Here is a 57671-nt window from a genome sequence, read left to right on the forward strand (position 1 = left end):
GGCCTTTAAGAATTACTTCGATGCCGCGCCATAAAGTCGAAGATGACCAGGCTTTTTTAATAACATTATTTTCGTCGACTTCGACTTCAACTCGCAGGTGACCTTCGATACGAGTGATTGGATCTATGACTACACGTTTACTCATGATTATTCCTCTTCAGATTTGGCAAAAATACTGGCGACGGCGTGTGCACCAATACCGACAGCAGTAGCACCTAAAATTACAGCGCCAACAGTGTCACTGGTCGCATCAAGACCATGCAGTAATTGCCTTCCTAAAGGTTTTTCGAAATCGGCCATATCATCCCAGAAATTTGGCTCTGAGCAGCCAATACAGCCATGACCCGCAAGCACAGGCCAACTCGTATGGTGGTTAAATCGTTCAGTTGGACAGTTGTTGTAGGTGTAAGGACCCTTACAGCCGAGTTTATAAAGACAGTAGCCATCTTTTGCGCCTTGATCGCCAAACTCTTCAACAAACTCACCCGCATCAAAGCGACCACGGCGTTCACAGTTATCATGAACGCGAGCACCGTATGCCCATTTAGGGCGATTGAACATATCTAGAGCAGGTAACTTGCCAAACATGATGAAATACATCAGGGTGCCGACAATATTTTTCTCACTTGGTGGACAGCCACCTAAGTTAATAACGGGCCTATCAATCACTTCATAGACACCTTTAGCCCCAGTTGGGTTCGGTGCCGCAGCTTGAATACCACCAAAGGCGGCGCAAGTTCCAACAGAGATAATCGCTGCAGCGTTTTCTGCAGCTTCCTTAACGATATGAAGACCTGTGTGACCTTTACAGCCTACCGTTAAAAAAGCACCATTATTTGCAGTAGGTACGGCGCCCTCTACAGCAAGAAGGTAATTGCCTTCTGCTAGTGCACGCTCAAGGTTCTCTTCTGCCTGCCAGCCAGCAGCTGCCATAAGGGTTTCATGGTACTCGAGAGAAACATAATCGAAGATTAGAGTGTCTAAGTTCGGTGTGTCGGTACGAATAAGTGACTCACTGCAGCCTGTACATTCGGCCATGTGCAACCAAACGAGCGGGACTCGGTCTGCAAGCTCTGCGGCTTCAGCGACTAGGGTGCTAAAAGGTAGCGGTAAAGCAAGCATGGCGGTAACTGCAGCGCTCCATTTCATAAAGTCGCGACGAGTAATACCATTTTGTTCCATTTTTTGCTGTAGCGTTTCACCTGAACGAGGTTGTAGTTTGCGAAGTTCTTCAATTCGCGCCACACCTTGTTGGTAAAGGGCTTCATGTGTTTCCATGGTTAAACCTTTTGTAATTGTAAGGAATTTGCTCAACGAAAACAGTCTAGGCCTCAAAAAGCTGGGGATTATTGATATGAGTCAAGCTTTTGAGTTCTTTGATGGATACTACACAGACCAGTTGTAACTCAGTTGAGCTAGATCATTAAAAGGGTTTTAAGCGGGTCAAAATGACCCTGGATAAATGAAAAGGTGATTTTCATCACATAAATCGAGCGGGTTGTTTAACAGGAACTTAACTACGACACGCTTATAAACTTCTGATTTTATGAGTTGTTCTGAAACTTGTTAATTAGGACGTTGTTATTATGTTGATAATGCTAGGGCTTATATCAAGTGATAGGGATTGGCTGCACAATTTCTCTAATGGCTATGTTTTAATCCTAGTTATTAAATGAGTATTGGATTTTCAATGGCCAATAAAAAAGCCTCTAACATTTCTGCAAGAGGCTTTAAATTGGAGTTCAGACTAACTGAAAGCTTAACTGCTTAGAAGTTGGCTGAATTTGGTGAACGTGGGAACGGGATCACGTCACGGATGTTCGACACACCAGTTACATATGAAACCAAACGCTCAAAACCTAGACCGAAACCTGCATGCGGTACAGTGCCGTAACGACGTAGATCACGGTACCACCAGTAATCTTCTTTACTTAGTTCCATCTCAGCTAGACGTGCGTCAAGAACATCTAGACGCTCTTCACGTTGTGCACCGCCGATGATCTCACCGATACCTGGGGCAAGAACGTCCATAGCCGCTACAGTTTTTCCATCATCATTTAAGCGCATGTAGAATGCCTTAATGTCTTTTGGATAGTTCTTAACGACTACAGGTGCTTTGAAGTGCTCTTCTGCAAGGTAGCGTTCATGCTCAGAATGTAAATCGATACCCCATTCAACATCAAACTCAAAGTCTTTATCACAGGCTTTAAGGATCTCAATCGCATCGGTATAGTCGATCTGGGCGAAATCACTCGTGACAAAGTTCTCTAAACGCTCAATCGCTGTCTTCTCAACACGTTGCGCGAAAAACTCGAGGTCATCACGACGCTCTTCTAGAACCGCTTTAAAGCAGTACTTCAGCATATCTTCAGCAAGCTTAGCGGCATCGTTTAGATCGGCGAAAGCCACTTCTGGCTCAACCATCCAAAACTCAGCCAAGTGACGGCTAGTATTTGAGTTCTCTGCGCGGAAAGTTGGACCAAAGGTATAAACCTTTGACAACGCACATGCATAAGTTTCAGCGTTCAGCTGACCCGATACAGTTAGGAAAGATTCTTTACCAAAGAAGTCTTCACCGTAATCTACAGTGCCTTTATCTGTGCGTGGTAGGTTCTCAAGATCTAACGTCGATACACGGAACATCTCACCAGCGCCTTCAGTATCAGAGGCTGTGATAAGTGGTGTTGATACCCAGATATAACCCTGTTCGTTGTAGAAGCGGTGGATAGCTTGTGACAAACAGTTACGCACTCGTGCAACCGCGCCAATAATGTTGGTGCGTGGACGAAGGTGAGCAAGTTCACGAAGATGCTCGATTGAGTGGCGTTTAGCTGCCATTGGGTAGGTGTCTGGATCTTCAACCCAGCCAGCGACTTCAATCTTAGTCACTTGCAGTTCGAATGCTTGACCTTGACCAGGAGACTCAACAACTTCACCTGTCATCACGACAGAGCAACCAGCAGTAAGCTTTAACACTTCGTTGGTGTAATTTTCTAGATTATTTGGTACAACACCCTGAATAGGGTCGAAACATGAACCGTCATAAACAGCTAGAAACGAGATCCCAGCTTTAGAATCGCGGCGGGATCTTACCCAGCCACGTACTGTGATTTGCGAGCCGATCGCAAAGTCACCTTTAAACACAGAAGCGACAGATGTAATGCTCATTGTTGCTTAGTTCTCCAACGAAACGTTTTTGTAAATAATTTGGAGGTTTATATTACCTGTATAAACGCTTTTCTCAAGTGGAAAGTAGGGTATCTTAGTGCCTAAATTGTTATTCTGACGACAATCATGACAAAAACTACGGATGGCAAGCATGAATAGAACAAAATTTTTCCAATTTCTATTGTCAACGCTATCGATTATAGGCTGGTCGTTGGCTATTTATGCGTTGTTGATTTTTGATAAAGCGCGCCCCGATACGGCTATTGGGTATTACCAGAGTAAGGGGGCAGCTGTGAGGCTCGAATGGGATCCGACCCAGACGGTATTGCTGGAGCACATTATATGGGTATGCGCAGGGTTGAGCTTTGTGAATCTAGGTTTTAACTTTTATGTTGCCCAACATAGTCGCTTTGGTTGGTGGGTTAATATTCCACTTCTATTTACCTGTTCTTTAGCTGCGGGACTCTATATTCGTTTTGTCGTGTAGCAGCGTTTAGAAGCAGGAACCCTGAGCTTTGCCATTAAATGGTTAGTGGTGAGTAGCCGCTGCGTTGAGTATGTTTCCCTTTATGAGCGTGATAGATGAGAGTCGGGGCAGAGTTGTCTACAGAGTAGATCGATCATCGCTGCAGTTGCTCCCCAAATGAAATAGTCTTGGTAGGGGATAAAGTGCACTGGGTATTGCACTCCCTTACGCTTAAAACATTCGGTGTGGCGATTATATCGCTTGAGTAAAAACGAAAGCGGCACGGTGAAGTATTCATCGACTTCGCCAGGATCAAGAATAGGATTAAAGGGCTGCTTTACTATGCCGACAAAAGGGGTGATCTCAAAACCTGTGAAGGTCTTATGTGCTGGAAGGGAACCGATAACCTCGACATTCGTGCTAAGTAGGCCAATTTCCTCCTCCGCTTCTCTTAATGCTGTAAATTGATGACTGGGATCGGAGCGCTCAACTTTTCCACCTGGGAAGCTAATTTGTCCAGGATGGGCTCGTAGGTGGCTTGGCCTACGGGTCAATATCAGCTCGAGTTCCTGCTCCCTTTCATAAAGCGCAATTAACACCGCAGCTTGACGAAGCTCTTCACTCAGTTGAATAAGATCCAACTCTGGCAGAGGATTAAGGTTATACCTGAGTCTAAACTCTGCCAGCTTCATTAAAGCTCCTTGTCGCTTGTAGGGGAATAACTTTTGAATTGGATTACATCTGTGATAATACAGGCAAAATTCGACTGACTTTATCAAAACTCTCTTGATATTCGGCGTCCACTTTGGAGTCGGCGACTATACCACCACCCGCCCAACAATAAAGCCTGCCTTCACTCGGTAGGCCGTTATCTGCTTCACCGCTATGCCTTTGGGCGACTAAAGTACGGATTGTAATACTAGTATCCATCTTACCGTCTTGGCTTATATAGCCAATAGAACCACAATAAATGCTTCTCCTAGAGGGTTCAAGTTCTTCGATGATCTCCATTGCACGGATCTTTGGTGCGCCAGTTATCGAGCCGCCGGGAAAACAAGCTCTTAATAGGTCGGTCGGACAAAGACCGGTTTTAAGGGTTGCAGTCACTGTGCTCACAAGATGATGAACGGCTGGAAAGCTCTCAACCTCAAATAGTTTAGGGACGCTGACACTTCCTGGTGCGGCAACTTTTCCGATATCGTTACGCAGCAGGTCGACTATCATCAAGTTTTCGGCGCGATCTTTCTCGGAGTGCTTCAACTGTTTAGCAAGTGCACTGTCACGGCTCGCATCTATATCTCTTGGTAAAGTACCTTTAATTGGTTTGGTTTCGATTTTGCCATCTTGATGTTGGATAAAACGCTCAGGCGATATCGATAATAGTGCATGGGCCTCTAAACGAATAAATGCCGAAAAAGGTGCTCCGTTAGTTTGACGTAGTGTCTTATAAGCCTGCCATTCGTTACCGCTATAGTCCGCACTAAAACGTTGGGTTAGGTTTATTTGATAGCAATCGCCACTGTGGAGATATTCCTGTACCTTGTTAAACCTTTCTATATAGTCCTGCTCAGACAGTTGATTATGCCATTGGCTAGTTAGCTTAAACTCAGTTGAGACGTGATTTTGCTCAAGCTGAGACCCGAAGATGAGCGCTTTAAGTCTAAGTTCTACAGATTCTAATGCCTCTTGGGATTGATAATGCACCAACTGCCAGTATCTCTGCTGATAATCGAATACGAGTGCCCAGTCGTATACGCCTAGGTTCATTTCTGCTAGTGCTATATCTTTGTGGGCTAGAGTCGGTAGCTTTTCGATACCCCGGGCTAAATCGTAGTTAAAACTCCCCATTACACCACCAGAGAATAGCTGCTGACTGGTTTTAGCCTGTGGGTAATACTCGTTAATGACTTGTTTAACTACATCGAAGGGATCCCCTTGTTGTTGAGTCATCAATGGGGGAATGTGGCTTGCCTGTTTGCACAGGCTAAACAGAGGCGTTCTGTCCTTAGTTCGGGTCACAATTGTTGATTGGGCCTGAGTGACAATAGTGGCTACAGGTTCTGCACAGATCACATCAAATCTAGCGTCAATGTGATCTGCATTGGCTGAGTCAAGCAGAATTGACCAAGGAATAGCCGAAAAATAATCAAAAACTTGAGTTGTGCTCAAATTCCAATCAAGACGCTTTGTGAAAACTGCATTTTGCGTCATTTTGTTCATCTGTTAACCCTATCTAAAATGTGATGTTTAACTAAAACTCGTGAAAGAGTATCATATTGCTTACACAAGTAATAAAAACAAAACACGTGAGCTTTAATGGCGACTGAAGTCATTCACACTAGCAAGTGGCAGTGTGGTTTCAGCCGATTAATAAGTGTCTGCTAAAAAGGAAGTGTCTGTGAGCAAAGAAGTCCCTGTAATCAAGCAAGCCGATCTCATTGAAAGCGTTGCTGATGCCCTACAATATATCTCCTATTATCACCCGAAAGACTTTGTAGATTCTATGGCTGAGGCCTATGAGCGTGAACAAAGCGCTGCCGCTAAGGACGCGATTGCACAAATTCTTATCAATTCTCGCATGTCGGCCGAAGGTAAACGTCCGCTTTGCCAAGATACGGGTATTGTGACCTGTTTCGTTAAGATTGGCATGGGTGTGCAATGGGATAAGACAGATTTAACCGTTCAAGAGATGGTTGATGAAGGCGTTCGCCGAGCTTATACCAATCCGGATAACCCATTGCGTGCATCCATTGTTGCCGATCCCGCTGGTGGACGTAAAAACACTAAAGACAACACGCCATCTGTTGTGCATGTTGAAATGGTTCCAGGTAATCATGTTGAAGTGGCTATTGCTGCTAAAGGTGGTGGCTCAGAGAATAAATCGAAAATGGTGATGTTGAACCCTTCTGACGACATCGCTGCATGGGTTGAAAAGACACTGCCTACGATGGGAGCGGGTTGGTGTCCACCAGGAATGCTTGGCATAGGCATTGGTGGCACCGCTGAGAAAGCGGCTGTTATGGCAAAAGAGTCCCTAATGGATCCTATCGATATCCATGAGCTTCAGGCTCGCGGCGCAGAAACGACTGATGAAAAGTTGCGCCTAGATATTTTTGAACGCGCAAATAAACTGGGTATTGGTGCTCAAGGTCTAGGTGGTGTGACTACGGTACTGGATATTAAGATTAAGTCAGCACCGACTCATGCTGCATCAAAACCTGTGGTGATGATCCCTAACTGCGCAGCTACCCGTCATGTTCATTTCCACTTAGATGGTACAGGCCCTGCGGATCTAACCCCTCCTTCACTGGAAGATTGGCCAGAAATCACTTGGGAAGTGGGTGAGAGCGTGCGCCGCGTCGATCTAAATACGGTTACTCAAGAAGAGATGCAGCAGTGGAAGAGTGGTGACACCTTGTTACTTAACGGCAAGATGCTAACGGGTCGTGATGCTGCGCATAAGCGTATTCAAAGCTTGATTGAAAGTGGTGAAGGGCTACCTGACGGGGTGGACTTTAAGGGCAAGTTTATCTACTACGTAGGTCCTGTCGATCCTGTCGGTGATGAAGTGGTTGGCCCTGCGGGTCCGACGACAGCAACGCGTATGGACAAGTTTACCGATCTGATGCTCGATAAAACGGGATTGATGGGGATGATTGGTAAGGCTGAACGCGGTCCTGCGACAGTCGAATCGATCAAGAATCATAAATCTTGCTACTTGATGGCTGTTGGCGGCGCTGCGTATCTAGTCTCTAAAGCGATTAAGCACGCTCGTGTGGTTGCATTTGAAGATCTTGGTATGGAAGCCATCTATGAGTTCGATGTTAAGGATATGCCTGTCACTGTCGCAGTAGATGCTGAGGGCGTAAATGCTCACGAAACCGGGCCTGCTATTTGGAAAGTAAAGCTAGAAGGCTAATTAACAGAAAAGCTGAATTGTAAGCTTTGAGTGGCTAATTTGTTTACCATTAGCCTTAAGAATGGCTTAGGCGTATTGCTTAAGCCATTTATTTTGGCTAATGTGCAGAACAACCCATAAATGTACAAGTTGCGTAACTGACAAGTAACAATCATAAATTGATCACTAAAAGCTTTTAACGTTACCTTTAACTATAAGAATAAGATTATAACGATGAAAAAAACTGCAATCATAATGGCGCTTGCATCGGCTGGAGCCGTCTTTAGCGCTCAGGCCGCGTCACAATCACCTTTCACTGTGCAAGATCTCGTTAAAATGAATAAGCTTCATTCGGCAGCTTTGTCTAACGATGGCACTAAAATTGTTTATGCCGTGAAAAATATTGATGCAGAAGGTGAGGCTAGTACTGACCTTTACATTCAAGATCTAACTTCTAGCACATCACAAGCAAAACAACTTACCAGTGCCGAGGGTACAGAGCATAGCGTCGCTTTTGCGCCTAATGACAAGAGCATCTACTTCTTAGCGGCACGTAATGGTTCAAGCCAAGTGTATAAACTTGCACTCGATGGTGGCGAAGCGACTCAGGTTACTGATTTCCCGCTAGATGTAGAAGGCTTTAAGTTATCTCAAGATGGTAAACAAGTCGTGGTGAATATGCGCGTATTCCCCGAGTGTAAAGATTTGGCTTGCTCGAAAGATAAGTTTGAAGCGGAAGCTAATCGAGATACCACAGGACGTGAATACAAGCAGCTGATGGTGCGTCACTGGGATACTTGGAGTGACCATTCTAGAAGTCACCTATTTGTGGCTCAATTAAATGGTGAGAAGGTAAATGGTGAGAAAGTCACTTCTGCTGTCGACGTCACCGCGGGGCTGGATACTGAAACACCGCCAAAACCCTTCTCTGGCATGGAAGAAGTGACCTTTACGCCTGACGGCAAGTACGTTGTTTACACCGCCAAAGCACCAGGAAAAGATCAGGCTTGGATCACAAACTACGATCTATGGCAGGTAAGCGTTGCTGGTGGTGAGGCGAAGAATCTAACAGAATCAAATAAAGCTTGGGATGCACACCCAACTTATTCTGCCGATGGCCGCTACTTAGCCTACTTTGCGATGACAAAGCCGGGTTTTGAAGCCGATCGTTACCGCATCATGTTACGTGATACCGTGACAGGACAAGAGAAAGAGGTTGCGCCGCTATGGGATCGTAGCCCAAGCTCTTTAGCTTTTGGTAAAGATAACAAAACCTTGTACGTTACTGCGCAAGATGTTGGCCAAGTGTCAATCTTCGAAGTTAACACCCAATTTGGCGACGTTAAGACTATCTATAACGAAGGTAGTAACAGCGTTGTAGGCGTGAATAACGACAAGATTGTCTTTAGTCATAAATCACTTGTTGAGCCAGGCGATCTCTATACGATTAACCTTGATGGGCAAAATCTTAATCGTTTAACCGAGGTAAACAAGGAAAAGCTAGCTAAGGTTAAGTTTGGTGAATACCAGCAATTTAGTTTTAAAGGCTGGAATAACGAAGAAGTCTACGGCTACTGGATCAAGCCTGCTAATTATAAAGCTGGTGAGAAGTACCCAATCGCTTTCTTGGTTCATGGTGGTCCACAAGGTTCATTTGGGAATTCATTCAGCAGCCGCTGGAACCCGCAGTTGTGGGCGGGAGCGGGTTATGGGGTCGTAATGATCGACTTCCATGGCTCTACCGGTTATGGGCAAGCTTTCACCGACTCAATTACTCAAGACTGGGGTGGTAAGCCACTTGAAGATCTGCAAAAGGGTCTAGCAGCTGTGACTAAGCAGCAGAAATGGCTCGATGGTGACAATGCATGTGCCTTAGGCGGCTCATACGGCGGTTACATGATGAACTGGATCCAAGGTAACTGGAATGACGGCTTTAAGTGTCTAGTTAACCATGCTGGTCTTTTTGATATGCGCTCAATGTACTACGTGACCGAGGAGCTGTGGTTCCCTGAGTTCGAGTTTGGTGGTACCTACGAGAAGAACAAAGAGCTGTATGAGAAGTTTAATCCGGTAAACTACGTAGAGAACTGGAAAACACCAATGCTTGTTATCCACGGCGAGAAAGACTTCCGTGTACCATATGGCCAAGGCTTAGCAGCCTTTACCTATATGCAACGTAACGGTATTCCATCAGAATTACTTATCTATCCTGATGAAAACCACTGGATCTTGACGCCTGAGAACCTAGAGCAGTGGTATGCCAATGTTCTAGGCTGGATGGATCGTTGGACCGAGAAATAATCGAGACTCTTAAGCGTTAGTCATAAACAAAAAGCCAGAATCTAATTCTGGCTTTTTGTTTTTCAGGGTTGAAAAACGGTTACAACAAGGGATAAACGATAGACAATCGTGATGAGCTATAGCGGGTTTGGTTACCTTGGTTTATTAGTAAGCTTTACAGTGCTTAGCAGTCTTCAGTATAAGTTCGAACGCTATACTCTCGCACCGATGTAGGGGCGCTGTATTCAACATGGCACTGAAAGTCACCTTCTCGGATCTCACTGAGTTTGCTTTGCCACTCGATAGGTACAATCGCGACCGAACCCAAATTTGTTGGTACCACTGTAAATAAGAAGCTCGTTTCAGGTAAGCCAAATACTTCACGATAATTGTCACCAATAGCATCGCCAGATGAAAGAGGAGACAGTGGATAACCTAAGCTGACATAGACTCGAGTGCCGGATACGTCGACGAAGTATTGCCCAACTCTGACATCCCAGTTTGGATGATCGGCACACTGAAAGCTACAACCAGTGAGACGCTCAATATTATCAATCACACTTTTGCTGTGGATCAGCTGGTTTTGTTTACTGATTTGAGCTGCAACTCCCTTTATCTGAGCAATATGGGCATCACGACTAAAGCTTAGATATTTACTCGTTGCGATTACGGCGATTATCCCCAATATGATAATGACGGCTGTCAGCTCTAGAAGTGTAAATCCACGGATGCGATAGCGATTTAATAACATAGTGAGCGGCCTATTTTTACAAAAGCACGCAGGTTATCGGGCATTTAACCCGATAACAACCACATACCGATACAGCTTGATACATTTTGAGTAAACCGTGAGTAGTTTCACATTTGCCTGGGGGCTGCATGTGAGTTAGCTTCGTTTCTGTACGTGAGTAAGTTTAGTTGCTAGCCTATTTTCAGCCTTTTTGTTTGAGGCTGGGTGGGTAGCCGTGATGGTGTAGACAAGTTGTATAAATGACTCAATATTGCTATTACAGTTAGGATTAGACCAATCAGTATAAGAAGTTGATCTACTCAGAGCGTTTTTGGCAAACTAATTCAAGGCTAATAACTGAAAGAATGGTTACTCCCTTATGAAGCTGTTCAACGCAGAAGTAGGCAGCTAAAAACGCTCCAGAATGGCGAGTGTTAGCGACTTTGATACTGTGACTCTTAAGGAACAAGAGGGAGCTGAAACCTAGAATAACTATGCTCTTCACTCGTTGCAAACCACATGGATGTGGTGAATGTCATTAATGCAGGAGCATTTAATTACCTTGTCTCAGTGCCGCTAAACTCTCGCTGAGCGACCAAATCTTTATACTGATTGGTATTATTGCTGTGATTAAAATAGAAGGGATTTAAATTTCCTCTGCCAAGTTTGGCAGGAAAATACAGATTAAAGCCATTTTTTAGGGCTTAGCTGCGTTCAAATAAATGAATGACTAATAATTGTTTGGTCTTAATGATAAGTAAAAAGGCCTACACAGGGTAGGCCTTAAGTAATTAGCTCATTGTCGTCAAGTTAGTCCACTTCAAAAACTAACTGCGATAATGACGACTTAGCTAAATTGGTTCATGGTGTTGTCTTTACCGGAAGCCTTCAAAGCTTGATCTCCAGAGAAGTACTCTTTGTGATCATCCCCCATATCAGAACCTGCCATGTTTTGGTGCTTAACACATGCAATACCTTGGCGGATCTCCTTACGTTGCACGTTAGCCACGTAACCTAGCATGCCTTGGTCACCGAAATACTCTTTTGCTAGGTTATCGGTAGACAGCGCAGCCGTATGGTAAGTCGGTAAAGTAATCAAGTGATGGAAAATGCCCGCTTCACGTGCAGCATCTGCTTGGAAGGTTCGGATCTTCTCATCTGCTTGTACTGCTAGCTCTGTGCCGTCGTAATCGATACTCATTAGCTTATCACGGTTATAAGCTGATACATCTTGACCAGACTCTTGCATTGTATCAAACACCTGTTGGCGGAAGTTGAGCGTCCAGTTAAACGAAGGAGAGTTGTTATAAACCAGCTTCGCATTCGGAATCGTTTCACGGATCTTATTTACCATTGCACCAATCTGAGCAACGTGAGGCTTCTCTGTTTCAATCCAAAGCAGATCAGCACCATTTTGTAGAGAGGTAATGCAATCAAGCACACAGCGCTCTTCACCGGTCCCTGCTCGGAACTTAAATAGACCGTTTGGTAATCGAGCAGGCTTTACAAGCTGTCCGTTTTGTTGAAATACCACATCGCCATTTGCAAGTTTGCCCGCATCAACCGCTTCTACCTCTAAGAAAGAATTATACTTGTCCCCTAGATCGCCAGCCTCGCTTGTTACTGCAATCTTTTGTGTAAGACCTGCACCTAGTGAGTCAGTACGGGCAACGATAACACCATCATCGATTCCTAGCTCTAAGAAGGCATAACGAACGGCGTTGATCTTAGCTAAGAACTCAACATGAGGCACAGTAACTTTACCGTCTTGGTGACCACACTGCTTGACATCAGATACCTGGTTTTCTAATTGAATACAGCAGGCTCCGGCTTCAATCATCTGCTTAGCCATCAAGTAGGTGGCTTCTTCGTTACCGAAACCAGCATCGATATCGGCAATAATGGGGACCACATGAGTTTCAAAGTTATCAATTTTTGTCTGAATCGCAGGTTTATCGTTTTCACTAGCTGCATCGAGTTGACGGAATAGGCCGCCTAATTCGCGGGCATCTGCTTGGCGTAGGAAGGTATATAGCTCTTTAATAAGTGATGCGACAGATGTCTTCTCGTGCATAGACTGGTCCGGTAGTGGGCCAAACTCACTTCGAAGTGCGGCAACCATCCAACCAGAAAGATAAAGGTAACGACGTTTAGTGGTCAGTAGATGTTTCTTAATAGAGATCATCTTTTGTTGACCGATAAATCCATGCCAGCAACCTAGTGATTGAGTGTACTGCGACGAATCTTTGTCGTAGTTGTTCATATCTTCACGCATGATCTTAGCAGTGTACTTGGCAATATCTAATCCAGTTTTGAAACGATTTTGTAGACGCATACGTGCTACAGACTCTGGGTTGATTGCGTTCCATGCACTACCTTCAGCATTAATCAAGGTAGCAGCTTCATCGATGTTAGTTCTGTAATTTGTCATGTGTCTATTCCTTTAACAATATGATTAGCGGCGATTGATTACGTTGAAAATATTAGTAAGATTTGTTTAAATAAGTCTAATTTATAGTTTCTATATCCGGTATTTGTTTTATGAATATGTCTCGTATCGACCTGAATTTATTGGTTTATTTAGATGTGTTATTACGTGAAAAAAATGTTACAAAGGCGGCGGATCAGCTTGGGATCAGCCAGCCAGCCATGAGTAATGGCTTAAAGCGTTTAAGAACGCTGTTTGATGATCCGCTGCTGATAAGAACGAGTCAGGGCATGACGCCAACAGAGCGAGCGCAAGAGCTGCAGCCAACCATCAGCGAGTTGATAATCGGCTTAGAGAAAGCGGTACAGCCAAGAGCCAAGTTTAACGCCGCAGAGAGCGAGCAGGTGTTTCGAGTGATGGCAAGCGATTATGCCGAGGCAACGCTCATCCCACCACTAATCGCAAGGCTGCGCACCGAAGCGCCTAATGTTATTCTCGATATTATGACCCCTAGTGATGTCAGCTTCCCCGATGTAGAGCAGGGCCGCGTGGATATGGTTATCAACCGGTTTGACAGTATTCCACAATCGTTTCATCAAAAAGTACTTTGGAGTGACGACTTTAGTTGCTTGATCAGTAAAACTAATCCTGTACTGGAAAAATTTTGTCTGGATAGCTACTTAAAGGCTAATCACGTCTGGGTCAGTAAAACGGGTATGGGAGTGGGAGTCGGTATGGATCCTGGCGATGTACAGAGGCTCGGTTGGGTAGATGAAGCCTTAACTCGGATTGGGGTTCAAAGGCGGATAACTGTCTTTACCAGACACTACCAAGCTGCCTGCTTATTGGCAGAACAACAAGATTTGATCGCGACCATACCAAGCAAGATGGCAAGGCAGCATGAAAACAATGACCGTGTTTGCATAGTACCGCCGCCGTTTGTTATCCAGCCTATTGCACTGACTATGGCCTGGAGCCCGCTTCTGCAGCACAACCCAGCCCATAAGTGGATGCGCCAACTTATCACTCAAACCGCAGATAGTTTCGGTCGCAGCTGAGCTAGTTGAGTGGCTGATTTAGTGCTTCTATTTCAACTATGATGATTTTTTACACCAAAATGGCTATTGGTAATCAGTTTGGTGAATAGTGGCCATAAAGGGTATAAATTTCCTAAATAGACAGCGCTTGGTATAGGGTAGTTGATATAGAAAAGTCCCATTGCTGAAAATGGATAAATCAGGGCTAAGGGCATCAGTTAATCGAGCTGCCATGCTAATAGCAGAAACAGACGGAAAACAGAGATAAGGGCATATTATGACTTCACGGATCCGAGTAGGTGGTTTACAAATCGAAAAATCCCTTTGGGAGTTGGTAGACAGTGAGATCAGTCCAGGGACAGGTATAAGCTCACAGATATTCTGGACTAAGTTCGAAGAGATCGTTAACGAACTCGGTCCACTTAATCGCAAACTATTACAAAAACGCGACCAACTTCAGCAGCAGATCGATGAGTGGCATAAAGGGAATTGCAATCGACCTTTCGATTCGAGTGAATATAAACAATTTCTAACGGATATTGGCTATCTTGTTGAAGAGGGAGAGAGTTTCGTTATTAGTACTGAAAACGTAGATAGCGAAATCACAACTCAAGCAGGACCTCAATTAGTGGTCCCCGTAAAAAATGCCCGTTTTGCCCTAAATGCGGCCAATGCGCGTTGGGGAAGTCTATATGATGCACTCTATGGTACCGATGCAATACCTCAAAGCGAAGGGGCCGAGTTAACAACAGAATATAATCCGCTGCGTGGTGCAAAGGTCATCGCTTTTGCGAAAAACCTTCTAGATACGGCTGCGCCGTTAGCATCTGGCCTACACAGCCAAGTGACCCATTACTTTGTAGAATCTGACGCTTTATGTGCAGAGCTGGAAAATGGTAAGAAAACGACTCTGGTAGATCCGAGTAAGTTTGTTGGTTTTAGAGGTTCAAAGCCAAGCCCAACTGCATTGTTACTGGTTAATAACGCGCTACATATTGAGATCCAAATTGATCGCAGCAGCCCTATTGGCCAGACGGATTTAGCGGGAGTTAAAGACTTACTTATTGAAGCTGCTGTAACGACCATTATGGATTGTGAAGATTCAGTCGCTGCTGTCGATGCTGTGGACAAAGTCGAGGTCTACCGTAATTGGCTTGGACTCATGCAGGGTAAGTTAACTGCGACACTTAATAAAAACGGCAAAGCGATAGTACGTGAGCTAAATGATGACAGAGTCTACACTGGCGCAACGGGTAGAGATGTGACACTGCCCGGTCGTAGTTTGCTCTTTGTGCGTAATGTGGGTCATTTGATGACAAATGATGCAGTGCTTGACTGCAATGGTGAAGAGGTACCTGAGGGGATCCTCGATGGTATGGTGACCGTGTTTGCGGCGCTGCATGATCTTCAAGGCAACAATAATAACCGTAGTAACAGCCGCAAAGGTTCGGTCAATATCGTTAAGCCAAAAATGCATGGGCCTGAAGAAGTTCAGTTCACCTGTGAGCTATTTTCACGCATAGAAGATGCGTTAAAGTTGTCGCGAAACACCATCAAAGTCGGGATCATGGATGAAGAGCGTCGTACCACGGTGAACCTAAAAGAGTGCATACGAGCAGCGCAGGAGCGTGTGGTATTTATCAATACAGGCTTTTTAGATAGAACCGGCGATGAAATCCATACCTCTATGCTCGCAGGCCCGTTTGTACCTAAGTCGGTGATGAAGCAGCAGCCGTGGATTAAAGCCTATGAAGATTGGAATGTGGATATCGGTCTTGAATGTGGGTTACAAGGACGTTCACAGATAGGTAAAGGCATGTGGCCAATGCCAGATGAGATGGCGGCGATGTTAGAGCAAAAGATTTGTCATCCAAAGGCGGGAGCCAATACTGCTTGGGTCCCATCACCTAACGGCGCCGTTTTGCACGCAACCCACTATCACCAGATTAACGTTGATGAAGTACAAAATGAACTCAAGCAGCGTAAGCGCGCAAGTTTAGACGATCTACTTACTATTCCGCTGCTGCACCAGGGTGAAAATCTTAGCCAAGAGCAAAAGTGTTTTGAGCTAGATAATAACGCTCAAGGGATCTTAGGTTATGTGGTTCGCTGGATAGACCAAGGTGTAGGCTGCTCAAAAGTGCCGGATATTAATAATGTTGGTTTGATGGAAGACAGGGCAACGCTACGAATTTCATCACAATACCTCGCTAACTGGTTGCACCATGGTGTATGCACCAAAGAGGAGGTGATGGCGTCACTTAAGAAGATGGCGCTGGTTGTCGATAAACAAAATGAAGCCGATAGTGCTTATATAAAGATGGCGCCAAGTTTCGATGGTGTCGCGTTTAAAGCTGCTTGCGATCTGATCTTCAAAGGAGAAGAACAGCCATCAGGTTATACGGAACCTCTACTTCACGCTTATCGTAAAGAGGCTAAAGTAAGTTAAATCTCATGGTTTGTGTCTGTTAGCAAGTTAGTAGAATTAAATGAATACAGTTAAATCAGCTCTGAATGTCCGTTCACAGCTGATTTTTTATTGACTTTAATTCTTGGTTTCCGATGGTATAACGCATCTATTTCTCTCTATCCGTTTCTCACTTTAGTGTATTCATTTTACCAGTATAGGATATAAAGCATCCATGTTAAATTAGTGAATACTAAAGCTTTATTTAGTCTCCATTAATTTTAGTCTTTTATTACAAATTCTTTTGGCATCAGGTATATGATTCTTTCCTCGCACTAAGTTAAGCTTGCTGATTATTCGATTAGATCTACAGGAAACCTCTTTGAACGCTAAACCAACAATTGTAATTATTGAAGATGAGCCAGCGATTGCTGATAACCTTATTCATGTACTTGAAATGGATGGTTTCAAGGTTTGTTGGTTTGCAGCCGGAGAACTTGGTTTAGCTTATTTAACTGAAAACTCGGTTGAACTTGTCGTGCTAGACGTTGGTCTCCCTGATGTTAACGGTTTTGAACTGTGCAAAACTATCCGAGAGTTTTCAGATGTGCCTATTATCTTTCTAACTGCAAGAAATGATGAGATTGACAGAGTCGTCGGTTTGGAAATTGGTGCAGATGACTACGTGACTAAACCCTTTAGCCCCAGAGAAATGTTGGCTCGAATAAAGTTGCGAATTAAAAAAATGACAAGCCACAAGGGGGAAAGTGACAATAAGCAAACGACTGAAAATGCGTCAAGTTGTAGCTTACAACCTTTAAATTTCGATTATTGTATCAATGGTCATATGTTAGGGTTAACGGCAGTAGAATTTAAAATCTTGCATAAGCTAATTAATGAGAGCGCCAATGTATTAAGTCGAGAACAGTTACTTGTTGCTGCAGATATTGCCCCGTCCGCTTCATATGAGCGAAACATCGATTCTCATATAAAAGCGATCCGTAGCAAGCTTAAACCGTTTAATCAGTCTGAATTCATTAGAACTAAGCGAGGATTTGGCTACTTTTACAGTGAGAGTGATATTTAATGAATCGCTGGCCAAAAATTCCATTAGGACTAAGACTGTTTTCGCTGTATTTCATCCTTGTTGGTGTTACTGCGTATATGGTGAGTACTACGGTCATTAAAGAGCTTAAGCCTACAGTACGGCAAACTACCGAAGAAACGCTAATTGACATGGCCAACTTACTCGCTGTGTTGGCAGAAGAAGAGGTTGCAAATAACCGTATTGCTGAAAGTCGTTTTTCAACGTTACTCACGACATATGGCCAGCGCGAGCCTGAAACTCGAATGTGGGAGCTAGGTAAAAAAGCATTTAACCATCGGATTTATATCACTGATAAAAACGGTATCGTAATAGCGGATTCTTGGCAACAAGATGTGGGTAAAGATTACTCCCAGTGGAATGATGTTTACCTTACCTTGCGCGGACAGTATGGCGCTCGCAGTACAACAGAAGACCCAAACGATCCATTATCAACGGTAATGCACGTAGCAGCGCCAGTCTATCATGATAATAAGATTATTGGCAGCGTAACAGTGGCGAAAGCTAATCGTTCAGTACAACCATACATAGACCTATCTAAACGTAACGTTTTGTACTGGATGATACTAATGAGTGGTCTTGTACTTATGGCTGGTGGTTTATTCTCTTGGCGGATCCATTCAGCACTGCATAAATTGGAAAACTATGCCGATAAAATGGGTCGAGGTGAAAAAGTCGATAAGCCAACATTTCGAGTCTTTTATGAATATTCGAACTTAAGTAACGCCTTAGAGAAAATGCGCGAGCAAATTGATGGTAAGAAATATGTAGAGCAATATGTTGAAACGCTAACACATGAACTTAAAAGTCCGCTTTCAGCAATCAAAGGGGCTAGCGAAATACTGCAAACGCCCTTATCAGCAGAGACGGTTTACAGATTCTCGGCCAATATTGAGCGCGAAAGTGACCGTATGCAACATTTAATTGATAAGCTTTTAGAGTTGGCTAGATTAGAAAAAATGCCACAACTTGATGCTTTAGCGCCAATTAATCTTAATAAAATCATCAATGAAATCAATCAGGCTTCTGAAGTGCGCTTTGTTGCTAAGTCTGTGATATGTCAGTTAGATGTACCATTTTCACTTGGCGAACAGATTCATTTTTATTTGTTTGGTGATGTATTTTTATTTAAACAAGCACTTTTTAACTTGATGGATAATGCGATAGATTTTGTCGATCCAAACGGCACGATTAAATGGTCACTTGTAGAGAGGGACAAGGGAATTGAGCTCAGGATTTATAATACAGGATCGCCCATTCCAGAGTACGCTATGGCACGGATTATTGAGCGTTTTTATTCTTTACCACGAGCAAACGGGATGAAAAGCACAGGTTTAGGATTAAATTTTGTCGAACAAGTCGTAAATCTTCACCAAGGTACGCTTAAAATAGAAAATGTTCAGCAAGGCGTTCAAGTCACAATTGTTTTGCCTCAGACAACAAACTCCATCTAATCTCCACATTCACTCCATTCAATCTCCAATTGTTGATTTTAATATTCAGTTATCAACAATTGGAGAAAAACCCGTGAAAAATATACTCAATAATCAGACCGTAACAAAATTTGGTTTTGTTCTTTTGCTCTTTGTTTTACTGCAGATCCCTTTGTCGATGGTAAGTAATTTAATCTCTGAACGCTCCTCTCGGTTAGAGGAAGTACGCAATGAGATAGCGCGCAGCAGCACAGGTGAACAGAGGATCATTGGGCCATTCATCATGGTTAAATATACTGAAATGGTTAATCACGAAGGTAAGACTTATTTTACCGACTACCATAAGTACCTCCTACCTGAAACATTTAGTTTAAACGCCAACTTAGAAAGCTATGCTAAGCATCGTGGCATATATCAAGCTCGGTTATATCAGGCTGATAGCAACTTAACAGGTACGTTTGATTTAAAGCCACTAACTGAGATAGCCGAAGAAAAGATCAAAAGCATTTCTATGGTTGTTGGCGTGAGCGACAGTAGGGGATTGATAAAACTGAGGGATATGACATTAAATGGCGACAATATTGAAGTGAAACCGGGTACTGGAATTAATCAATTAGTCCAAGGCTTTCATACAAACTTAGCACCAAGCCAACTGCAAATCTCATCCCAGATGACGTTTGATTTCAATTTTATATTGCAAGGAATGGAATCGATTCAAGTTAGCCCAATTGGTAAAGTCTCTAATGTCGAGATGACCTCACCTTGGCCGCACCCGAGTTTTACTGGTGACTTTTTACCGATTTCATCAAAAGTTTCAGATAAAGGTTTCAGTGCTCACTGGACGAGTAATAATTTTTCTTCAAATATTGGTCAATTGTTTGATCTTTGCATGATGAACTCAGCATCTTGTACCGAGTTAGATCGTAGGCAGATGGGCGTAGATCTAATTGAACCCGTTGATCATTACCTAAAGTCCCATCGCGCAGTAAACTATTCATTGCTAGTTATTACGCTTGTATTTGCGAGTTTCTTTTTGTTAGAGCTGTTTCAAGCACGCTTGATGCACCCTGTGCAGTATGGTTTTGTCGGTCTAGCATTGGCGGTGTTTTATCTATTACTTATTTCCCTGAGTGAACACCTAGGTTTCAATTTGGCCTACGCTTTGTCAGCCGTCGCATCAACAGTATTACTGAGTATTTATGTTAGTGGAATATTGGATAATGCTAAGCTGGGCAAATTATTTGGACTGTGTTTAATAGGCCTTTATGGTTTGTTGTTTGGATTGCTGCAGGCTGAAAGCTATGCCTTATTAATGGGAAGCTTACTTTGTTTCGCAATCTTAAGCTTACTGATGTTAATCACTAGACATGTGGACTGGTACAAAAAAACTGAAGTAACCTTTTCTCTAAACTCAGTTGTAAATAACCAAGTAACAGAACCTAAAAACCATATTGATAATAGTGGAGCTTAAGGGGGTGAATAAAAACTTGCTGGCTAAACCAATGGAAGCTTTTGATATGATCAAAGTTGTAGCAAGCAGAAGGATAATCAAATGAGCTGTAACAACCGAAGCCTTGCATTAAGCTGGCCTGGCGCTTCATATTTTCGAGTATCACTGCCTCGAGTAATAATAAGCTTAATGCTATTATTATCTTTAATTGCAATAGCACTATTTATAACAGGTGGATTTATCAGATCCACTTTAGGTGATGTGCTTGTCGTTATCTGGCTTTATTGTTTTTTATCGAGTTTTATCAATTTAACCTATCGAATATTAATTCCCGCCAGTGTATTGGTTGCATTTGTAGTGGAGATAGCTCAATACTTTAAGGTGGCTGAATTATTAGGGATTGAACCTGATACGCTATTGAGCATCATATTTGGTGCCACATTTGATTGGGGCGATATGGTGGCTTACATAGTTGGCGGGTGTGTTTGCTTAGTTGTAGAGCGGCTAATGAAAGCGAGTGTTTCAGTACACTAATTAAAATATGAAAATTTAAGTACGCTAATCACAAAAAAACTAGCCCAATATGGCTAGTTTTTTTGCTTAAGTTAACTACTACAGTGAATGTAGCCGTTATTCGTCGCTGTAATTTTGTCCGTAATAGCTCGCGAGTAACACTTGTTTAAGTTCAGCAATTAGCGGGTATCTAGGGTTGGCACCAGTGCATTGGTCATCAAAGGCATCTTCGGCTAGTTCGTCGAGTTTGGCGAGGAAGTCGGCTTCGTTGACGCCAGCTGCTTGGATTGAGCATGGAATGCCAATCGTCTCCTTGAGCTCATCAATTTTTTTAAGCAACGCTTCGACTTTTTCTTCATCACTAATGCCTTCACCTAGGGTTCCTTCGAGTTTCAAATATTCTGCGATCTTTGCATAACGACACAGAGCTTTAGGCCTATCGTATTGGCTAAAAGCGGCTTGCTTAGTTGGCAGATCTGTGGCGTTAAAACGGATAACATTGCTGATGAGTAACGCATTCGCTAACCCATGTGCCAAATGAAACTCAGCACCGAGTTTATGTGCCATTGAGTGACAGATCCCTAAAAAGGCATTAGCAAAGGCGATACCCGCAATAGTGGCACCGTTATGAACTTTTTCTCTGGCAATGGGGGCACTCGCTCCATGCTCATAAGCATCAGGAAGATGTTTAAACAATAGTTCAAGTGCTTGCAGAGCCTGACCATCACTGTATTCGTTTGCCATCACGCTCACATAAGCTTCTAAAGCATGGGTCACCGCGTCGATACCGCCAAAGGCGGTTAGTGACTTTGGCATGTCCATCACCAAATTTGGATCAACGATGGCCATGTTCGGGGTTAATTCATAGTCAGCAATGGGGTATTTCATCCCTGTTTGCTCGTCAGTTACCACTGCAAACGGAGTGACTTCTGAGCCTGTGCCCGAGGTGGTTGGGATTGCAACCATCTTGGCTTTTTTACCAAGCTTAGGGAATTTGTAGATACGCTTTCTGATATCCATAAAGCGTAGTGCTAGATCGGCAAAGTCGACATCAGGATGTTCATACATAACCCAGATGATTTTGGCTGCATCCATTGGTGAGCCACCGCCTAATGCAATGATCACATCGGGTTGAAAGCTTTGGGCGACTTGAGCACCTTGCTTAACTATCTGCATAGTGGGGTCAGCTTCGACTTCATAGAAGACTTCAGTTTCTAGGCCTTGGCTCTTTAAGATCTTAATGGTTTCATCGCAGTAACCATTGTTAAATAGGTACTTGTCGGTCACGATGAGCGCCCGCTTTTTATCGCTTAGCTCTTCTAGGGCTATGGGTAAACTGCCACGGCGAAAATAGATTGAAGAAGGAAGTTTGTGCCACAACATATTTTCTGCCCTCTTTGCGACCATTTTCTTATTAATTAAGTGACTAGGGCCGACGTTCTCAGAAATAGAGTTACCGCCCCAAGAACCACAACCTAGGGTCAGTGAGGGGGCAAGCTTAAAGTTATATAGATCGCCAATACCACCTTGGGATGCAGGTGTGTTGATTAGAATACGGGCGGTTTTCATTCTAAACCCGAAAGCCTTAACTCGTTCTGTTTGAGTGTCTTGGTCAGTATATAACCCAGATGTATGGCCAATGCCGCCGAGCGCAACTAGGGCTTCAGCCTTATCTACTGCATCCTCAAAGTCGTTAGCGCGGTACATAGCAAGAAGCGGTGACAGTTTTTCGTGGGCAAAAGCTTCCGCTGTATCAATATCGCTCACTTCTCCAATAAGCACTTTAGTGGTGGGATGAACATCGATTCCGGCCATCTTGGCAATGCTCGCTGCGCTTTGACCGACGATATCGGCGTTGAGCCCACCATTTTTTAGGATAACGCTCTGCATTGCGGCAGTTTCGTCTTGGTTAAGTACATAGCCGCCATGACTGATGAACCGCTCTTTAACCGCATCATAAACGGCATCGACTATTACAACAGCTTGCTCAGATGCGCATACCACGCCATTGTCGAATGTTTTAGACATTAAAATAGAGCTGACGGCACGTTTAATATCAGCGGTTTCATCGATAACAATCGGTGTATTACCCGCACCGACACCAATAGCTGGTTTTCCAGAAGAGTAGGCGGCTTTTACCATTCCTGGCCCACCAGTCGCAAGAATGAGGTTGATATCTTGGTGGGTCATCAGTTGGTTCGATAGCGCTACCGAAGGCTCATCAATCCAGCCGATGATATCTTTTGGTGCTCCAGCGGCAACAGCAGCTTCTAATACCAGACGGGCTGCAGTCGTGGTTGAGTTTTTAGCACGAGGATGAGGCGAAAAGATGATGCCGTTACGGGTCTTAAGGCTGATAAGCGCCTTGAAAATCGCGGTAGAGGTTGGGTTGGTCGTGGGGACAATACCACAGATTATCCCGACAGGTTCGGCAATAGTGATGGTACCAAAGGTGGCATCTTCTGAAAGGATCCCACAGGTTTTTTCATCTTTATATTTGTTATAAATATATTCAGAGGCAAAATGATTCTTAATCACCTTGTCTTCAATCACGCCCATCCGGGTCTCGGCTGCAGCCATCTTGGCTAACGAGATCCGCGCGTCTGCAGCAGCAAGGGCTGCAGCTCTAAAAATTTTATCGACTTGTTCCTGAGAGAAGTTCGCAAACGTCTGCTGGGCTGTTCGCACTTTTTCTACGAGGAGATTGAGTTCTTGCTCATTTGTTACTGTCATAGTCGCAATCCTGAAAAAATTTAGCCAAACCGTATTTGGCTAAACATTCTCTGGTGCTCTAAAATTCTTTTGATGAAGAAAAATTACACTCAATTAAGGCTATTTGCTGTGACGAAGAGCGCAACTTAACGGTCTAATGTAATTTTATAACCAGAATAATGACATTTTTAAGGGTTTTATCGGTCGTTACTTTCCCGCTTGAATATAAAATATTGTTCAAAGTTGTGATTTAGGATAGAAAATCTCATTTTTTGTTTTTAGGTGCATGAGTTAGAGTAGCGCCACATTTTATGAACAGATAACGCCTTGGGCGCGTTGAGGATACCACGGTGGATTTAACACTCTATGTTAAATTTTTTCTCGGCTTAGTTGCGATAATCAATCCTTTTGGTTTATTACCGGTTTTTGTTAGCTTAACTAGCCACCAGACTGAAGCAGAGCGTAATCAAACGGCTAAAGTCGCCAACTTCGCCGTTGTGGTGATTTTGCTGGTAACGATATTTGCAGGCCAGCATATTCTTAACATGTTTAGCATTTCACTTTCGGCATTTAGAATTGCCGGCGGTACTCTAATCGCCATTATTGCTATGTCGATGCTGCAAGGTAAATTAGGTGAAGTTAAGCGCAACAAAGAAGAGGGACGTGAAGCCTCTGCAATGGATTCTGTCGCTGTTGTACCTTTGGCTCTGCCACTCATGGCGGGGCCTGGTGCGATCAGTTCAGTGATTGTTTCCTCTGCTGAGCATAATAGCCTACAAAACCTTTTCGGAATGTCATTTGCCATCGTTGTGTTTGGTATTTTGAGCTTTTTACTGTTTAGAATGGCACCGATCATTTTTAAAATATTAGGTAATACAGGCATTAACGTGATCACCCGTCTAATGGGTCTGATAATGTTGTCGATTGGTATCGAAGTGATTGCAGCGGGTGTGAAAGGTTTTTATCCAGGTTAGCCTAACGCTTTATAAGTAGTGATAATTCAAAGCGCAGAAAAATAGATAAACAACGAAAGGCACCCTTTGGTGCCTTTCGTGTTAACAGGGGGAGTTAAAATCTAGAAATCACTGTTAAAGTCCATCATAGAGTGGGATTTAGCACTGAACAGGTGTTGGTGTAACCTAGCTGCAAATCCATCTGTCATCCCCGAAATATAATCAGCAATTACTCTGTGACTATTTTCACCTAAGCGTTCACTTGCGATCCACCGCTCCTGAGTATTAACAGGTAGTAGTCTTTCGGGATCGGAGATAAACGCTTCAAATAGCTCCATCACTATCTGCTGCCCTTTATATTCAAGCATCTGTATTTCGGGTTTGCGGATCACGTATTTATAGACAAACTGTTTTAATATATTGAGGGCGTCAGCAAAAGCACTTTCCAATGCGGCATTGTACTTTAATAATGGTTCATCAAAACCTGCAGCCTCTGTAATTGAAATCGCAGTAACAAAGCCATTCACTAGGGTGCCGATCGCGTCTTTACGCTCATGATGTTTTGAAGAGAATAGCCGCTGACTGATAGTGGCAAACTCTTTTTTGAGCCATGCATCCGGGCTATTGCAGAGTGGCTTGGATACATCACACAGCCATTGCTGTTCGCTGACGATTCCCATCACTATGGCATCTTCTAAATCATGTACTGCATAGGCAATATCATCTGCCAGCTCCATGATTGAGCAATCTAAGGATTTATAGCGAGTTCGCTTATGCTTGAAGTCATTGGTTATATGACTCGATAGGAATTGCTGTCTGTCCTGGTCAGTTAACGGTGCTAAGACCCAATCTAAGATCTCAACATCATCATCGAAGATCCCTTTAACTGGCGGCCACTTTGAGGGCTTTAACTGTCTGAAATCACCAACCTCGGTAGCTAGTTCTATACTACACAGTTGAGAGTGGGGCGCAGGGTATTTTAAGATCCCCAATAGTGTACGACGACAAAGATTCATTCCATAATGTTCAGTATAAGGTTCAAGCCGCGTTAATATGCGAAATGTTTGACCATTGCCTTCAAAGCCACCATGGGATCTCATCATATAATTGAGGGCGACCTCACCGCCATGCCCAAAAGGAGGGTGACCAATATCGTGAGCAAGACACAAAGATTCGATAAGGCTCATTGAATCAATCAAATGACTAAATTGAGGTTGCTTTTGCTTTAGTTGTGCGGTGATACCAGTGCCAATTTGTGACACTTCAAGAGAGTGGGTGAGGCGAGTACGATAAAAATCATTCATGCCGACACCTAATACCTGAGTTTTAGCCTGTAAGCGTCTAAATGCAGCGGAGTGAAGTATGCGTGCACGGTCTCGCTGATAGGGACTTCTATGATCATTACGCCTGTGTTTATCTTCCCCAAGACGTCTTTCATTCCAAACTAGGTGTGTCATAACAGCTCCTTTATGCCCTATAGCAGCTTATTGATATCGTCTAGATCTAAGGTGAAACTTGGAATAAAACTCTCGATGAAATAATTGACTGCAGGATTAGGGTCGTTCTTTAAGCTTTGTTCTAGTCGTTTTTGTGCGGTATTGAACTCGGTATTGCCAGCACGTTTCTCCTCTAAGCATTTAAGGTAAGCACAGAGCGTATCGGCGGATTTTACCAATGCCTTGTATTCACCATCTGCATATTCGCTAGTGAGCAGGGACTGATAATCTTCTTTAAACTCTTCAGGTACCATTTCGAGTAAACGCTGCTCGGCAATCGCTTCAATTTTCTTGTACTCGGCTTCTATCTCCTTATTGAAGTACTTTACCGGTGTCGGTAGATCGCCTGTTAGGATTTCACTGGCGTCATGAAAGATAGCGATGGTTGCGGCTTGATAAGGGTCGTAGTTGCCTTGAAATTTTTTGTTGCTAATCAATGCAAGTGAATGTGCTACCATAGCGACTTGTAACGAGTGTTCCTGAACGTTTTCAGTGCGAACATTGTACATTAGTGGCCAGCGTTGAATTAATTTCATTCTAGCTAGGTGGGCAAATAAGTGGCTCATTACATTCCTTTTCGGTTAGGAGTCGAACCAATTCAGATTAGCATAGAAGTCATACAAAAAAACGACCCGAAGGCCGTTTTATTAGATGCGATTTAATGAATGACTTAGCTTAAACTATTGTTTATAGGTGCCTAAGAAGTCACCAAACTCAGATAGTGCTTTGGTCAGCTCTTCTTTGTAAGGCAGGAACACCACACGCACATGATCGGGTTCAGGGTAGTTAAACGCTGAGCCTTGCACGAGTAAAATCTTACGATCTTTTAATAAATCCAACACTAAACGTTCATCATCACGCAGGTTAAATTTCTTTTGGTCCAGTTTAGCAAAGGCATACATAGCCCCTTTAGGTGTCTTTACGCTCACACCTGGAATGGAGTTAAGCATCTCAACACAGGCGTCACGCTGTACACGTAATCGTCCACCTGGCTGCACTAACTCTTGAATGCTCTGATAGCCGCCTAATGCAGTTTGAATAGCATGCTGACTCGGTACGTTTGCGCAAAGACGCATAGAGGCCAACATATCTAAGCCTTCGACGTAGCTCTTGGCAGCCTTTAGGTTACCAGTCAGCATCATCCAGCCCATACGGAACCCCGCCGCACGATAGACTTTTGATAGACCGTTAAAAGTCACCGTTAGGATATCGTCAGAAAGGCTAGCAGCCGGGATATGTACTGCCTCATCATATAAAATTCGGTCGTAGATCTCATCGGCGAACAGAATCATATCGTTTTGGCGACAAAGCTCAATCACTTCAAGGATAAGCTCTTTAGAGTAAACGGCGCCCGTTGGGTTATTCGGGTTAATCAACACGATACCGCGAGTTCTTGGAGTGATCTTATTTTTAATATCTTCCAGATCCGGGAACCAGTCTGACTCTTCATCACAGCGGTAATGCTGCGCCTTGCCGCCTGACAGATGAACCGCAGCAGTCCACAATGGATAATCTGGTGAGGGAACGAGTATTTCGTCTCCGCTGTTTAATAAACCCTGCATCGCCATAACGATCAGTTCAGAAACACCATTACCAATGTAGATATCCTCGATATCTACACCAAAAATACCTTGAGACTGGTAGTGCTGAACGATGGCCTTACGCGCCGAGAATAAGCCTTTAGATTCGCAATAGCCCTGTGCACTTGGTAAGTTTAGAATAACATCACGGACGATCTCTTCTGGGGCCTCAAATCCAAATGGTGCAGGGTTACCGATATTTAGCTTAAGGATCCTGTGGCCTTCATCTTCGAGTCGACGTGCTTCTTTATGCACTGGACCACGAATGTCGTAGCAAACAGAATCTAATTTATTGGACTTGATAATAGGGCGCATCTACACCTCGAAAATGCATAAAACATAAGTCAGAAATGACTTTAACTTTGATGCAGGCACAATAACCAAATTCATAGGACAAATAAAGGATTAATTCACTGATTTGAGTGGTGTTTGAAGATGATTGCTCGGGCTTGATTGGTTTAAATTGCTCAATTTGAAATAATTCACTGTTTTGTGTGGTGGTGCCAGTCGTTAGTATTGTGCTTTTCTCGATCACACTATTTAAAGTCTAAATCATTTATTTGCTACTTCGGTCGCGATTTTTAGCATTTGCTAATGCGGAAACAAAAAAAGCCAGCGTAAACGCTGGCTTGATAAGGCGATTTAAAAAATTAAACGCGCTTCTTGAATTCGTTTGTGCGAGTGTCGATTTCGATCATATCGCCAGTCTTAACGAAGTCAGCAACACTTAGCGTACCACCGCCAGTGATAGTAGCAGGCTTCATCACTTTACCTGAAGTATCACCACGAGCTGAAGGCTCAGTATAAGTCACTTCACGAACAACTGAAGTTGGAAGTTCAACTGAAATTGCTTTGCCTTCGTAGAAAGTTACTTGGCAATTCTCTTCCATACCGTCAACGATATATGCTGCTGCATCACCTAGGTTCTCAGCTTCAACATCATACTGGTTGTATTCTGCATCCATGAATACATACATAGGATCTGCATAGTATGAATAAGTACAGTCAAGACGCTCTAGAATGATATCTTCCATCTTGTCTTCACCTTTGAAGGTGCTTTCAGTAGTAGAATCTTGTAGAACGTGCTTAAGTTTTAATTTAACGATTGCAGCGTTACGGCCAGAACGAGTTGTTTCAGTTTTTTGAACAACCCATGGGCTGCCATCTAACATGATCACGTTACCAGGACGGAGTTCATGAGCAGTTTTCATTACACTATTTCCTATTTTAGGTTTTTCTATTTAAACGTAGTATCTTAGCTATTTTTGACGAATTGAACTAGTCGAGAAACAAGATCTACATCATTTATCGCATCGATTGGCCATTGTTTTGCGTGTCGCAATAGTGGCAGACCGATTAAATTTAGTTTTTGCCAGTGGCTAACAGTCAGCTCTTGCTGCTCTTTATTGAAGGCAAGATTTAACGCTTTCCAGCTTTTAGCTAATTCTGGCGGCAGATTATTACAGTAAAGCTGCATAAAGGCATCTAATTTTATTAGATGATAGTCGTCTTCTTGAGCATATATGTGCCAAATGAAGGGTTTTGCAGCCCATTGGGCTCTTAAAAATGAATCTTCGCCACGTACAATATTAAAATCACAGCTCCAAAGTAACTTATCGTAACCCTCTTGGTCAGTCATTGGCAAAATGTGGATGACTAAATTTCCAAGCTTGATCTGAGTTCCCGCTGTGAGTGTTTCAACAGAACAGGGAAGTATTGGTTGTAAGCTATTAAGGCTACGCCCTTTAGGGAATAACGCATGCGTGGTGTGCTCACTATTTTGCCACGCTTCACAAAGTGCCTGTAGCGTGCTTGATTCATAGCTAAAAACGCTAACGACTTCATCGTCAGCTGTTATACCACTTAGACCGAGGCTGGAAAACAGATCTAGTCGATTCTGCGGCTCTCGTTGCCAAGCATCACGCTTTTCAAAAAGCTCATTTTCACAAATAAGTCCACCAGTTTTCGCGGTAAAACCAGGGAAGTAAAAGTACTTCTTTAATCCACTCGCTTGCATTGAAGGTAAGCCATGACACCCCTCGACCCAAGATTCTGCACTGAGGTACTCAAGGTTGAGCCACAAGGGCGGCCTTTCTGCGTTTGGATCGAGCTTGGATGCTTGATGCATGGAGATTAAACGAGTTTTTACTTGTTCGGGTAATTCACACGCAAAGGCCTCGATAAGCACATTACCAGCTTGATATAAGATAGGTAATGGATCAGACCACTGATTGATGGTGACACCGAAATGGATCTGGCTAGGTAAAGCTGGATCTAATGCAGGAAGTATGTGCGAGAAGCTTTTTAAATCATCGACCCAAAGGGTGATAGCAATGCGATGCTTAGCAGACAATTGTTTTGCAAGTCGCCATGTGACGCCAATATCGCCATAATTATCAACGACTGCACAAAAGATATCCCAACGTTCTGGGTTATTTTGACTTGTCATATTACAAAAACTCACTGGATCAGCTCTATACGAGACAGTATAAGAGGCTATTGACTCGCGTTATTAATGAGACAAAAAAGCGGCATAATGATATGCCGCTTTTACTGTAATGCGATAAAGCAAACGATGGCTTTATACTGCGATTCTTAGTCTTCTAGCTCAGCTAAACACATCTCTTCGTAGATCTGTTTAACCCAAGCATCAACGCGCTCTTCTGTTAGTTCTGGCTGACGATCTTCGTCAATACCCAGACCCACAAAATGCTTGTCGTCTGCTAAACCTTTTGATTCTTCGAAATCATAGCCTTCAGTAGGCCAGTGACCAATCACGACAGCGCCACGTGCTTCAACGATTTCATTGACCATGCCCATCGCGTCGAGGAAGTATTCAGCGTAATCTTCTTGGTCACCACAACCAAAGATTGCGACTAACTTATCTTCAAAGTTGATCTGCTCAAGTTCAGGGAAGAAATCATCCCAGTCACATTGTGCTTCACCATAATACCAAGTTGGAATGCCGAAAATAAGCAGATCGTAATCTGCAATCTGTTCCTTGGTACTTTTGGCAATATCTTTTACCTCAACCATTTTTTTACCCAGTTTCTTCTGGATCATTTTGGCGACGGCTTCGGTGTTGCCTGTATCAGACCCGAAAAAAAGACCTACTGTTGCCATTGTTGTTCCTTTAATATCTAGTTAACTATTAATGGTATGCGTGTTTAGAAAGTGGTTTAGTTACTAACCAGCTTTTGCAGTATAGATTCGATTAGTTGGCTGCGGCTGATATTACTGGCCAAAGCTTGTTCATTCAAGGCGTCGTACAAATCTTGTGACACCTTTAACTCTATTCGTTTTAATCCGTTTGCACGGTCACGCTGAATTTGGTTTCTTTTATTGATTTTGAGCTGTTGGTCCCGAGGCAATGGATTGCTGCGAGGCCGACCACGTCGCTTTTCTGTTGCGAACAGATCAATGGTGGTTCTATCTGATGTTTCTTTTGCCATTGAGTTCGTATTTACCCGATACCTGAGCTTTCCCAGGTCATCTGTATAATCCCTTTTGCAATAAACCCGGCGCAGCCGAGAAATAAAACAAGCCAAACGATGTTTCGCCCAAACGTTGGCACATTGCCTTGTCTGAGTACATCTCTGATAGCCATACCAATAAAAAAGAAAATGGCTGCAAAAAACAGGTTTAAGCCGAGTGCTTCAATCTGCTCCATATATTGCATCAACATTCGCCATTCCTTTCTAGGCTAAAAAAAGTTGCGCGAATATACCATATAAGTTTTCGAGCGGCTATATGCTTTACAGCTTTCTGCGGCGAAAATTAGCCTAATTATTTGTAATAAAATCTTTGACTATTCGGTTGAAAATGGTTGGCTTTTGCGCATGAAGCCAGTGACCCGTCCCTTCAATCGTTTTGGCTTTAACTGTTGGAAATTGCGTTATAATGGCTTGTCTGTGTTCGGCGCTAACGTAATCTGAGTCACCACCGCGAACAAATAAACAGGGGCCTTGATAAGAGTGAGAGAACGTAGGCCAATCTATGATATTTGCGTAACTTGCCTTGAGTCCGGTGAGATTCATTTTCCAGCTAAAACCTTGTGCTGCTCGGGTGAGGGACTTCAACAGGAATTGGGCAGTGCCATCATCAATCCCCCAATTTTTCATATGAGCGAGCGCTTGGCGGCGATCTTTGATCTCTGCTAGCGGCATAGACTCTAATGCGGAAAAGACTTTATCGTGGCGACTTTCATAGGCAACAGGTGCGATATCGGCAATCACCAGCTTACTAACAAGCTCTGGGTAACAAAGGGCCGTGGCCATCGCGATCTTGCCCCCCATTGAGTGGCCAACGAGAATGGCTTGACTGCCTGGTAACTGTTGAATCAACTTAGCCATGCTGTCTGCAAGAGAGCGGTAATCCATATTGGCAACAGATGGACTTGCGCCATGATTCAGTATATCAACCCTGACCACAGTAAAACTGTCTTCGAGTGCTTTTGCTAGGGCTTTAAGATTATCAAGGTCACCAAATAAGCCATGAATAAGAATGACAACAGGGCCTTGACCGCTCGTGACGTAGTGCATTTTGCTACCGTTTGTTGTACTTACTGTGGCGCAGATTGTGCCTAGGTTTAATTAAAAATCCAAGAACGCATCATAAAACAGCTACATTGCGATGTTTTTTTATACAGATACGGCTTAGTAAATGGACTCTTTCATCCTTGGATCGCAGTTTTCATTTATTGACGCTTTATCAAGACTCTAAACCTCGCTACACTGAGCCGATAATTCGGGATAGCGATGCGACAGGATCGCATTTAAGAACACCGATCCGCTTTTCTACTTAAGGAAGATAACTGTTATGAAATATATCGAAGTTGATGAAGAGCTTTATCGACACATCGCCAGTAAGACTGAACATATTGGTGAGAGCGCTTCGGATATTTTGCGCCGTATATTGGGACTAAGAGTTGATTCAGTGGTACAAGAAGAACCCGAAGAGATTAGTCATCCAAGCTTAGATCAATCTGCGCCTAAACCAGCAAAGGTTAAGACGGTTAAAACTGAGCCCGTTTCAGACTTTTTAAGCGTGCTCGATCTCGATCTGTTAGCCGCACAGAAAGGTGCCGTTGGACGTTTCTTATTCATCTTAGATACGGTTTATCAAGCTTCAACAACTCAGTTTGAACAGGTTTTACAAATTCAAGGCCGCGATCGCTTATATTTTGCAACCTCAAAAGAGGCCCTGCTAAAAGCAAGTAAATCGGCGAACCCGAAAGAGATAGGTAACAGTGGTTTCTGGGTGACAACCAACAATAACACCGCAAAGAAACGCACCATATTGTCTGAAGTGTTAACTCAGTTTGGTACTAGCGAAGAGCAGATTGAACAGCTAATCGTAAAAATTTAATAGCAATTGCTGGCGCCAAGTAAAAATTTGGCGCCAGGTGTCGGCCTACAAAGAGAAAGTTGTAAGGCGACAGAGATATGTAGGAGAGGGAATTGGCGTTACACAAGAGAGCAGGATTGATTGCAGAGCAAACGGATTTGGACAATATCCCGAAACTCGTCAGCCTTTATTACCGTTTATCGCCCAACGAAGCCGATGTAGCACAAAGGGTGACATTTGGTACATCCGGGCACCGTGGGAGTGCCAAAAGTAAAAGTTTTAATGAGGCACATATCTTAGCCATTGCACAAGCTGTTGCCGATTACCGTAAAGGTGCAAATATTACTGGTCAGTTGATCCTAGGTATCGACACTCATGCCTTATCTGAGCCTGCTGCGATGTCGGTTATTGAAGTGCTTGTGGCAAACCAGATCTGCGTTGTTGTCCATCAAAATAACGGTTATACACCCACTCCGGTTGTATCACATGCCATTATCAGTGCTAATTTGGGTAAAAACCGAGATGACGGCCTAGTTGATGGTTTGATTGTCACCCCGTCTCATAATCCGCCTCAAGATGGTGGGATTAAATATAATCCACCCCATGGCGGTCCAGCCGAAGGTGAGATCACGACTTGGGTAGAAAACCGTGCTAACCAATACTTGGCCAATCAGTTAGATGGGGTAAAACGTGTCAGTTACGCTCAAGCATTAGAGAGCCAGTACTTGCTTGAGCAAGACTTAATTACTCCTTATGTTGAAGATCTGCGTAATGTTATTGATATGGAAGCGATTGCCAAGTCAAATATTCGCCTTGGAGTCGACCCGCTTGGAGGCTCAGGCGTTCATTATTGGCAACCCATCGCTGAGCACTATGGTATCGACATTACTGTGCTTAACGACAAAGTCGATCCTAGCTTTAGTTTTATGCCACTTGATAAAGATGGCAAGATCCGCATGGACTGTTCTTCACCCTATGCCATGGCTGGTTTATTAGCCCATAAAGATAACTATGATCTCTGCCTGGGTAATGATCCTGACTTTGACCGTCACGGAATCGTCTGTCCAGGAAGCGGCTTGATGAATCCAAATCATTTCCTTGCAGTTGCAATCGACTACTTGGTGACACATCGTCCAGAGTGGACCGAGCAGATGGTGATCGGGAAGACACTGGTATCGAGCGCAATGATAGATAAAGTTTGCCAGATGCATAATAAACGCATGTCTGAGGTACCGGTTGGTTTTAAATGGTTTGTAGAAGGCCTTGCTAATAGTGAGTTTGCTTTTGGTGGTGAAGAGAGTGCTGGTGCTGCCTTTTTAAGACGTGACGGAACGACCTGGTGCACAGATAAAGATGGTTTTATTCTTTGTTTATTGGCAGCTGAAATTTTTGCTGTAACAGGTAAAACCCCGCAGCAAAGATACCTAGAGCTTGAAGCCCTGTTTGGCGAAAGCTTCTATCAGCGTATTGATAGTCCTGTGAGTCTTGAAGATAAGGCAAAGTTTTCTAATATTCAGCTCGACGACATCACTTCAACAACTCTCGCTGGTGATGAGATCTTGCAAAAGCTGACTCATGCACCAGGTAATAATGCTGCCATTGGTGGCATTAAGGTGGTAACTAGTAATGGTTGGTTTGCCGCTCGTCCATCAGGGACCGAGGCTCTGTTTAAGCTATATGGTGAGAGTTTTGTTAGCCAAGCACATTTGCAGTGTCTCTTAGAGGAAGCGCAGCAGATTGTCGCTGAAGCGTTAAACTAGTCTGTATAATATGACAAGCTCACAAAAATGGCACCCAAGGGTGCCTTTTTTGTGAGCGGGAGAAGAGGGGCATTAATAGCTTATATGGCAGCTAGGTAATTGGTTTTTGGCTAAATAGTCCTGATGATAAGCCTCTGCTTGATGAAACCGCTGACAGGGGACAATTTCGGTGACTATCTGTCTGTTGCCCCATTTTGCACTTTTCATTAACGCAAGCTTACTCGCTTCAGCTTGTTGTTTCTGAAGATTATCATGAAAGAAAATGGTGCTACGATACTGGCTGCCAATATCACCACCCTGCTGATTTAACGTGGTCGGGTTGTGGTTTTGCCAAAACACTTGTAATAACTGTTCGAAAGAGACTTTGGCTGCATCATATTCGACTTGAACAACTTCTGCGTGGCCTGTAGTACCCGTTTTGACTTCGTTATAGCGTGTGTAGCAATCTTTGCCGCCCATATAGCCACACGTACAGTCAATGACACCTTCAACTTTTCTAAAAAAGTATTCAACTCCCCAAAAACACCCTGCGCCGAATGTTGCCAATGCCATTGCTGTCTCCTTAACAGTTTATAAAAATAAATAGCCGTTTAGATGGCTGCACGGCTTCATCTTGTTTTATTTTTTTGCTTTACGCAAGTAAAAAAATGCATGGCTGATGGATTGTTGTACTACACAGCCTAAAAAGGACACGAGATACATGAGTCAAATATGCTACTATCGGTGCCAGAATTAGCGAAGCTAGGTGTTACAAATACCCGTGGTATTTGAAATTTCTGCCAAAATAAAGCTGACATCGATAATAAGGAGTAGTTTGTGTTTCACGAATTGAAACAGTCTAAGGACTTTTTAGCGCTAACCCTCGCGCATCCGCAATGTTTACCCGAGGCTTTTGAGTTTGACCTTAATAATCAGATCCATGTTGAGGTCTGGGATACGGGTGTCATTATGTTTGAGCCTATCGGTGTAAAACACTCTAAAGATATTGTCTTATCTTGTGCCGTCCACGGTAATGAGACCGCACCGATTGAGCTATGTAACGACCTAATGACTCAGTTGCTGGGTGAACAACTAGAGCTCAAGCAAAGGGTACTGTTTCTAATTGGTAACCCACCGGCTATCCACAACGGAACGCGATTTATCGATGAAAATCTCAATAGGTTATTTAATGGTGCTCATTCTCGCGATAAAGGGCTCTGTAACCCAGAGCGAATAAGAGCGCAAAAGCTCGAGCAATATGTCGATAAGTTTTTTAGCTCAGAGTCTGGCGATCGCCATCGAATGCATTATGACTTACACACCGCAATTCGCGCCTCTAAACACGAAAAATTTGCCATCTATCCTTACCGAGGAAGTCGCAAATACAGCAAAGAGCAGATCATGTTTCTTGAGTCATGTGGGGTAAATACGATTTTATTCCACCATGAGCCAACCACAACCTTCAGTTACTTCTCTTCTGAAAATTATCATGCCGATGCATTTACTATCGAACTCGGTAAAGTGTTCCCTATGGGGCAAAATGATATGACGCGCTTTATTGCGATGAAAGAGATGTTAACTCTGTTGATGTGCGGTAAGGCATTACAACTACCAGCCTTCGATCTGAAGCGTTTAAATCTTTATCAAGTCTGCCGTTCGCTAAACAAGCGTTACGACGATTTTGAATTTACTTTTACTAATGATGTCGAGAACTTTACTGCTTTCCCAAAAGGTTACACCTTAGCGAAAGAGGGTGGTGAAGAGGTAAAAGTAGAGCATGAGTTTGAATCTATTGTATTTCCAAATGCTAAGGTGCCAGTAGGGCAGCGGACAGTCTTGTGCTTAAAGTCTGCCGATGAAAGCCATTTGGAGTAGATCCAAACTGAATAACTGTGCATGTAAACCAATATATACATGCACACTGATGCTTAGTTGTCATTTCAATGATGGGAAGTATTGAGAGTTAGTTTACGTTAACGTAATGTTCTTCCCGCGTATTAAAATAGATAGGTGCTGAATTTTCGTTTAGCAGCACCATAAATAACAAGAGCACATTATGAGCAACGCAACCACGAATGCTGAAACAGTCCATCGCGTGAGCTTTTTAGATAAAGATTCACTGGCGATCCCCATTTTAAAAATTCTTCAAGCCGATGGCACCGCATATGAAGATGCCGTGTTACCCGCTATCGACGAGACGTTAGCCGGGAAAATCCATGATACCTGTGTATTCACCCGAGTGTTGGACGAGCGCATGTTGGGAGCGCAGCGTCAAGGACGGATCAGCTTCTACATGACCTGTACAGGTGAAGAAGCCTCTATTATTGGTAGTACCGCAGCACTTGATAAGGGCGACGTCATTTTAGCTCAGTATCGTGAGCATGCCGCGCTTAGGTACCGTGGTTTTACCACTGAACAGTTTATGAATCAGATGTTCAGTAATGAGAAAGATTTTGGTAAAGGTCGTCAGATGCCAATACATTACGGCAGTAATGAATTGAACTATCAAACCATCTCATCTCCGCTTGCCACTCAGATCCCTCAAGCAACGGGTGTAGGTTATAGCCTTAAGATGCAAGGTAAACGCAACGTTGCTATCTGTTACTTCGGCGAAGGTGCAGCCTCAGAAGGTGACTTCCATGCAGGCCTCAATATGGCGGCAGTGCTCAGCTCTCCCGTGATCTTTTTCTGTCGTAATAATGGTTATGCTATCTCTACACCAACCGATGAGCAGTTTAAAGGTAACGGCATTGCAAGTCGCGGTGTAGGTTATGGCATGCATACGATTCGTGTTGACGGTAATGACATGTTGGCGGTACTTGCTGCAACGCAACAGGCTCGAGCATATGCGCTTGAGCATAATGCCCCTGTACTGATTGAAGCCATGACCTATCGTTTAGGCGCGCACTCTTCATCGGATGACCCATCGGGTTATCGCTCAAAAGATGAAGAAACTAAGTGGCAGCAACACGATCCAGTTAAGCGCTTCAAGTTGTGGATGATTAACAAGGGTTGGATGAATGAACAACAGGATGCCGACCTTTACGTTAAGTATCGCGAAGAGGTATTAACTGAGCTAAAAGTGGCTGAGAAAGTTGCGACGCCACATATCGATAGCATCATCGAAGATGTGTATGACAAGCCAACACCTATGCTGAAGAAACAGTTAGCCAATCTAAAAGAGCATATTAAGAAGTATCCAGAATCCTACCCAAAAAGTGCAGGGAGAGTATAAGCCGTGGCTCAAATGAATATGTTGCAAGCCATTAACCAAGCCCTAAGCTCGGAAATGGAAGCGGATAAAAAAATGATGGTGTTTGGCGAAGATGTCGGACATTTCGGTGGTGTATTTAGAGCAACCTCTGGCCTTCAAGAGAAGTTTGGCCGTGAGCGCTGTTTCAATACACCGTTAACTGAGCAGGGGATTGCTGGTTTTGCTAATGGTTTGGCATCCAATGGTATGACGGCGGTTGCCGAAATTCAATTCGCCGACTATATCTTCCCGGCGATCGATCAAATCGTCAATGAAAGTGCCAAGTTCCGCTACCGTAGTGGTAATGAATTTAGCGTAGGTGGCCTCACCTTTAGAACGCCTTATGGCGGTGGCATTGCCGGTGGTCATTATCACTCTCAATCACCCGAAGCGTATTTCACTCAAACGCCAGGACTTAAGGTTGTTGTGCCAAGAAACCCTGAGCAAGCTAAAGGGCTACTTATCGCATCTATTCGCGATAAAAATCCCGTTATCTTCTTTGAGCCTAAACGCCTATACCGTGCATCGGTAGGTGAAGTGCCTGAAGGCGAGCATGTAATTGAGCTAGGAAAGGCTGAAGTTGTTAAACAGGGCACTGATATCACCTTACTCGGTTGGGGCGCTCAGATGGAAATCCTCGAAAACGCCGCTGAGATGGCCGCGAAGAAAGGGATCTCTTGTGAGATTATCGATTTGAGAACCCTGTCGCCATGGGATGTTGAAACGGTTGCGACTTCGGTTAAGAAAACAGGACGTCTTTTGATTAACCATGAAGCGCCGTTGACTGGTGGCTTTGCTGGTGAAATTGCCGCGACAATCCAAGAAGAATGCTTCTTGTATCTTGAGTCGCCAATTGCACGAGTGTGTGGTTTAGATACGCCGTATCCTTTGATCCATGAAAAAGAATATATGCCAGATGCGTTAAAGACGTTTGAAGCGATCAAAGCTTCGGTTAAATTTTAGGAGCCAGCCATGATTAAAGATTTTATCCTTCCGGATATCGGCGAAGGCGTCGTCGAATGCGAGCTGGTTGAATGGTTAGTACAAGAGGGTGATACGGTTGTTGAAGATCAACCAATTGCCGATGTGATGACAGACAAAGCCTTGGTGCAAATTCCTGCACCCAATGCTGGGGTGATCACCAAGTTATATTATGCCAAGGGTGAAACAGCCAAAGTGCATGCACCGCTTTATTCTGTCGATGTTGAAGCTGACAGCGACTCCCAAGCTGCTGTCGTGGAGTTACAAGACGGTGTTAATAAAACGGTTGCAGAAAGTCGCTCTGCACCTGGTACCGAAATCGAAGAATTTTTGCTGCCCGATATTGGTGAGGGTATCGTTGAGTGTGAGCTGGTAGAGTGGTTAGTCAGCGAGGGGGATACGGTTAGCGAAGATCAACCGATTGCCGATGTGATGACGGATAAAGCACTGGTACAGATCCCAGCGATTAAAAATGGCAAGATAGTTAAGTTGCATGTTCGAAAGGGACAACTTGCTAAGGTGCATGCGCCGTTGTTTGCCATTGAAGTAGAGGCTGAGCAGGTACAATCTGCTGCAGCATCCACTCAAGCCCTTGAGGTTAGCTCATCAAATCAACCACTTGAAGCCGTACCTCAAGGAAAGGCGTTGGCAAGCCCGGCCGTTCGTCGTTTAGCTCGTTCATTGGATATCGATATCGCAACCGTTGCCGGTTCGGGTAAAAATGGCCGAGTTTATAAAGAAGATGTTCAGCGCCATCAGGCAAATTCGGGTAATTCATCTGCTATCGCCTCACCAGTAACTGAGAGCACAGCGCCAGTTACGCAGCAAACTATTGAAACTACACTACCTCAGTCAAAGCCTGCAGATCGCATTGAGCCAATTAAAGGCGTACGTGCTGTGATGGCGAAGATGATGATGGAATCGGTATCGACAATTCCGCACTTTACCTACTGCGAAGAATTTGATCTAACCGAACTTGTTGCACTTCGCGAAAGCATGAAGAAAAAGTACTCCAACGATGAGCTTAAGCTCACCATGATGCCTTTCTTCATGAAGTCGATGTCACTGGCATTGTCTCAGTTCCCAGATATGAATAGCCGCGTGAATCAAGATTGCACTGAGCAAACCTATCTGGCTAGTCATAACATAGGTATGGCTGTGGACTCAAAGGTCGGTCTGTTAGTGCCTAATGTGAAAGATGTGCAAGATAAAACTATCTTACAGATCGCAGCCGAGATCACCCGTCTAACCAATGCTGCTCGCAGTGGGCGTGTATCTCCGGCGGATTTGAAAGGCGGTAGTATCTCTATTTCTAACATTGGCGCATTGGGTGGAACTGTAGCAACACCGATTATCAATAAACCTGAAGTGGCAATTGTGGCACTAGGTAAGCTGCAGGTGCTACCACGCTTTAATGATAAAGGTGAAGTTGAAGCACGAAAGATCATGCAAGTGAGCTGGTCAGGAGATCATCGTGTTATTGATGGTGGCACCATCGCACGCTTCTGTAATCTATGGAAACTGTATCTTGAGCAGCCTCAAGAGATGTTGTTAGCGATGCAATAATCTGTAGTACACCGATACTCAAAGGCGCTAGCGATAGCGCCTTTTTTATTGCGAGAACCGCTATAGGAGTTTTAAATTTGTGAACTATTCCGTATAATTCCGCTAATCTGTTATTGCCCATTGGTTGTATTATGAGCGCGTTTGTACCAAGTATCGAGACTATTGACTATCCTTTCCCGCCAAAACCTGTTCCTCTTTCAGATGTTGAGAAAGCGGAATCGAAAGCAAAAATTAAGCAGCTTTTAAAAGAGAAAGATGCGGTGCTTGTGGCGCATTACTATACCGACCCTGAGATCCAAGCACTGGCTGAAGAAACAGGCGGTTGTGTATCTGACTCATTGGAGATGGCGCGCTTTGGTCGAGATCATCCTGCAAAAACGCTAATTGTTGCTGGGGTTAAGTTTATGGGGGAGACCGCAAAAATTCTCAGCCCAGAAAAAACCATCCTAATGCCAACGCTTGAAGCGACTTGCTCTCTTGACCTTGGCTGTCCTATCGAGACATTCAATGAGTTTTGTGATGCACACCCCGATCATACCGTTGTTGTCTATGCCAATACCTCTGCAGCGGTAAAAGCGAGAGCGGACTGGGTTGTAACATCGAGCATTGCCCTAGAAATAGTTGAGCACTTAGACAGTGAAGGAAAGAAGATTATCTGGGGTCCAGACCGCCACTTAGGCAGTTACATCGCTAAGCAAACTGGTGCAGATATGCTCATGTGGCAGGGCGAATGTATCGTTCATGACGAGTTTCAAGCTAAAGCACTACGCGAGTTGAAAAAGCTACATCCCAATGCGGCTGTATTAGTCCACCCAGAGTCGCCTGCAAGTGTGGTTGAACTCGCCGATGCGGTAGGCTCGACAAGTCAACTTATCAAAGCTGCACAAACCATGGATAATGATATGTTTATCGTGGCTACCGATAAAGGTATCTTCTATAAGATGCAGCAAGCGGCACCAGATAAGAATCTTATCGCGGCCCCTACCGGTGGCAATGGTGCAACTTGTAAGAGCTGTGCACATTGCCCTTGGATGGCGATGAATGGCTTGAAGGCTATTGAGAGCGCACTGCAAAACAGCGAGTCTCAACAACATGAGATCTTTGTCGATGACAGTCTACGTTTAGATGCGCTAAAGCCGCTAGATAGAATGCTAAACTTTGCTCAAACGCTGAACATGAAAGTTAAAGGTAATGCATAAGATTTAACCAATTATATCAAACCTTTATAAACCGACATTGATCACGTATCGATGAAAAACTTGATCTAGAACAATAAGCCCGTTAATTCGGGCTTATTTTTTATGTCAATTTTAAAAAAATATTTACCTATATCCAGTTTCGACTATGCTAAGGCAACAAATAATAATATTTAAACAGGGTTGTTTAACATATGAAGCAAACTTGGATCGCTAATCTCAGCTTAAAGCAAAAATTTTTCATTCTTATTCTCCCGCCGTTATTGATCTCGATCGTGTTTGGTGGCCTTTACGCTAAGACCCAATATCAACTGAAAAGTCAACTCACAGAAGTACTTGTGTTAAGTAAATTGGCCGAAACCAATAGTAATTTGGTGCATGAGTTACAGAAAGAGCGGGGCATGAGTGCGGGATTTATCGGTTCAAAAGGCCAATCATTCGCACAAAAATTACCGAAACAACAAAAAGATACCGACGCTTCTCTTAAGTCTTATCAGCAGTTTATCAATAGTAATGAGCTACCTAATACCTTTTCAACACAGATCGCACGGGTTGATTCCCTTATTGCTCAGATCCCATCGATGCGTACGCGGGTTGCAAAACTGTCAGTTACGGTTGCCGATGAGGTTAAATTCTACACAGAACTCAATGCGCTGCTACTCAGTATCGTTGACTTGACGGCGACCAATGCGGCAAACCAAGAGATAGCTATAAGAGCGGCAGCATTTTCTGCTTATCTTCAGATGAAGGAGAGAGCGGGTATTGAGCGCGCAGTTCTCAGTTCTACCTTTGGCAACCAAGGATTTAATGATGGGGTATACCGCCGCTTTGTGACCTTAGTTGCTGAGCAAGCCAGCTATCAAGAGCGCTTTCTAGCCTTGGCTGATGAGCAAACTAAGGCTGACTACCAAGCTTTGTTAAATGCTAAAGCCGTACAAGACGTTACACAGTATAGGAACATCGCTTTTAATCAATCAGCCTCAGAAATAGCCAGCCAAAAAGCTGAGCAGTGGTTTCAAACGTCTACTCAACGTATTGAGCTGGTGAGAAAATTTGAGCACGAACTGTCAAGTGCGCTGGTATTGGTTACGGAGCAGCGCTTATCAGCGGCCACACAAAGTTTTTATATCACCCTGTTAGGGTTATTGCTCGCAGCGAGTCTGGTACTGACGCTCTCTTTCTTTGTTCTACGCTATATTCATCGTAGCGTTGCTAATTTGCACAACAGTGTTACTCGAGCTAGGGCTGACTTTGACCTTAGTATTCGTATAAAACAAAAGAGTAAAGATGAGTTTGGTGAATTGGCCGTAGCCTTTAATGAGATGATGTCGGACTTTGAACGTGTCATTGAGCATGTGCGTAAAAACTCGACCTCCTTATTAACGGCGGTGTCTAAGATGGAACAATACTCTACCCAACTGCGCCAAGATGTAGAGCTAGGCCATGGGGAAGCGGAGCAGGTTGCTTCTGCAATGACAGAAATGAGTGCAACCGTGGCTGAGATTGCGATTAATGCCGAGCGGGCATCAGAGGCATCCACTCAAGCCAGTACCGAAGCGAAAGAGGGCAATGATGAAGTCGGTCGTACCAGCGATGCTATAGGTGTACTCGCCGATGATATTCTCGACTCTGCCAAGGCATTGGAGCAATTGGAGCAGGACATTCAAAATATTGTCGCCGTATCAGATGTCATTAGTGGTATCGCAGAGCAGACAAACCTTTTAGCACTCAATGCAGCAATTGAAGCGGCGCGAGCAGGCGAGTCCGGCAGAGGTTTTGCCGTCGTTGCCGATGAAGTGCGTGGTTTAGCACAGCGAGCTCAAACAGCGACTGGCGATATTAAGTCTATGACGGATAAGCTACGTAGCGGTGCCAATACGGCTGTGTCGGCGATGGAGCGCGGCACTAAGCAAACAAACGAGAGCGTTATCGAAGCCAATAAAGCCAGCTCTGAACTGGATAAGATAGTTAATCATATCGGGGTCATTGAGAGTATGAACGAGCAGATCGCGGCAGCAACCCACGAACAAAGCGCTGTGGCAGAAGAGGTCAACAGGAACGCACTAAAAATTAGTGAGATCTATCTGCAAACCCACGGCGTAGCTGACCAGTTAAGCTCACTCACTGAACAGTTAGTTGAAGATACCGCCGAGATGTCTAAAGAGGTTCAAAAGTTCAAGTTAAGCTAATCCTTTCGATAAAAGGAGGTTAACTGGCTAGCAAATACGCAAACGTTTGAGAATACGGCTATTTGGCTTGACGCAATAGGGGCTTTTCAGTAAAGTAGCGCTCCGTTGATAGCCAATTGTCCCTGTTAGGGTAATTGCTTCAATCGTGATGATTACTCACGTAAAAGTAATTAGTTTGGTGAGCTGGCTGAGTGGCTGAAGGCGCACGCCTGGAAAGTGTGTTTAGGTTAATCCCTAACGAGAGTTCGAATCTCTCGCTCACCGCCAAATTCTGAAAAGCCCGTTATCGAAAGATAACGGGCTTTTTGCTGTCTGGCTTTTATACCTCCGCTCTTGCGCTAACGCTTTACATTATAATCGAAAAATTTTCTGCGTAGAGGCCCACTGCTATTGGCACTTACCTTATTTTGATGTGTATGTTCTTCCCAGCAAGCGACCTTTCTTCCTCTGTTCAGATGAGGAAACTGTGGTTTGCCTTCGATCTCTTTCCCTAGAAACGTAAGTAACTTGGTTAAGCTCTCTTCATGACTGATATTAATCTGAATCAGATCATCTCGACCATTAAAGTAGTTGAGAACCTGTTGTTTATGGCGCAAGTAACACATCTCTAGGTGAGCAGAGGCATCTGGAGTATCTGTTTTGTCTAAATCGAATGTATGGGTAAAGCTGCGCTTTAGTACTGGGTGAAATGTCCCTGTTATTGGGGCTAGATGGGTCTTCATCTTATTAATCAGCATCTGCATTGAGGGCAGCCACAGTGATAAGTCGCGCTCTAGGTAAACAAATTTAGAGTGTGGGAATAGCTTATCTAACTCTTGGTAATCACAAAAACAGGGGGCATCAGAAATGATATCGGCTAGATGAACGCAGTATGGGCAACCTTAAAACCATAATCTAACATGGCTACACTGATACTCGTGGTGCCCGTTCGTGGTAAGCCAATAATAAAAACTTTGTTCATGACAATCCAAATGATGTCGCGCCCAAAATTGACCAGACGCGACGGAAGGCTTAGTTTTGTGTTGAAAACCGACGAGTTAGAGTAGTGGGCTAAATAAATAGAAAATACGTTCAGCCGCACGGCTCGGCAGTGAGCGCTTTTGCCACTGCTCGGCACATAGCTGATTGCAATTTTTTAAATAGTCCTGCTGTACCTGCTCAAGCTTTTGCGTAAAGCCTAGGTTATCCACTGCAAGGGTTACCTCAAAGTTAAGCCATAAGCTACGCATATCCCAGTTTACAGTACCAATTAAACAGTGATTGCTATCGATGACGACCGACTTAGTGTGCAGTAAGCCGCCTTCAAATCGATGTATATTAACACCAGCCTCTAACAACTCGCTAAAAAACGCGCGACTAGCCCACTCAACCATCAATGAGTCATTTTTATCGGGAACGATAAGGTCTACCTTCACATTCCGCTGTGCGGCGATAATCAGCGCCATATGTAGGTTATCACTCGGTACAAAGTAGGGAGTCGTGATAACGATACTCTTTGAAGCCTGATAGATGCTTTGCAGCAGTACTCGGTGGATCACCTCTTCGCGCATACCGGGCCCTGAGGGGATCACCTGCACCAAATCAGTGATCTCACTGTCCTCATGAGACAAACATTTTGGTTGCTCGGGTAAAAAACGTTCATTGGTTTCTACTTCCCAGTCCCAAGCATGAATGCTATTGAGCACGGGTACCGAGGTCCCTGTGATCCGGACCATCACATCAATCCACTCACCGACACCGGCATCTTGATTGAAATACTTGGGATCAACGAGGTTCATCGAGCCCGTGTAGGCAATTTTGTTGTCTATTACGACAATTTTTCGATGTAATCTAAGATCCAAACGCCTAAAGAACATACGGAAAGGTGAAACTTGCAGTGCACTGATCACCTCAATGCCACTTTTTTTCATTAGTTTTGGCCATGGACTCTTGAAAAAATGTCTACTGCCTGCTGCATCGAGTAATAAACGAACTTTCACACCTCTTTCAGCGCTGTTTATCAAGGCTTCGGCCACATCGTCTGCACGGCCACCAGGATGCCAAATATAAAACTCAAGCAAAATAGTCTCTTGTGCCTGCTCAATGTCTTCGATTAGGTTTGACAGAATTTCGTAAGTTTCACTGCAAAGAGTCAGGTGGTTATCGGCTAACGCGGGGATCCCAATCTGTTTTTCGCATATCGCACTGATTGGCTGACCATAGAGGCTAGCAACATGGGGTCGGTATTGTCGATATTCATAGAGCTTCTTAAACCACTCTCCATAAGGTTTGAACATAAGCTCTGCACGTACAGCCCTTTTTTTGCCTAGGTTCAATTCACCAAATAGAAGGTAAGCGAAAGCCCCACCTAAAGGAACGATATAGATGATCATTAACCAGGCCAAAGAGACGCCAATAGAGCGTCGTTTGGCCACGACTCTTATGCTAATACCAGCAATGATGAGCCAATAAAGAAATACCCCAGCTATGGTCAGAAGCTGATAAAATTCATACATGTTGTGTTTGATGGTCGTACCCTTAGTCGCTAATGTCAAAAAGGTGTCACAAAACGCTGACCTTAGCTAACCAACCTCTTGTTTGAATGATTATGTGACTAACACTAATAAGCCATTATAATGAAAAGATTACTTTAAATCTAAGTACAGAGTTGAATAAGTCCATTATGGCGAAAATTATCCGCAAACTTCTTCTAATATCGCTGATCGCTACTGCTGCTGTGGCTGTGTACGTGTATGACGCCTCAGTGATCCCAACCGATGACACCTTGGTTACCAACCTTGACCGTCCCGTCCAATCGGCGCAGTGCATGACACAGGCTCCAGATGGGGTGTTAGATAGATATGGTAAGCTTGATGTCACTACATGGAACTTATATAAACAGAAGGGCGATGGCTGGGAGGAAACATTAAAGCAATTGGTAGACCGTTCAGATCTGTTGCTACTGCAGGAAGCTCAATTAACGGGGGCGCTAAATGACTTCATCAACTCGCTCAAACTAAATATGTTACTTGCTAAGGCCTTTAATTTTTCTGGCGTTCCTGTAGGGGTCATGAACTTGTCTAGAGAGTCAGCGGTGAGCAGCTGTGTTTTTAGGAAGGCTGAGCCCTATATAAAATATCCTAAGTCTATGTTGATTTCATATTATTTATTATCGGATAGCAGCCAACTGTTGGTGATTAATATTCACAGTATTAATTTTACCTTTGGAACTGAAGACTACAAAGCACAACTTGGAGTGGTTGAGCAAGCGATAAAGGAGCATCAAGGCCCAATTGTCTTTGCCGGTGATATGAATACTTGGAGTGATGAGCGAGGGGAGGTCATTAACCAGTTGGTACGTCAAATGGGGCTTCAAGAAGCCATCCCGAGTGTCGACTCTAGAAGTAAAGTGCTTGGTCACAATCTCGACCATATCTTTTATCGTGGCTTAGAGTTGGTTAAAGCGGAGTCAATTTTGACCTCTAGCTCTGATCATAATCCGGTTAAAGCTTATTTCAGATTAAAGAAACAATACCCCGTGAAAAAAACTAACCCTGAAAGCTAATTCATAGAGCGGGTTCAGCAAGTTTACATTGCAAACTAACTCGACAAACTAAATACAGGAATAACTATGGATAACGCCCATGCGTTACTAAGCCGCTACTTTGGATTTGACCAGTTTCGCGAGGGACAGCATGAGGTTGTCCAAAATATTTTAAATGGTCATAGCGCAGCTGCAATTTTTCCAACGGGATCGGGAAAATCTTTGTGTTACCAACTACCCGCTTTAGCTTTACCTCATTTAACTTTAGTGGTGTCGCCACTGCTTGCATTGATGGATGATCAGTTACAGTTTCTGCAAAATAGGGGGATTGCAGCTGCGTCTATTGACTCGACTCAAACTAATGAGCAAGCAAGTGCCGTTATCGAAGGAGTAACAGCGGGACGAATTAAGATCTTAATGATTTCGGTAGAGCGTCTAAACAATGAACGTTTTAGACGTTTTATCGCATCAGTGCCTATCTCTATGTTAGTGATCGACGAAGCACACTGTATCTCCGAATGGGGACATAACTTTAGGCCTGATTATTTGAAACTTCCGGCCTATCAAAGGCAACTTAAGATCCCCCAAGTCTTGCTGCTGACAGCCACTGCGACACCTAAGGTGATTGAGGATATGGGTAAGAAGTTCTCCATAGAGCGTCAATGCGTCACCTTGACAGGGTTTTATCGGCCGAATCTTAACCTACAGGCCGTCGGGATCCCGTCTTGCGATAAGCTATCTTACCTCTACCAATGGCTTGAGGCGAAAAAAGGGCTCAGTGGTATTGTTTATGTGACACTACAGCAGACTGCTGAGTTTGTTGCAAATGAATTAGTCAAAGCGGGGTTTGCGGCGCTGGCTTATCATGCTGGCATGGATAGCGATAGACGTAAAATTATTCAGTGTCAGTTTATGAAAGGTGAGGTGCCCATTATTGTGGCTACCATCGCTTTTGGTATGGGAATAGATAAGAGCGATATTCGGTTTGTTGCCCACTATGATCTGCCTAAATCGATTGAGAATTACGCCCAAGAGATAGGTCGCGCTGGACGTGATGGTTTAAGCTCTGATTGCTTGGTTCTCGCTAACAGGGACAATCTTAATGTACTCGAAAACTTCGTCTATGGTGATACGCCAGAGCTGAGTGCCATCGAATTTGTCATAAAGGAGATTAAGCGTGATTCCCAAAATAATGGCGTGTGGGAACTTATGCTAAACCCCTTGTCTAGTGCTTCTAACATTCGGATTTTAAGTTTAAAAACCCTTTTGGTGTATTTAGAGATGTTAAAGGTTCTCAAGCCGAAATACAGTTACTTCGCCGAATATCGATTTAAATTACTTTGTCCTATCGAAGAGTTGTTAGCCAAGTTTGATCCAGATAGGCAAGTTTTTATCAACGCCGTTATCGATAGTTCACAAAAAGCCAAGCTTTGGTATAGCGCAAATTTTGAAGTTCTTGAGCAAAAAGTGCCAAACAGTAGGGATCGGGCAATTAAGGCTCTCGATTATCTTCACCAAAAGCAACTCATTGAATTACAAAGCAAACAGTTAACTCAAGTTTATCAAGTTTTCAGCGATAATCTCGATGATTCAATCGCACTAAAGTTGTTTAATCGATTTAGTGTAAAAGAGCAGAGTGAAATTAGGCGGATAAATCAACTTGTAGACTATTTTGATAGTGAGTCATGTTTAAGCCTACAACTAGCACAATACTTTGCCGACCCCCGTTTAACGCAGCCCTGCGGTCACTGTAGTGTATGTAGTGGTCACAGTGCTAAGCTTCCACCTTCGGTTATTCTAAGACCTTTGAATCAATTTGACTTCAATGAACTGTGTAATGAAGCAATAAACAGACTTGGTAAGCATCTAACACCTGTGTTACTCACTCGTTTTCTATGTGGTTTAACGACACCGATTTTTACTAAATTAAAAATGCGTCAAGTGAAAGGATTCAGTCGATTTGAGCAGTATCGTTTTGCCGATGTACTGTTATGGGCCGAAGCAAATTTACCGTCTTCATCTTGCTGATTAAAATTTGACTCTTTGTGTAACAAAACTTGTTATATTTTGTCTAGTTACTGAAAAAAAGAGCAGAACATGATTTACTGAGGCGTTAAAAAAAAGTGGCATAGACCATGAACTAACAAATTAAGGGACGAAATCATGAAAAGAGCCATGCTGCCATTGGCAATAGCACTTTCTTTGGCGAGCTTAACGGCCTGCCAAAGTCAGCAAACAGTTGAACCCGTTGCCGCAGAGATCACCGATCAGAATGTGGCATTTTCCCAATTTAGTACTAACTTCATCGATGCCTTGTGGTTGGAATCACCAACTTGGGCGTTGTACAGTGGCTTTCATAAATATGACGGCATATTAAAAGTGCCTAATGCAGAGACTCGCCAAGCGAGTTTAGCTTTTGTTGAAGCTCAACAGGCACTGTTAACGAAGTTTGACACTCAGTTGATGACACCTGCGTTGCTTACCGATTATCGTCTTATCGAAAATTTGCTGGCTGAAATGAAGTGGGACATCGAGACCTTTAAATCGTGGCAGTGGGATCCATCCCGTTATAATGTGTCTGGCGGTTTTGCACAGATCATTAATGAAGACTTCGCTCCATTGAGTGAGCGTCTGCGTTCTGTAACGGCTAGAATGGAAAATGTACCCGCCTATTATGCCGCTGCACGGGATAACATTAAGAATCCAACTCTTGAGCATACTCAGCTTGCCATCATGCAGAATCAGGGCGCATTTTCGGTTTTCTCAAAGGACTTACTCGATCAAGCGATAAAATCGGATTTAACCAATGAAGAGAAGGCGCTGTTTGCTACTCGCTTCAATAAGGTGACTATTGCTATCAACGAGCATATCGCCTGGTTAAAAGCCTTAGAGTCCAAGCTTGCGACGCAGGGGGCAAAAAGTTTCCGCATTGGGGCAGATCTTTATGAGCAAAAGTTTGCCTACGACATTCAAGCTGGTATGTCAGGTAAGGCGCTTTATGAGAAAGCGGTAGCAGACAAAAATCGGGTTCAAGCCGAAATGGCAAAGATAACCGCCAAAATTTGGGACAAATACTTCGACACACCAAAACCAAAAGACGATAAAGTTGCAATTAAACAGTTAATCGATAAGTTGTCGGCTAAGCATGTTAAGCGTGAAGACTTTGTAGATGAGGTGCGGGCACAGATCCCAGAGCTTGTCACTTTTGTTAATGAGAAAAACCTCGTTACTCTGGATCCGAATAAGCCTTTAGTTGTGCGTGAGACGCCTGCTTATATGCGAGGTTATGCTGGTGCTTCTATTAGTGCACCGGGACCATATGAAAAATCAGGCAATACTTATTACAATGTCACACCTCTAGATGGTATGAGTGAAGAGTCTGCTGAGAGCTACCTTAGGGAATATAACCACTGGATCTTGCAGGTACTCAATATCCATGAAGCGATTCCTGGTCATTACACACAACTTGTTTATTCAAATGAGTCACCAAGCTTGATTAAGAGTTTATTTGGTAATGGCGCTATGGTAGAAGGCTGGGCTGTATACACCGAACGGATGATGCTTGAAGAGGGCTATGGTAATTTCGAACCCGAGATGTGGCTGATGTACTATAAATGGAATCTTCGGGTGATCTGCAACACGATTCTTGATTACAGTATTCAAGTTAACGGTATGACCGAGTCGCAAGCGTTAGATTTGATGATGAATGAAGCTTTTCAGCAACAAGCCGAGGCTGAGGGTAAGTGGCGCCGAGCAACATTGAGTCAAGTGCAGCTGACTAGCTACTATTCAGGTTATCGTGAGATCTATGATTTTAGAGAAGAGTATAAGGCGTTAAAGGGCGATAATTTCAATCTGAGAGCCTTCCATGAAGAGTTTTTAAGTTATGGCAGTGCTCCAGTTAAATATATTAGAGAGTTGATGTTAAGTAAGTAAAACGCACTGTTATCTAAAAGCCAGTTACGACAAAGTAACTGGCTTTTTTATTTGGAGTCTTAAAAATGTGCAAGTTAATACAAGCACTAGCAAAATAGACTTCTTTGCTGTAATCTAAATGGGAACTATTCGTATTACGTGGTGGGTAATGAAACAGATTTTACTGGTGGATGCGGATTCTACCATTAGAGGAGCACTACAACAGGCGCTTGTTGATGAAGGCTATCATGTTGCAGTGGAAGATTGTGCCGAACAGGTACTATTAAACAAAACGTTTGTATCGGCAGAGCTAATATTATTAACGCTAGATATGAGTGATACCAGTGCACTAGAGCGTTTTTCTTTACTTGAGATAAATACGCCGATAATTGTGATCTCACCATCTGATGCCGAGGAAGATAGGATAAGGGCTTACGAGCTTGGTGCAGACGATTTTATAGCACAACCATTTAATCAGCGTGAGCTATTAGTTCGAATTCAAGCATTAATTCGAAGAGTCGGTAAGACGAGCTGTAAAACTGGTGTCGATTTAGGCTTGGCTGATAAAATTACTTTTGATGATAATCAATTTATCGTCTCGATTTCTAAAATATCGGTGGCCTTAACTCAGACTGAGTTTAGCCTATTTAAATATTTGTTTGAACGAAAAGGTGAGGTTGTGACGAAGCAGGAGTTGCAGCGGCGTATATTGCATAAGGAACTGGGGCAGTTTGATCGTAATCTCGATATGCATATCAGTAATACAAGGCGAAAGTTAGCGGCTAACGAGTTACCTAAGAGCTTAATTAATACAGTAAGAGGTAAAGGTTACAGCATTTCTGCTCTTGCTTAATCTTGATTGGGTTTTTCACAAAAATGAATAAGCACAAAAAAAGGGAACCCTTGGTTCCCTTTTTGATATGGCAGAATTTATTTAAGCAAAATCATTGGATCAACAAATTCAAAATTAAGTGCTTCGGCCACTTCTTCGCATGTAATCTTACCGTGCATTACATTCAAGCCATTAAGTAGATGCTTATCTTGAAGTAAGGCTTCACGATAGCCCAGTTCTGCAAGCTTGATGATGTATGGCAAGGTTGCATTGTTAAGTGCAAATGTAGAGGTACGCGCTACGGCACCTGGCATGTTAGCAACACAATAATGTACAACATCGTCGACGATATAGGTTGGATCTTGGTGAGTCGTCGCATGAGATGTTTCAATACAGCCACCCTGATCGATAGCAACATCGACAATTGCAGAGCCGGGCTTCATGCGTTTGATATGATCTTTGGTAACAAGCTTAGGTGCAGCGGCACCTGGGACTAATACACCACCGATCACAAGATCTGCTTCTAGTACATGCTTCTCAATTGCGTCAGCAGTTGAGTAAATGGCTTTGACCTTATTATCGAACTGAGCATTCAAACGGCGTAGTGCATCGATGCTTCGATCTAAAATTACAACGTCAGCGCCAAGGCCTACAGCCATCTGGGCAGCATTTGTCCCGACCATACCGCCACCGATAATAACCACTTTAGCGGGTTCTACGCCTGGAACGCCACCCAGTAGCATACCGCGCCCGCCCATAGACTTTTCAAGGGCCATAGCACCTGCTTGAATTGACATACGGCCTGCAACTTCAGACATAGGTGCGAGTAGTGGGAGGGTTCCACGGTCATCGGTTACAGTTTCGTAGGCGATACAGACCGAGCCGCTTTTTACTAGGTCTTCTGTTTGAGGGAGGTCTGGAGCAAGATGAAGGTAGGTAAATAGCAGTTGGTCTTCACGTAACATCGCACGTTCAACGGCTTGAGGTTCTTTCACTTTTACAATCATTTCAGATTGCGCAAAGACTTCTGCAGCTGTTTCGAGTATTTTGGCACCAACGTCGATATAATCTTGATTAGAAAAACCAATGCCTGAGCCAGCATTTGTCTCAATAAAAACCTCATGACCACGTAGGGTCAATTCACGTACACTCGATGGAACCATGCCAACACGATATTCGTGGTTTTTGATTTCTTTTGGAACGCCTATAATCATCTTCGAGCCTCAAATTCGCATAAAAACCCATTTTGTATGGGTGTAATTGTTATTTTGTCTTGCCTGAACGTGAATGTTTCAGGGAAATCTAGTATAGTATTCATTCTGCAGTTTATGCTGCTGAAGATTGTGTAAAACTAGCAAATAATATCGTTGTCGTTGCCAACCAGGGTTATAAATATGGTTAATAATAAAAAGAGTCCTATAAAAGACTTAGATCGTATAGATAGAAATATTCTTAACGAACTACAGATTGATGGCCGAATTTCAAACGTAGAGCTATCAAAGCGTGTGGGACTGAGTCCAACGCCTTGCCTTGAAAGGGTAAAAAGGCTGGAAAAACAAGGCTACATCAAGGGCTACACGGCACTTGTAAACCCTCATTATTTGGGCGCATCGCTACTTGTTTTCGTTGAAATCACATTAAACCGAGATACAGCAGAAGTATTTGATAAATTTAATAAAGCTGTTCAATTGCTCGATGATATTCAAGAATGTCATTTAGTCTCTGGTGATTTCGACTACCTATTGAAGACGCGAGTGTCAGATATGTCTGCTTATCGTCGCTTGTTGGGTGAAACGCTCCTCAAACTTCCTGCTGTTTCAGATACTCGTACTTATGTAGTAATGGAAGAGGTTAAACAAACAAATCGTGTCGCTATCAACACTGTGTCCGATCTTTAGTCCTGTGTTTTAGTCGAAAAGGAGCCTAAGTGGCTCCTTTTTTTATACAAAATACAAAATGATACAAAATGATGCAAATTCGTAAAGTGCATAATTATGCAGGGGTGTGCAAAAGTTGCAAACGCTGCATAAACTCTTAATTTCTGGTATCTTGTAGCTAATTAACGTTTTTTTAGTGTAGGTTTCCATTGTCTAAGGGAAATAGTGTCAAAACGCTTTCAGGCGTACAACGACTACTAGAAGGTAGTCTCATTATCTGTTGCATGCTAGCAACATACGTTTTAATCGCTTTAAGTAGTTTTCATTCCTCCGACCCAGGCTGGAGTCAGGCCAATTTTGGTGGGGAAATTAACAACTTAACTGGTGCCGTTGGTGCATGGTTGGCCGACGTCTTATTTTATTTCTTCGGGTATTGCGCCTATATAATTCCTATCATAATCGCTCTAACTGGGTGGTTACTCTTTAAACGTACCCATAAATTACTCGAAATAGACTACTTTTCAGTCGGTTTGCGCTTGATAGGCTTTCTGCTTATCGTCCTTAGTCTCGCGGCACTGTCGAGTATGAATGCCAATGGGATTTACGGTTTTTCGGCTGGCGGTGTGGCAGGTGATGTGATTGGCCAAGCTATGTTGCCTTACTTTAATAAGCTCGGGACAACATTGTTGTTACTCTGTTTTGTCTGCGCTGGTTTCACTCTGCTTACAGGGATCAGCTGGTTAACTGTTATCGATTTAACGGGTTTTGCAACCATATGGTTATTGAAGGCACTAAGAGATTTACCCAACCGATTTAAGCCTGAATTGGGCGATACAGAAGACACTCGCGGTTTCTTGTCTGTGGTTGAGCGCTTTAAAGAGCGCCGAAATAAGGTTGAAGACCAAGACCAAGACCAAGACCAAGACCAAGATTTAGAAACGGATTACGATGATGGCATTTATGAAGAAGAGCCTTTACACCAAAGCTCGGCAGATAATAAGGTGCAAGCTAAAGTTGAACTAGCCACGTCTAGGGTTGAACCTAAGATAATCGAACCGTCATTGGATATGACTCAAGTTGCGGACTCCATTGTAGCAGAGCCGAATTTTGAAGCGCCTTGGGTGAATGATGTGACTGATGAAGTTGAATCTATCGATTTTGATAAGACTGCATCAGTTGGCTTAGATAATACGATTAAGCGCAAAGAAGCGGAAAAGGCTAAAGTCGTCGACGGAATCGTGGTTTTGCCTGGCCAAGAAACTGAGCAAGCACGTGCACCAATGGCACCGTTACCTTGTATCTCTTTGTTAGACGTACCAAATCGTAAAGCTAATCCAATTAGTCAAGAAGAGCTTGAACAGATTGGTAAATTGGTCGAAGTAAAGTTGGCCGACTTTAATATTACGGCCAATGTTGTGGGTGTATACCCAGGCCCTGTCGTCACTCGTTTTGAACTTGAACTGGCGCCGGGTGTAAAGGCATCTAAGATCACTAATTTATCGAAAGATTTGGCTCGCTCTCTTTTAGCTGAAAACGTGCGAGTCGTTGAGGTGATCCCTGGTAAGGCTTATGTCGGTTTAGAGCTACCAAACAAGTTCCGCGAAACTGTGTTTATGCGCGATGTACTCGATTGTGAAGACTTCAGAGATAACCCATCACACCTTAGCATGGTGCTTGGAGCTGATATTGGCGGTAAGCCTGTTATTGTTGATTTAGGTAAGATGCCGCATCTTCTGGTGGCCGGTACCACAGGTTCAGGTAAGTCTGTTGGTGTTAACGTGATGATTACCAGCTTGCTGTATAAATCAGGTCCAGATGATGTTCGTTTCATCATGATCGACCCTAAAATGCTTGAGTTGTCAGTGTATGAAGGGATCCCGCATCTTCTTTGTGAAGTGGTAACCGATATGAAGGAAGCCGCTAACGCACTGCGATGGTGTGTCGGTGAGATGGAGCGCCGTTATAAGCTGATGTCAGCGTTAGGGGTGAGAAACCTAAAGGGTTACAACGCTAAAATCAAAGAAGCTAAAGAATCCGGAGCCCCCATCTATGATCCACTTTGGAAAGCATCAGACAGTATGGATCCTGAAGCGCCGGAGTTAGATAAATTACCTTCTATTGTTGTTGTAGTTGATGAGTTTGCCGACATGATGATGATTGTAGGTAAAAAAGTGGAAGAGCTGATCGCCCGTATTGCGCAAAAGGCGCGAGCCGCGGGTATTCACTTAATCTTAGCAACGCAAAGACCCTCGGTGGATGTGATAACAGGCTTGATTAAAGCAAACATTCCAACCCGTATGGCGTTCCAAGTGTCGTCACGAATAGACTCTAGAACCATTTTAGATCAACAAGGAGCTGAAACCTTACTCGGTATGGGTGACATGCTTTATCTGCCTCCAGGTACTAGCGTCCCAGTGCGCGTTCACGGCGCCTTTATTGACGATCATGAAGTGCATAAAGTGGTTGCCGATTGGCATGCCCGTGGTAAGCCTCAATATATCGATGAGATTTTACAGGGCTCTGCCGAAGGAGAGCAGGTTCTGCTGCCAGGCGAGGCCAGTGATAGTGAAGAAGAGATGGATGCATTGTACGATGAAGCGGTGGCCTTTGTGACGCAAACTCGTCGGGGCTCAATTTCGAGCGTGCAACGTAAGTTCAAAATCGGTTATAACCGTGCTGCACGTATTATTGAGCAGATGGAACTTCAAGGCGTCGTCAGTGCCCAAGGACATAACGGTAATCGAGAAGTGTTAGCGCCGCCACCGCCAAAAGATTACGTCTAACATCAATAAAAGAACACTAAAGAGATTCTGTGTTAAGCCTCAGCCGAGGCTTTTCCTTGGAGAGAAAAATGAAAAAGATATTCACAATCGTGGCACTTAGCTTGCCTTTGTTTACCCATTTCCCAGCATTTGCAGATGCATCCAAAGAGCTAAAAATAAAGCTAACCGATATCAACACCCTAAAAGCTAACTTTAATCAAACTGTGACTGACATTAACGATAAAGTCATTCAAACAGGTGAGGGCGTGTTTGCACTGTCTCACCCGAATCAGTTTTATTGGCATTTGACCGCCCCTGATGAGTCATTAATTGTTGCCGATGGTACGGATGTCTGGATCTATAACCCATTTGCAGAGGAGGTCTCTGTTATGGATATCAATCAGGCGATTAATGCCTCTCCCATCGCATTATTAGTACACTCAGACGATGCGACTTGGGCGCAATATAATGTTGTTAATGATGGTGAGTGTTTTGAAATTAGCCCTAAAGATAAAGACAGTGGCGTATCAGAAGTGGAAGTTTGCTTTAATCAGCATAAACTGACTAAGATGGTTTTAAAAGATCAGCAGGGTAATATCAGTGACTTCACGCTGACCAATCAGAGTTCGATAGCTGAAAATGATAAGCAACTATTTAAGTTTATTGTCCCCGATGATGTCGATATTGATGATCAGCGTTTAAATTCGCCTAATTAAGAGAAGTTTGTGTCTAGTTTCAGTTTTGATTTTGCTCCAGACTTTCGTCCTTTAGCCGCAAGAATGAGGCCGGAAGCAATAGAGCAGTATATTGGTCAATCCCATCTGCTTGGAGAAGGG

The 57671-nt window shown here is 43.6% G+C and carries 48 protein-coding genes and 1 tRNA gene (2 of these 49 running past the window's edge); 27 read left to right on the top strand and 22 right to left on the bottom strand.

The window, feature by feature from the left end; genetic code table 11:
* From hyaB to asnS, 3 genes are all read right to left on the bottom strand, one after another.
* Nucleotides 1-145 carry the beginning of a nickel-dependent hydrogenase large subunit gene (gene hyaB, locus JMA39_RS12030; protein ID WP_202722106.1) on the bottom strand. Its footprint begins 1559 nt before the window's first position, so 145 of the gene's 1704 nt are visible here — the first part of the coding sequence; the start codon lies at nucleotides 143-145; its stop codon lies off the left edge, out of view.
* A 2-nt stretch (nucleotides 146-147) separates the two neighbouring features.
* Nucleotides 148-1278 (bottom strand): nickel-dependent hydrogenase small subunit, encoded by a 1131-nt coding sequence (gene hyaA, locus JMA39_RS12035; RefSeq protein ID WP_202722107.1) that lies wholly within the window; start codon nucleotides 1276-1278, stop codon nucleotides 148-150.
* Between the two features lie 489 nt (nucleotides 1279-1767).
* Nucleotides 1768-3168: an asparagine--tRNA ligase gene (gene asnS / locus JMA39_RS12040; RefSeq protein WP_202722108.1), complete on the bottom strand. Its 1401-nt coding sequence runs from the start codon at nucleotides 3166-3168 to the stop codon at nucleotides 1768-1770.
* Nucleotides 3169-3319: 151 nt separating this feature from the next.
* Between asnS and JMA39_RS12045 the strand changes: the two genes are divergently transcribed.
* Nucleotides 3320-3655 carry a hypothetical protein gene (locus JMA39_RS12045; protein ID WP_202722109.1) on the top strand — a complete coding sequence of 112 codons (336 nt, stop codon included), beginning with the start codon at nucleotides 3320-3322 and terminating at the stop codon, nucleotides 3653-3655.
* A gap of 80 nt (nucleotides 3656-3735) precedes the next feature.
* Here the strand turns inward: JMA39_RS12045 and JMA39_RS12050 are convergent, their stop codons facing one another.
* Both JMA39_RS12050 and pabB read right to left on the bottom strand, forming a co-directional pair.
* Nucleotides 3736-4326, bottom strand: coding sequence for a CoA pyrophosphatase (locus tag JMA39_RS12050; protein WP_202722110.1), 591 nt, complete (start codon nucleotides 4324-4326; stop codon nucleotides 3736-3738).
* Between the two features lie 43 nt (nucleotides 4327-4369).
* A complete protein-coding gene (pabB, locus tag JMA39_RS12055; RefSeq protein WP_202722111.1) occupies nucleotides 4370-5854 on the bottom strand; it encodes an aminodeoxychorismate synthase component I in 1485 nt (494 codons plus the stop codon).
* Between the two features lie 178 nt (nucleotides 5855-6032).
* Between pabB and JMA39_RS12060 the strand changes: the two genes are divergently transcribed.
* Nucleotides 6033-7553: a fumarate hydratase gene (locus tag JMA39_RS12060; protein ID WP_202722112.1), complete on the top strand. Its 1521-nt coding sequence runs from the start codon at nucleotides 6033-6035 to the stop codon at nucleotides 7551-7553.
* A gap of 213 nt (nucleotides 7554-7766) precedes the next feature.
* A complete protein-coding gene (locus JMA39_RS12065) occupies nucleotides 7767-9833 on the top strand; it encodes an alpha/beta hydrolase family protein (RefSeq protein WP_202722113.1) in 2067 nt (688 codons plus the stop codon).
* 163 nt (nucleotides 9834-9996) lie between these two features.
* On the opposite strand, the gene JMA39_RS12070 is transcribed toward JMA39_RS12065, so the two are convergent.
* Both JMA39_RS12070 and JMA39_RS12075 read right to left on the bottom strand, forming a co-directional pair.
* On the bottom strand, nucleotides 9997-10563 hold the full coding sequence (locus JMA39_RS12070; RefSeq protein WP_202722114.1) for a prepilin-type N-terminal cleavage/methylation domain-containing protein: 567 nt from the start codon (nucleotides 10561-10563) through the stop codon (nucleotides 9997-9999).
* 826 nt (nucleotides 10564-11389) lie between these two features.
* Nucleotides 11390-12973 carry an isocitrate lyase gene (locus tag JMA39_RS12075; protein WP_202722115.1) on the bottom strand — a complete coding sequence of 528 codons (1584 nt, stop codon included), beginning with the start codon at nucleotides 12971-12973 and terminating at the stop codon, nucleotides 11390-11392.
* A gap of 110 nt (nucleotides 12974-13083) precedes the next feature.
* On the opposite strand from JMA39_RS12075, the gene JMA39_RS12080 reads away from it, so the two are divergent.
* From JMA39_RS12080 to JMA39_RS12105, 6 genes are all read left to right on the top strand, one after another.
* A complete protein-coding gene (locus JMA39_RS12080) occupies nucleotides 13084-14028 on the top strand; it encodes a LysR family transcriptional regulator (protein WP_202722116.1) in 945 nt (314 codons plus the stop codon).
* A gap of 256 nt (nucleotides 14029-14284) precedes the next feature.
* Nucleotides 14285-16456 carry a malate synthase G gene (locus tag JMA39_RS12085; RefSeq protein ID WP_202722117.1) on the top strand — a complete coding sequence of 724 codons (2172 nt, stop codon included), beginning with the start codon at nucleotides 14285-14287 and terminating at the stop codon, nucleotides 16454-16456.
* A gap of 340 nt (nucleotides 16457-16796) precedes the next feature.
* Nucleotides 16797-17501 carry a response regulator gene (locus JMA39_RS12090; RefSeq protein WP_237732801.1) on the top strand — a complete coding sequence of 235 codons (705 nt, stop codon included), beginning with the start codon at nucleotides 16797-16799 and terminating at the stop codon, nucleotides 17499-17501.
* On the top strand, nucleotides 17501-18973 hold the full coding sequence (gene creC, locus JMA39_RS12095) for a two-component system sensor histidine kinase CreC (RefSeq protein WP_202722118.1): 1473 nt from the start codon (nucleotides 17501-17503) through the stop codon (nucleotides 18971-18973). Before JMA39_RS12090 ends, creC begins: the two co-directional genes overlap by 1 nt.
* Nucleotides 18974-19046: 73 nt before the next feature.
* A complete protein-coding gene (gene creD, locus JMA39_RS12100; protein ID WP_202722119.1) occupies nucleotides 19047-20423 on the top strand; it encodes a cell envelope integrity protein CreD in 1377 nt (458 codons plus the stop codon).
* A gap of 168 nt (nucleotides 20424-20591) precedes the next feature.
* Nucleotides 20592-20936 (top strand): ribosomal maturation YjgA family protein, encoded by a 345-nt coding sequence (locus JMA39_RS12105; RefSeq protein ID WP_202722120.1) that lies wholly within the window; start codon nucleotides 20592-20594, stop codon nucleotides 20934-20936.
* A 96-nt stretch (nucleotides 20937-21032) separates the two neighbouring features.
* On the opposite strand, the gene adhE is transcribed toward JMA39_RS12105, so the two are convergent.
* Nucleotides 21033-23648, bottom strand: coding sequence for a bifunctional acetaldehyde-CoA/alcohol dehydrogenase (gene adhE / locus JMA39_RS12110; RefSeq protein WP_202722121.1), 2616 nt, complete (start codon nucleotides 23646-23648; stop codon nucleotides 21033-21035).
* Nucleotides 23649-23977: 329 nt separating this feature from the next.
* Here adhE and JMA39_RS12115 point away from each other — a divergent pair, with 329 nt between their 5' ends.
* Entirely contained in the window at nucleotides 23978-24601 is a 624-nt protein-coding gene (locus JMA39_RS12115; RefSeq protein WP_202722122.1) for a YchE family NAAT transporter, read from the top strand.
* A gap of 101 nt (nucleotides 24602-24702) precedes the next feature.
* On the opposite strand, the gene JMA39_RS12120 is transcribed toward JMA39_RS12115, so the two are convergent.
* The 9 genes from JMA39_RS12120 to JMA39_RS12160 form a co-directional block, all read right to left on the bottom strand.
* A complete protein-coding gene (locus JMA39_RS12120) occupies nucleotides 24703-26037 on the bottom strand; it encodes an anti-phage deoxyguanosine triphosphatase (RefSeq protein ID WP_202722123.1) in 1335 nt (444 codons plus the stop codon).
* Between the two features lie 17 nt (nucleotides 26038-26054).
* Nucleotides 26055-26642, bottom strand: a complete 588-nt coding sequence (gene yfbR, locus JMA39_RS12125; protein WP_202722124.1) for a 5'-deoxynucleotidase — start codon at nucleotides 26640-26642, stop codon at nucleotides 26055-26057.
* A 114-nt stretch (nucleotides 26643-26756) separates the two neighbouring features.
* Complete coding sequence (locus tag JMA39_RS12130) at nucleotides 26757-27971, bottom strand: pyridoxal phosphate-dependent aminotransferase (protein ID WP_202722125.1); 1215 nt, start codon at nucleotides 27969-27971, stop codon at nucleotides 26757-26759.
* 335 nt (nucleotides 27972-28306) lie between these two features.
* The gene (gene efp, locus JMA39_RS12135) at nucleotides 28307-28867 is read right to left on the bottom strand and encodes an elongation factor P (RefSeq protein ID WP_202722126.1); all 561 of its coding nucleotides are present in this window, start codon (nucleotides 28865-28867) and stop codon (nucleotides 28307-28309) included.
* A 44-nt stretch (nucleotides 28868-28911) separates the two neighbouring features.
* A complete protein-coding gene (gene earP / locus JMA39_RS12140; RefSeq protein ID WP_202722127.1) occupies nucleotides 28912-30105 on the bottom strand; it encodes an elongation factor P maturation arginine rhamnosyltransferase EarP in 1194 nt (397 codons plus the stop codon).
* A gap of 146 nt (nucleotides 30106-30251) precedes the next feature.
* Nucleotides 30252-30779, bottom strand: a complete 528-nt coding sequence (gene fldA, locus JMA39_RS12145; protein WP_202722128.1) for a flavodoxin FldA — start codon at nucleotides 30777-30779, stop codon at nucleotides 30252-30254.
* A gap of 56 nt (nucleotides 30780-30835) precedes the next feature.
* Complete coding sequence (gene ybfE / locus JMA39_RS12150; RefSeq protein ID WP_012155288.1) at nucleotides 30836-31108, bottom strand: LexA regulated protein; 273 nt, start codon at nucleotides 31106-31108, stop codon at nucleotides 30836-30838.
* Between the two features lie 11 nt (nucleotides 31109-31119).
* On the bottom strand, nucleotides 31120-31341 hold the full coding sequence (locus tag JMA39_RS12155) for a DUF2788 domain-containing protein (protein WP_202722129.1): 222 nt from the start codon (nucleotides 31339-31341) through the stop codon (nucleotides 31120-31122).
* Between the two features lie 97 nt (nucleotides 31342-31438).
* Nucleotides 31439-32197 carry an alpha/beta fold hydrolase gene (locus JMA39_RS12160; RefSeq protein ID WP_202722130.1) on the bottom strand — a complete coding sequence of 253 codons (759 nt, stop codon included), beginning with the start codon at nucleotides 32195-32197 and terminating at the stop codon, nucleotides 31439-31441.
* 277 nt (nucleotides 32198-32474) lie between these two features.
* Between JMA39_RS12160 and seqA the strand changes: the two genes are divergently transcribed.
* Entirely contained in the window at nucleotides 32475-33023 is a 549-nt protein-coding gene (gene seqA / locus JMA39_RS12165; protein WP_202722131.1) for a replication initiation negative regulator SeqA, read from the top strand.
* Between the two features lie 92 nt (nucleotides 33024-33115).
* Complete coding sequence (pgm, locus tag JMA39_RS12170) at nucleotides 33116-34762, top strand: phosphoglucomutase (alpha-D-glucose-1,6-bisphosphate-dependent) (protein ID WP_202722132.1); 1647 nt, start codon at nucleotides 33116-33118, stop codon at nucleotides 34760-34762.
* Between the two features lie 72 nt (nucleotides 34763-34834).
* On the opposite strand, the gene msrA is transcribed toward pgm, so the two are convergent.
* Entirely contained in the window at nucleotides 34835-35314 is a 480-nt protein-coding gene (msrA, locus tag JMA39_RS12175) for a peptide-methionine (S)-S-oxide reductase MsrA (protein ID WP_202722133.1), read from the bottom strand.
* A 264-nt stretch (nucleotides 35315-35578) separates the two neighbouring features.
* On the opposite strand from msrA, the gene astE reads away from it, so the two are divergent.
* The 7 genes from astE to JMA39_RS12210 all read left to right on the top strand — a co-directional run bounded on the left by astE (nucleotide 35579) and on the right by JMA39_RS12210 (nucleotide 44193).
* Nucleotides 35579-36616 carry a succinylglutamate desuccinylase gene (gene astE, locus JMA39_RS12180; RefSeq protein ID WP_202722134.1) on the top strand — a complete coding sequence of 346 codons (1038 nt, stop codon included), beginning with the start codon at nucleotides 35579-35581 and terminating at the stop codon, nucleotides 36614-36616.
* 181 nt (nucleotides 36617-36797) lie between these two features.
* Nucleotides 36798-37976: a thiamine pyrophosphate-dependent dehydrogenase E1 component subunit alpha gene (locus tag JMA39_RS12185; protein WP_202722135.1), complete on the top strand. Its 1179-nt coding sequence runs from the start codon at nucleotides 36798-36800 to the stop codon at nucleotides 37974-37976.
* 3 nt (nucleotides 37977-37979) lie between these two features.
* Nucleotides 37980-38957, top strand: a complete 978-nt coding sequence (locus JMA39_RS12190) for an alpha-ketoacid dehydrogenase subunit beta (RefSeq protein ID WP_202722136.1) — start codon at nucleotides 37980-37982, stop codon at nucleotides 38955-38957.
* Between the two features lie 9 nt (nucleotides 38958-38966).
* Nucleotides 38967-40541 carry a dihydrolipoyllysine-residue acetyltransferase gene (locus JMA39_RS12195; RefSeq protein WP_202722137.1) on the top strand — a complete coding sequence of 525 codons (1575 nt, stop codon included), beginning with the start codon at nucleotides 38967-38969 and terminating at the stop codon, nucleotides 40539-40541.
* A 131-nt stretch (nucleotides 40542-40672) separates the two neighbouring features.
* Complete coding sequence (gene nadA, locus JMA39_RS12200) at nucleotides 40673-41740, top strand: quinolinate synthase NadA (RefSeq protein ID WP_202722138.1); 1068 nt, start codon at nucleotides 40673-40675, stop codon at nucleotides 41738-41740.
* A 191-nt stretch (nucleotides 41741-41931) separates the two neighbouring features.
* Complete coding sequence (locus JMA39_RS12205) at nucleotides 41932-43926, top strand: methyl-accepting chemotaxis protein (RefSeq protein WP_202722139.1); 1995 nt, start codon at nucleotides 41932-41934, stop codon at nucleotides 43924-43926.
* A 177-nt stretch (nucleotides 43927-44103) separates the two neighbouring features.
* Nucleotides 44104-44193: transfer RNA gene (locus JMA39_RS12210), tRNA-Ser, on the top strand.
* 71 nt (nucleotides 44194-44264) lie between these two features.
* Here JMA39_RS12210 and JMA39_RS12215 read toward each other — a convergent pair.
* The 3 genes from JMA39_RS12215 to cls all read right to left on the bottom strand — a co-directional run bounded on the left by JMA39_RS12215 (nucleotide 44265) and on the right by cls (nucleotide 46421).
* The gene (locus JMA39_RS12215; RefSeq protein ID WP_308440716.1) at nucleotides 44265-44777 is read right to left on the bottom strand and encodes a sulfotransferase; all 513 of its coding nucleotides are present in this window, start codon (nucleotides 44775-44777) and stop codon (nucleotides 44265-44267) included.
* 5 nt (nucleotides 44778-44782) lie between these two features.
* On the bottom strand, nucleotides 44783-44887 hold the full coding sequence (locus tag JMA39_RS21415) for a sulfotransferase (RefSeq protein ID WP_308440713.1): 105 nt from the start codon (nucleotides 44885-44887) through the stop codon (nucleotides 44783-44785).
* Nucleotides 44888-44963: 76 nt separating this feature from the next.
* Entirely contained in the window at nucleotides 44964-46421 is a 1458-nt protein-coding gene (cls, locus tag JMA39_RS12220; RefSeq protein ID WP_202722287.1) for a cardiolipin synthase, read from the bottom strand.
* A gap of 167 nt (nucleotides 46422-46588) precedes the next feature.
* Between cls and JMA39_RS12225 the strand changes: the two genes are divergently transcribed.
* The 4 genes from JMA39_RS12225 (at nucleotide 46589) to JMA39_RS12240 (ending at nucleotide 52217) form a co-directional block, all read left to right on the top strand.
* Nucleotides 46589-47470: an endonuclease/exonuclease/phosphatase family protein gene (locus JMA39_RS12225; RefSeq protein ID WP_202722140.1), complete on the top strand. Its 882-nt coding sequence runs from the start codon at nucleotides 46589-46591 to the stop codon at nucleotides 47468-47470.
* Nucleotides 47471-47536: 66 nt separating this feature from the next.
* Nucleotides 47537-49477 carry a RecQ family ATP-dependent DNA helicase gene (locus JMA39_RS12230; RefSeq protein WP_202722141.1) on the top strand — a complete coding sequence of 647 codons (1941 nt, stop codon included), beginning with the start codon at nucleotides 47537-47539 and terminating at the stop codon, nucleotides 49475-49477.
* Between the two features lie 135 nt (nucleotides 49478-49612).
* Nucleotides 49613-51385, top strand: a complete 1773-nt coding sequence (locus JMA39_RS12235; RefSeq protein WP_202722142.1) for a DUF885 domain-containing protein — start codon at nucleotides 49613-49615, stop codon at nucleotides 51383-51385.
* Between the two features lie 148 nt (nucleotides 51386-51533).
* On the top strand, nucleotides 51534-52217 hold the full coding sequence (locus JMA39_RS12240) for a response regulator transcription factor (RefSeq protein ID WP_202722143.1): 684 nt from the start codon (nucleotides 51534-51536) through the stop codon (nucleotides 52215-52217).
* A gap of 77 nt (nucleotides 52218-52294) precedes the next feature.
* On the opposite strand, the gene ald is transcribed toward JMA39_RS12240, so the two are convergent.
* A complete protein-coding gene (ald, locus tag JMA39_RS12245; RefSeq protein WP_202722144.1) occupies nucleotides 52295-53410 on the bottom strand; it encodes an alanine dehydrogenase in 1116 nt (371 codons plus the stop codon).
* A gap of 180 nt (nucleotides 53411-53590) precedes the next feature.
* Here ald and lrp point away from each other — a divergent pair, with 180 nt between their 5' ends.
* The 4 genes from lrp to JMA39_RS12265 all read left to right on the top strand — a co-directional run.
* Nucleotides 53591-54094, top strand: a complete 504-nt coding sequence (gene lrp / locus JMA39_RS12250) for a leucine-responsive transcriptional regulator Lrp (protein ID WP_202722145.1) — start codon at nucleotides 53591-53593, stop codon at nucleotides 54092-54094.
* A 188-nt stretch (nucleotides 54095-54282) separates the two neighbouring features.
* The gene (locus JMA39_RS21420) at nucleotides 54283-56856 is read left to right on the top strand and encodes a DNA translocase FtsK (protein ID WP_202722146.1); all 2574 of its coding nucleotides are present in this window, start codon (nucleotides 54283-54285) and stop codon (nucleotides 56854-56856) included.
* Between the two features lie 68 nt (nucleotides 56857-56924).
* On the top strand, nucleotides 56925-57551 hold the full coding sequence (lolA, locus tag JMA39_RS12260) for an outer membrane lipoprotein chaperone LolA (protein ID WP_202722147.1): 627 nt from the start codon (nucleotides 56925-56927) through the stop codon (nucleotides 57549-57551).
* A gap of 9 nt (nucleotides 57552-57560) precedes the next feature.
* Nucleotides 57561-57671, top strand: the 5' end (the start) of a protein-coding gene (locus tag JMA39_RS12265; RefSeq protein WP_202722148.1) for a replication-associated recombination protein A. Its footprint extends 1221 nt past the window's final position; 111 of the gene's 1332 nt are visible here — the first part of the coding sequence; the start codon lies at nucleotides 57561-57563; its stop codon lies beyond the right edge, outside the window.

The organism is Shewanella schlegeliana (genome assembly GCF_016765635.1).
GTDB classification, from domain to species: domain Bacteria; phylum Pseudomonadota; class Gammaproteobacteria; order Enterobacterales; family Shewanellaceae; genus Shewanella; species Shewanella schlegeliana.

Excerpts from the sequence above, each read along its gene's own strand:
- hyaA (WP_202722107.1), bottom strand. The coding sequence starts at position 1,278 with ATGGAAACACATGAAGCCCTTTACCAACAAGGTGTGGCGCGAATTGAA.
- asnS (WP_202722108.1), bottom strand. The coding sequence starts at position 3,168 with ATGAGCATTACATCTGTCGCTTCTGTGTTTAAAGGTGACTTTGCGATC.
- JMA39_RS12045 (WP_202722109.1), top strand. The coding sequence starts at position 3,320 with ATGAATAGAACAAAATTTTTCCAATTTCTATTGTCAACGCTATCGATT.
- JMA39_RS12050 (WP_202722110.1), bottom strand. The coding sequence starts at position 4,326 with ATGAAGCTGGCAGAGTTTAGACTCAGGTATAACCTTAATCCTCTGCCA.
- pabB (WP_202722111.1), bottom strand. The coding sequence starts at position 5,854 with ATGAACAAAATGACGCAAAATGCAGTTTTCACAAAGCGTCTTGATTGG.
- JMA39_RS12065 (WP_202722113.1), top strand. The coding sequence starts at position 7,767 with ATGAAAAAAACTGCAATCATAATGGCGCTTGCATCGGCTGGAGCCGTC.
- JMA39_RS12070 (WP_202722114.1), bottom strand. The coding sequence starts at position 10,563 with ATGTTATTAAATCGCTATCGCATCCGTGGATTTACACTTCTAGAGCTG.
- JMA39_RS12075 (WP_202722115.1), bottom strand. The coding sequence starts at position 12,973 with ATGACAAATTACAGAACTAACATCGATGAAGCTGCTACCTTGATTAAT.
- JMA39_RS12080 (WP_202722116.1), top strand. The coding sequence starts at position 13,084 with ATGAATATGTCTCGTATCGACCTGAATTTATTGGTTTATTTAGATGTG.
- JMA39_RS12085 (WP_202722117.1), top strand. The coding sequence starts at position 14,285 with ATGACTTCACGGATCCGAGTAGGTGGTTTACAAATCGAAAAATCCCTT.
- creC (WP_202722118.1), top strand. The coding sequence starts at position 17,501 with ATGAATCGCTGGCCAAAAATTCCATTAGGACTAAGACTGTTTTCGCTG.
- JMA39_RS12105 (WP_202722120.1), top strand. The coding sequence starts at position 20,592 with ATGCTATTATTATCTTTAATTGCAATAGCACTATTTATAACAGGTGGA.
- adhE (WP_202722121.1), bottom strand. The coding sequence starts at position 23,648 with ATGACAGTAACAAATGAGCAAGAACTCAATCTCCTCGTAGAAAAAGTG.
- JMA39_RS12120 (WP_202722123.1), bottom strand. The coding sequence starts at position 26,037 with ATGACACACCTAGTTTGGAATGAAAGACGTCTTGGGGAAGATAAACAC.
- yfbR (WP_202722124.1), bottom strand. The coding sequence starts at position 26,642 with ATGAGCCACTTATTTGCCCACCTAGCTAGAATGAAATTAATTCAACGC.
- JMA39_RS12130 (WP_202722125.1), bottom strand. The coding sequence starts at position 27,971 with ATGCGCCCTATTATCAAGTCCAATAAATTAGATTCTGTTTGCTACGAC.
- efp (WP_202722126.1), bottom strand. The coding sequence starts at position 28,867 with ATGAAAACTGCTCATGAACTCCGTCCTGGTAACGTGATCATGTTAGAT.
- earP (WP_202722127.1), bottom strand. The coding sequence starts at position 30,105 with ATGACAAGTCAAAATAACCCAGAACGTTGGGATATCTTTTGTGCAGTC.
- fldA (WP_202722128.1), bottom strand. The coding sequence starts at position 30,779 with ATGGCAACAGTAGGTCTTTTTTTCGGGTCTGATACAGGCAACACCGAA.
- ybfE (WP_012155288.1), bottom strand. The coding sequence starts at position 31,108 with ATGGCAAAAGAAACATCAGATAGAACCACCATTGATCTGTTCGCAACA.
- JMA39_RS12155 (WP_202722129.1), bottom strand. The coding sequence starts at position 31,341 with ATGTTGATGCAATATATGGAGCAGATTGAAGCACTCGGCTTAAACCTG.
- JMA39_RS12160 (WP_202722130.1), bottom strand. The coding sequence starts at position 32,197 with ATGCACTACGTCACGAGCGGTCAAGGCCCTGTTGTCATTCTTATTCAT.
- seqA (WP_202722131.1), top strand. The coding sequence starts at position 32,475 with ATGAAATATATCGAAGTTGATGAAGAGCTTTATCGACACATCGCCAGT.
- msrA (WP_202722133.1), bottom strand. The coding sequence starts at position 35,314 with ATGGCATTGGCAACATTCGGCGCAGGGTGTTTTTGGGGAGTTGAATAC.
- JMA39_RS12185 (WP_202722135.1), top strand. The coding sequence starts at position 36,798 with ATGAGCAACGCAACCACGAATGCTGAAACAGTCCATCGCGTGAGCTTT.
- JMA39_RS12195 (WP_202722137.1), top strand. The coding sequence starts at position 38,967 with ATGATTAAAGATTTTATCCTTCCGGATATCGGCGAAGGCGTCGTCGAA.
- nadA (WP_202722138.1), top strand. The coding sequence starts at position 40,673 with ATGAGCGCGTTTGTACCAAGTATCGAGACTATTGACTATCCTTTCCCG.
- JMA39_RS12205 (WP_202722139.1), top strand. The coding sequence starts at position 41,932 with ATGAAGCAAACTTGGATCGCTAATCTCAGCTTAAAGCAAAAATTTTTC.
- JMA39_RS21415 (WP_308440713.1), bottom strand. The coding sequence starts at position 44,887 with ATGAACAAAGTTTTTATTATTGGCTTACCACGAACGGGCACCACGAGT.
- cls (WP_202722287.1), bottom strand. The coding sequence starts at position 46,421 with ATGTATGAATTTTATCAGCTTCTGACCATAGCTGGGGTATTTCTTTAT.
- JMA39_RS12225 (WP_202722140.1), top strand. The coding sequence starts at position 46,589 with ATGGCGAAAATTATCCGCAAACTTCTTCTAATATCGCTGATCGCTACT.
- JMA39_RS12230 (WP_202722141.1), top strand. The coding sequence starts at position 47,537 with ATGGATAACGCCCATGCGTTACTAAGCCGCTACTTTGGATTTGACCAG.
- JMA39_RS12235 (WP_202722142.1), top strand. The coding sequence starts at position 49,613 with ATGAAAAGAGCCATGCTGCCATTGGCAATAGCACTTTCTTTGGCGAGC.
- JMA39_RS12240 (WP_202722143.1), top strand. The coding sequence starts at position 51,534 with ATGAAACAGATTTTACTGGTGGATGCGGATTCTACCATTAGAGGAGCA.
- ald (WP_202722144.1), bottom strand. The coding sequence starts at position 53,410 with ATGATTATAGGCGTTCCAAAAGAAATCAAAAACCACGAATATCGTGTT.
- lrp (WP_202722145.1), top strand. The coding sequence starts at position 53,591 with ATGGTTAATAATAAAAAGAGTCCTATAAAAGACTTAGATCGTATAGAT.
- lolA (WP_202722147.1), top strand. The coding sequence starts at position 56,925 with ATGAAAAAGATATTCACAATCGTGGCACTTAGCTTGCCTTTGTTTACC.